The 54,696-nt window shown below is 73.9% G+C and carries 55 protein-coding genes, 2 pseudogenes and 1 riboswitch (1 of these 58 running past the window's edge); of the genes and pseudogenes, 14 read left to right on the top strand and 43 right to left on the bottom strand.

Translation table 11 applies throughout. From position 1 onward, the window contains the following. The first annotated feature begins 115 nt into the window (after positions 1 to 115). Positions 116 to 1,210: a DUF3866 family protein gene (locus ACWPXV_RS01915; protein ID WP_454083624.1), complete on the top strand. Its 1,095-nt coding sequence runs from the start codon at positions 116 to 118 to the stop codon at positions 1,208 to 1,210. A gap of 42 nt (positions 1,211 to 1,252) precedes the next feature. Here ACWPXV_RS01915 and ACWPXV_RS01910 read toward each other — a convergent pair whose 3' ends face one another. The 6 genes from ACWPXV_RS01910 to rpe form a co-directional block, all read right to left on the bottom strand. Beyond that, entirely contained in the window at positions 1,253 to 1,705 is a 453-nt protein-coding gene (locus ACWPXV_RS01910) for a PH domain-containing protein (protein ID WP_454083623.1), read from the bottom strand. Continuing rightward, positions 1,702 to 2,544, bottom strand: coding sequence for an ATP phosphoribosyltransferase (gene hisG, locus ACWPXV_RS01905; RefSeq protein ID WP_454083622.1), 843 nt, complete (start codon positions 2,542 to 2,544; stop codon positions 1,702 to 1,704). The genes ACWPXV_RS01910 and hisG overlap by 4 nt, the downstream gene beginning before the upstream one ends. Positions 2,545 to 2,570: 26 nt before the next feature. Beyond that, positions 2,571 to 2,834 (bottom strand): phosphoribosyl-ATP diphosphatase, encoded by a 264-nt coding sequence (locus ACWPXV_RS01900; protein WP_251303076.1) that lies wholly within the window; start codon positions 2,832 to 2,834, stop codon positions 2,571 to 2,573. A 50-nt stretch (positions 2,835 to 2,884) separates the two neighbouring features. Beyond that, positions 2,885 to 3,859: an ABC transporter substrate-binding protein gene (locus tag ACWPXV_RS01895; protein ID WP_454083621.1), complete on the bottom strand. Its 975-nt coding sequence runs from the start codon at positions 3,857 to 3,859 to the stop codon at positions 2,885 to 2,887. Continuing rightward, a complete protein-coding gene (locus tag ACWPXV_RS01890; RefSeq protein WP_454083620.1) occupies positions 3,856 to 4,710 on the bottom strand; it encodes an ABC transporter permease in 855 nt (284 codons plus the stop codon). Before ACWPXV_RS01890 ends, ACWPXV_RS01895 begins: the two co-directional genes overlap by 4 nt. A gap of 90 nt (positions 4,711 to 4,800) precedes the next feature. Then, positions 4,801 to 4,924: riboswitch (FMN riboswitch) on the bottom strand. A 287-nt stretch (positions 4,925 to 5,211) separates the two neighbouring features. After that, on the bottom strand, positions 5,212 to 5,871 hold the full coding sequence (gene rpe, locus ACWPXV_RS01885) for a ribulose-phosphate 3-epimerase (RefSeq protein ID WP_454083619.1): 660 nt from the start codon (positions 5,869 to 5,871) through the stop codon (positions 5,212 to 5,214). Positions 5,872 to 6,389: 518 nt separating this feature from the next. Here rpe and ACWPXV_RS01880 point away from each other — a divergent pair. After that, complete coding sequence (locus tag ACWPXV_RS01880; protein ID WP_454083618.1) at positions 6,390 to 7,739, top strand: DUF222 domain-containing protein; 1,350 nt, start codon at positions 6,390 to 6,392, stop codon at positions 7,737 to 7,739. Positions 7,740 to 7,982: 243 nt separating this feature from the next. Here the strand turns inward: ACWPXV_RS01880 and ACWPXV_RS01875 are convergent, their stop codons facing one another. From ACWPXV_RS01875 to ACWPXV_RS01865, 3 genes and pseudogenes are all read right to left on the bottom strand, one after another. Further along, positions 7,983 to 9,467: an RsmB/NOP family class I SAM-dependent RNA methyltransferase gene (locus ACWPXV_RS01875; protein WP_454083617.1), complete on the bottom strand. Its 1,485-nt coding sequence runs from the start codon at positions 9,465 to 9,467 to the stop codon at positions 7,983 to 7,985. Further along, a pseudogene (gene fmt / locus ACWPXV_RS01870) lies at positions 9,464 to 10,403 on the bottom strand (methionyl-tRNA formyltransferase). The gene ACWPXV_RS01875 and the pseudogene fmt overlap by 4 nt, the downstream one beginning before the upstream one ends. A gap of 31 nt (positions 10,404 to 10,434) precedes the next feature. Next, positions 10,435 to 11,064: an HAD family hydrolase gene (locus tag ACWPXV_RS01865; protein WP_454083616.1), complete on the bottom strand. Its 630-nt coding sequence runs from the start codon at positions 11,062 to 11,064 to the stop codon at positions 10,435 to 10,437. Positions 11,065 to 11,152: 88 nt separating this feature from the next. Between ACWPXV_RS01865 and ACWPXV_RS01860 the strand changes: the two genes are divergently transcribed. Further along, a complete protein-coding gene (locus ACWPXV_RS01860) occupies positions 11,153 to 12,214 on the top strand; it encodes a YeiH family protein (protein WP_454083615.1) in 1,062 nt (353 codons plus the stop codon). Between the two features lie 110 nt (positions 12,215 to 12,324). Beyond that, entirely contained in the window at positions 12,325 to 12,711 is a 387-nt protein-coding gene (locus ACWPXV_RS01855; protein WP_454083614.1) for a hypothetical protein, read from the top strand. Positions 12,712 to 12,723: 12 nt separating this feature from the next. Here ACWPXV_RS01855 and ACWPXV_RS01850 read toward each other — a convergent pair whose 3' ends face one another. Next, entirely contained in the window at positions 12,724 to 13,518 is a 795-nt protein-coding gene (locus ACWPXV_RS01850; RefSeq protein WP_454083613.1) for a hypothetical protein, read from the bottom strand. A 77-nt stretch (positions 13,519 to 13,595) separates the two neighbouring features. Continuing rightward, the gene (locus ACWPXV_RS01845) at positions 13,596 to 14,465 is read right to left on the bottom strand and encodes a LysR family transcriptional regulator (RefSeq protein ID WP_454083612.1); all 870 of its coding nucleotides are present in this window, start codon (positions 14,463 to 14,465) and stop codon (positions 13,596 to 13,598) included. 79 nt (positions 14,466 to 14,544) lie between these two features. On the opposite strand from ACWPXV_RS01845, the gene ACWPXV_RS01840 reads away from it, so the two are divergent. Continuing rightward, positions 14,545 to 15,489, top strand: coding sequence for an EamA family transporter (locus tag ACWPXV_RS01840; RefSeq protein ID WP_454083611.1), 945 nt, complete (start codon positions 14,545 to 14,547; stop codon positions 15,487 to 15,489). 28 nt (positions 15,490 to 15,517) lie between these two features. Here ACWPXV_RS01840 and ACWPXV_RS01835 read toward each other — a convergent pair whose 3' ends face one another. The 14 genes from ACWPXV_RS01835 to ACWPXV_RS01770 all read right to left on the bottom strand — a co-directional run bounded on the left by ACWPXV_RS01835 (position 15,518) and on the right by ACWPXV_RS01770 (position 31,266). Further along, entirely contained in the window at positions 15,518 to 15,928 is a 411-nt protein-coding gene (locus ACWPXV_RS01835) for a VOC family protein (RefSeq protein ID WP_454083610.1), read from the bottom strand. A 48-nt stretch (positions 15,929 to 15,976) separates the two neighbouring features. Continuing rightward, complete coding sequence (locus tag ACWPXV_RS01830) at positions 15,977 to 18,007, bottom strand: primosomal protein N' (RefSeq protein ID WP_454083609.1); 2,031 nt, start codon at positions 18,005 to 18,007, stop codon at positions 15,977 to 15,979. A 91-nt stretch (positions 18,008 to 18,098) separates the two neighbouring features. Then, positions 18,099 to 19,304, bottom strand: a complete 1,206-nt coding sequence (metK, locus tag ACWPXV_RS01825) for a methionine adenosyltransferase (RefSeq protein WP_454083608.1) — start codon at positions 19,302 to 19,304, stop codon at positions 18,099 to 18,101. 14 nt (positions 19,305 to 19,318) lie between these two features. Then, on the bottom strand, positions 19,319 to 20,518 hold the full coding sequence (gene coaBC / locus ACWPXV_RS01820; RefSeq protein ID WP_454083638.1) for a bifunctional phosphopantothenoylcysteine decarboxylase/phosphopantothenate--cysteine ligase CoaBC: 1,200 nt from the start codon (positions 20,516 to 20,518) through the stop codon (positions 19,319 to 19,321). A gap of 20 nt (positions 20,519 to 20,538) precedes the next feature. Then, positions 20,539 to 20,802 carry a DNA-directed RNA polymerase subunit omega gene (gene rpoZ, locus ACWPXV_RS01815; RefSeq protein ID WP_110851226.1) on the bottom strand — a complete coding sequence of 88 codons (264 nt, stop codon included), beginning with the start codon at positions 20,800 to 20,802 and terminating at the stop codon, positions 20,539 to 20,541. Between the two features lie 65 nt (positions 20,803 to 20,867). After that, a complete protein-coding gene (gene gmk / locus ACWPXV_RS01810) occupies positions 20,868 to 21,449 on the bottom strand; it encodes a guanylate kinase (RefSeq protein ID WP_454083637.1) in 582 nt (193 codons plus the stop codon). Between the two features lie 2 nt (positions 21,450 to 21,451). Beyond that, positions 21,452 to 21,763 (bottom strand): integration host factor, actinobacterial type, encoded by a 312-nt coding sequence (gene mihF / locus ACWPXV_RS01805; protein ID WP_110851360.1) that lies wholly within the window; start codon positions 21,761 to 21,763, stop codon positions 21,452 to 21,454. 460 nt (positions 21,764 to 22,223) lie between these two features. Continuing rightward, a complete protein-coding gene (gene pyrF, locus ACWPXV_RS01800; RefSeq protein WP_454083607.1) occupies positions 22,224 to 23,069 on the bottom strand; it encodes an orotidine-5'-phosphate decarboxylase in 846 nt (281 codons plus the stop codon). 98 nt (positions 23,070 to 23,167) lie between these two features. Then, a complete protein-coding gene (gene carB, locus ACWPXV_RS01795) occupies positions 23,168 to 26,455 on the bottom strand; it encodes a carbamoyl-phosphate synthase large subunit (RefSeq protein ID WP_454083606.1) in 3,288 nt (1,095 codons plus the stop codon). Further along, a complete protein-coding gene (carA, locus tag ACWPXV_RS01790) occupies positions 26,455 to 27,669 on the bottom strand; it encodes a glutamine-hydrolyzing carbamoyl-phosphate synthase small subunit (protein WP_454083605.1) in 1,215 nt (404 codons plus the stop codon). The genes carB and carA overlap by 1 nt, the downstream gene beginning before the upstream one ends. After that, complete coding sequence (locus ACWPXV_RS01785) at positions 27,666 to 28,985, bottom strand: dihydroorotase (RefSeq protein ID WP_454083604.1); 1,320 nt, start codon at positions 28,983 to 28,985, stop codon at positions 27,666 to 27,668. Before ACWPXV_RS01785 ends, carA begins: the two co-directional genes overlap by 4 nt. Further along, complete coding sequence (locus tag ACWPXV_RS01780) at positions 28,982 to 29,971, bottom strand: aspartate carbamoyltransferase catalytic subunit (RefSeq protein WP_454083603.1); 990 nt, start codon at positions 29,969 to 29,971, stop codon at positions 28,982 to 28,984. The genes ACWPXV_RS01785 and ACWPXV_RS01780 overlap by 4 nt, the downstream gene beginning before the upstream one ends. Next, the gene (pyrR, locus tag ACWPXV_RS01775; protein ID WP_454083602.1) at positions 29,968 to 30,528 is read right to left on the bottom strand and encodes a bifunctional pyr operon transcriptional regulator/uracil phosphoribosyltransferase PyrR; all 561 of its coding nucleotides are present in this window, start codon (positions 30,526 to 30,528) and stop codon (positions 29,968 to 29,970) included. Before pyrR ends, ACWPXV_RS01780 begins: the two co-directional genes overlap by 4 nt. 240 nt (positions 30,529 to 30,768) lie before the next feature. Continuing rightward, positions 30,769 to 31,266 carry a CinA family protein gene (locus ACWPXV_RS01770; protein WP_454083601.1) on the bottom strand — a complete coding sequence of 166 codons (498 nt, stop codon included), beginning with the start codon at positions 31,264 to 31,266 and terminating at the stop codon, positions 30,769 to 30,771. A gap of 107 nt (positions 31,267 to 31,373) precedes the next feature. Between ACWPXV_RS01770 and ACWPXV_RS01765 the strand changes: the two genes are divergently transcribed. Next, a complete protein-coding gene (locus ACWPXV_RS01765; RefSeq protein WP_454083600.1) occupies positions 31,374 to 31,808 on the top strand; it encodes a DUF4383 domain-containing protein in 435 nt (144 codons plus the stop codon). After that, positions 31,805 to 32,335, top strand: a complete 531-nt coding sequence (locus ACWPXV_RS01760) for a DUF2231 domain-containing protein (RefSeq protein ID WP_454083599.1) — start codon at positions 31,805 to 31,807, stop codon at positions 32,333 to 32,335. The genes ACWPXV_RS01765 and ACWPXV_RS01760 overlap by 4 nt, the downstream gene beginning before the upstream one ends. Positions 32,336 to 32,345: 10 nt before the next feature. On the opposite strand, the gene lgt is transcribed toward ACWPXV_RS01760, so the two are convergent. From lgt to ACWPXV_RS01705, 11 genes and pseudogenes are all read right to left on the bottom strand, one after another. Beyond that, positions 32,346 to 33,332, bottom strand: coding sequence for a prolipoprotein diacylglyceryl transferase (lgt, locus tag ACWPXV_RS01755; RefSeq protein ID WP_454083598.1), 987 nt, complete (start codon positions 33,330 to 33,332; stop codon positions 32,346 to 32,348). A gap of 282 nt (positions 33,333 to 33,614) precedes the next feature. Beyond that, positions 33,615 to 34,426, bottom strand: a pseudogene (gene trpA / locus ACWPXV_RS01750) (tryptophan synthase subunit alpha). Next, on the bottom strand, positions 34,426 to 35,718 hold the full coding sequence (gene trpB, locus ACWPXV_RS01745; protein WP_454083597.1) for a tryptophan synthase subunit beta: 1,293 nt from the start codon (positions 35,716 to 35,718) through the stop codon (positions 34,426 to 34,428). Before trpB ends, trpA begins: the two are co-directional and overlap by 1 nt. Beyond that, on the bottom strand, positions 35,715 to 36,530 hold the full coding sequence (gene trpC, locus ACWPXV_RS01740) for an indole-3-glycerol phosphate synthase TrpC (protein WP_454083596.1): 816 nt from the start codon (positions 36,528 to 36,530) through the stop codon (positions 35,715 to 35,717). Before trpC ends, trpB begins: the two co-directional genes overlap by 4 nt. A gap of 83 nt (positions 36,531 to 36,613) precedes the next feature. Next, positions 36,614 to 36,772 (bottom strand): hypothetical protein, encoded by a 159-nt coding sequence (locus ACWPXV_RS01735; RefSeq protein WP_454083595.1) that lies wholly within the window; start codon positions 36,770 to 36,772, stop codon positions 36,614 to 36,616. Between the two features lie 109 nt (positions 36,773 to 36,881). Further along, the gene (locus ACWPXV_RS01730) at positions 36,882 to 37,166 is read right to left on the bottom strand and encodes an HGxxPAAW family protein (RefSeq protein ID WP_454083594.1); all 285 of its coding nucleotides are present in this window, start codon (positions 37,164 to 37,166) and stop codon (positions 36,882 to 36,884) included. 40 nt (positions 37,167 to 37,206) lie between these two features. Further along, a complete protein-coding gene (locus tag ACWPXV_RS01725; RefSeq protein WP_454083593.1) occupies positions 37,207 to 37,845 on the bottom strand; it encodes a Trp biosynthesis-associated membrane protein in 639 nt (212 codons plus the stop codon). Continuing rightward, positions 37,842 to 39,401, bottom strand: a complete 1,560-nt coding sequence (locus ACWPXV_RS01720) for an anthranilate synthase component I (RefSeq protein ID WP_454083592.1) — start codon at positions 39,399 to 39,401, stop codon at positions 37,842 to 37,844. The genes ACWPXV_RS01725 and ACWPXV_RS01720 overlap by 4 nt, the downstream gene beginning before the upstream one ends. Next, positions 39,398 to 39,775 (bottom strand): phosphoribosyl-AMP cyclohydrolase, encoded by a 378-nt coding sequence (gene hisI, locus ACWPXV_RS01715; protein WP_251303048.1) that lies wholly within the window; start codon positions 39,773 to 39,775, stop codon positions 39,398 to 39,400. The genes ACWPXV_RS01720 and hisI overlap by 4 nt, the downstream gene beginning before the upstream one ends. Before the next feature lie 42 nt (positions 39,776 to 39,817). Continuing rightward, on the bottom strand, positions 39,818 to 40,372 hold the full coding sequence (locus ACWPXV_RS01710; RefSeq protein ID WP_454083591.1) for a leucine-rich repeat domain-containing protein: 555 nt from the start codon (positions 40,370 to 40,372) through the stop codon (positions 39,818 to 39,820). Continuing rightward, the gene (locus ACWPXV_RS01705) at positions 40,369 to 41,826 is read right to left on the bottom strand and encodes a hypothetical protein (protein WP_454083590.1); all 1,458 of its coding nucleotides are present in this window, start codon (positions 41,824 to 41,826) and stop codon (positions 40,369 to 40,371) included. Before ACWPXV_RS01705 ends, ACWPXV_RS01710 begins: the two co-directional genes overlap by 4 nt. A gap of 267 nt (positions 41,827 to 42,093) precedes the next feature. On the opposite strand from ACWPXV_RS01705, the gene ACWPXV_RS01700 reads away from it, so the two are divergent. Further along, positions 42,094 to 42,585 carry an OsmC family protein gene (locus ACWPXV_RS01700; RefSeq protein ID WP_454083589.1) on the top strand — a complete coding sequence of 164 codons (492 nt, stop codon included), beginning with the start codon at positions 42,094 to 42,096 and terminating at the stop codon, positions 42,583 to 42,585. Positions 42,586 to 42,602: 17 nt separating this feature from the next. Here ACWPXV_RS01700 and ACWPXV_RS01695 read toward each other — a convergent pair whose 3' ends face one another. The 4 genes from ACWPXV_RS01695 to ACWPXV_RS01680 form a co-directional block, all read right to left on the bottom strand. Continuing rightward, positions 42,603 to 44,489 (bottom strand): ABC transporter ATP-binding protein, encoded by a 1,887-nt coding sequence (locus tag ACWPXV_RS01695; RefSeq protein ID WP_454083588.1) that lies wholly within the window; start codon positions 44,487 to 44,489, stop codon positions 42,603 to 42,605. Further along, positions 44,486 to 46,375 (bottom strand): ABC transporter ATP-binding protein, encoded by a 1,890-nt coding sequence (locus tag ACWPXV_RS01690; RefSeq protein WP_454083587.1) that lies wholly within the window; start codon positions 46,373 to 46,375, stop codon positions 44,486 to 44,488. The genes ACWPXV_RS01695 and ACWPXV_RS01690 overlap by 4 nt, the downstream gene beginning before the upstream one ends. Positions 46,376 to 46,462: 87 nt before the next feature. Continuing rightward, complete coding sequence (locus ACWPXV_RS01685; protein ID WP_454083586.1) at positions 46,463 to 46,705, bottom strand: SHOCT domain-containing protein; 243 nt, start codon at positions 46,703 to 46,705, stop codon at positions 46,463 to 46,465. Positions 46,706 to 46,749: 44 nt separating this feature from the next. Further along, the gene (locus tag ACWPXV_RS01680) at positions 46,750 to 47,295 is read right to left on the bottom strand and encodes a 4-amino-4-deoxy-L-arabinose transferase (protein ID WP_454083585.1); all 546 of its coding nucleotides are present in this window, start codon (positions 47,293 to 47,295) and stop codon (positions 46,750 to 46,752) included. A gap of 71 nt (positions 47,296 to 47,366) precedes the next feature. On the opposite strand from ACWPXV_RS01680, the gene hisF reads away from it, so the two are divergent. The 4 genes from hisF (at position 47,367) to ACWPXV_RS01660 (ending at position 49,940) form a co-directional block, all read left to right on the top strand. Further along, positions 47,367 to 48,137, top strand: a complete 771-nt coding sequence (hisF, locus tag ACWPXV_RS01675) for an imidazole glycerol phosphate synthase subunit HisF (RefSeq protein WP_454083584.1) — start codon at positions 47,367 to 47,369, stop codon at positions 48,135 to 48,137. A 67-nt stretch (positions 48,138 to 48,204) separates the two neighbouring features. Continuing rightward, the gene (locus ACWPXV_RS01670) at positions 48,205 to 48,846 is read left to right on the top strand and encodes a TIGR03085 family metal-binding protein (RefSeq protein WP_454083583.1); all 642 of its coding nucleotides are present in this window, start codon (positions 48,205 to 48,207) and stop codon (positions 48,844 to 48,846) included. Between the two features lie 87 nt (positions 48,847 to 48,933). Beyond that, entirely contained in the window at positions 48,934 to 49,605 is a 672-nt protein-coding gene (locus ACWPXV_RS01665) for a DNA alkylation repair protein (RefSeq protein ID WP_454083582.1), read from the top strand. A 113-nt stretch (positions 49,606 to 49,718) separates the two neighbouring features. Beyond that, positions 49,719 to 49,940, top strand: coding sequence for a hypothetical protein (locus tag ACWPXV_RS01660; protein WP_454083581.1), 222 nt, complete (start codon positions 49,719 to 49,721; stop codon positions 49,938 to 49,940). A gap of 42 nt (positions 49,941 to 49,982) precedes the next feature. On the opposite strand, the gene nrdJ is transcribed toward ACWPXV_RS01660, so the two are convergent. Further along, the gene (gene nrdJ / locus ACWPXV_RS01655; RefSeq protein ID WP_454083580.1) at positions 49,983 to 52,097 is read right to left on the bottom strand and encodes a ribonucleoside-triphosphate reductase, adenosylcobalamin-dependent; all 2,115 of its coding nucleotides are present in this window, start codon (positions 52,095 to 52,097) and stop codon (positions 49,983 to 49,985) included. A gap of 20 nt (positions 52,098 to 52,117) precedes the next feature. Further along, positions 52,118 to 52,678, bottom strand: coding sequence for a DUF6580 family putative transport protein (locus tag ACWPXV_RS01650; RefSeq protein ID WP_454083579.1), 561 nt, complete (start codon positions 52,676 to 52,678; stop codon positions 52,118 to 52,120). A gap of 190 nt (positions 52,679 to 52,868) precedes the next feature. Here ACWPXV_RS01650 and ACWPXV_RS01645 point away from each other — a divergent pair, with 190 nt between their 5' ends. Both ACWPXV_RS01645 and ACWPXV_RS01640 read left to right on the top strand, forming a co-directional pair. Then, a complete protein-coding gene (locus tag ACWPXV_RS01645) occupies positions 52,869 to 53,567 on the top strand; it encodes a hypothetical protein (protein ID WP_454083578.1) in 699 nt (232 codons plus the stop codon). Between the two features lie 10 nt (positions 53,568 to 53,577). Continuing rightward, entirely contained in the window at positions 53,578 to 54,132 is a 555-nt protein-coding gene (locus ACWPXV_RS01640; protein WP_454083577.1) for a GNAT family N-acetyltransferase, read from the top strand. On the opposite strand, the gene ACWPXV_RS01635 is transcribed toward ACWPXV_RS01640, so the two are convergent. After that, positions 54,105 to 54,696: the 3' portion of a hypothetical protein gene (locus ACWPXV_RS01635; RefSeq protein ID WP_454083576.1), read on the bottom strand. Its footprint extends 98 nt past the window's final position; 592 of the gene's 690 nt are visible here — the last part of the coding sequence; its start codon lies beyond the right edge, outside the window; it ends in the stop codon at positions 54,105 to 54,107. The genes ACWPXV_RS01640 and ACWPXV_RS01635 overlap by 28 nt on opposite strands.

The raw sequence follows: 54,696 nt of genomic DNA, 5'->3' as shown, positions 1-54,696 counted from the left end.
TCCTCCGCGCTCTCGGCGTCCGCCGCCGCACGCCCCACCTCCCTCCTGCCGCCGAGCGCTGAGTTGTTCCTCGGCGGTCCCGGCGTCCGTGGGCCGGCGACGGTAGCGTGCACGGGTGATCTCCTGGCGTGACGGTGTGGTGAGGGCGGTGCCCGGCTCTTGCGCCGCCCCCGCCGCCCTCGAGGTGCCCCCCGCCCGGGCGGCCGGGGCCCGTCCCTCCGTGCGGCCCCTCGCCTCCCCCGGCCTGGTCGGTGAGCCCGGGGTCGGGGCCCGCGTGCCGCTCCCCGTCTCCGCCCTCGTCCGCGGGCTCGGCCCTGGCGGTTCCGCGATGTTCGTCGCACTGCCCGCCCGCCTGCCCGCCGATCCGACGCCGGGTCCCGGCCACGTCGTCAAGGCCCGCTACACGCCGCTGCAGCCGATGCTCCTCGGCGTGGACGAGCAGGAGTCGCCCTGGCACGAGCGGATGCGCGAGGCCGACGACCTCGGCGGCCTCGCCGTCGTCGTCGCCGACCTGCACTCCGCCCTGCCCGCCGTCCTCGCAGGGGTGCGCGCCACCGGGGGTGAGCGCAGGGTTGCCTACGTGATGACCGACGGCGGGGCGCTGCCGCTGGCCTTCTCCCGCTCCGTCGCGCAGCTGCGCGAGGCGGGCTGGCTGACGGCGACGATCACGGCCGGGCAGGCCTTCGGCGGGGACCACGAGGCCGTCAACGTCCACACCGCGCTGCTCGCGGCACGACACGTCGTGGGCGCCGACGTCGTCGTCGTCACGCAGGGGCCGGGCAACCTCGGGACCGGAACGCGGTGGGGCTTCTCCGGCGTCGCGGCCGGCGAGGCCGTCAACGCCGCGGCGGTGCTCGGCGGTCGCCCGGTGGCGGCGCTGCGCGTCTCGGAGGCCGACCCGCGCGACCGGCACCGTGGCGTCTCTCACCACTCGACCACCGCCTACGGGCGGGTGGCGCTGCGCCCGGCCGACGTCGTCGTGCCCGTCGCCGACGGCCCGCTCTGGTCGCGGGTGCGCGAGCAGGCGGCCACCCTGTGCGAGCCGGTCGGCCTCCACCGGCTCGTCGAGGTGCCGGTGGCGGGGCTGCGGGAGGCGCTCGAGGACTCCCCCGTCCGGCTGTCGACGATGGGCCGCGGGCTCGACGAGGACGAGGCCGCCTTCGTCGCCTCCGCGGCGGCCGGCGCCCACGCCGCGACGCTCACCGCCTGACCGGCGCAGCCGGGACCCCCGGCCGGGGCTCCTCGGGGGCGGTCAGCCGGGCTGGTCCGACTCGTGGAGCTGGACGAGCGCGGCGAGGCGGCCGACCTCGCGGCGGGCGTACTCCCCGTCGGCCGACTGGATCGCCATGACCGGCAGCGTCGTGCCGTCGGACAGGTCGAGCTGCGCCCAGGCGCTGTTCACCCCGAAGCGCACCTCGACGACCTGCTCCCACTCCAGGCGGCGGACCTTGATGAAGTTGCGGACGGTGAGGCCGTCGTCGTCGGGGACGGCGCGGACGGCCGCCTGCCGGAAGCACAGCCACGCGAGCACGACGGCGGTGGCCAGGATCCCGATGACGTCGGCACCCGACATGTCGAGGTCGTTGACGGCCATGACCGCGAAGAGCACGGGTGGCCCGAGCACGGTGAGGACGAAGAGGACCGAGGCCACCCACCGCGCCGCCCGGGGGCGGAACGGGCGCAGCAGCTCGGCCGAGAGGTTCACAGCCGCGAGGCGTGGATGGTGGTGACGATGATCGCCCGCGCACCGACCTCGTACAGCTCGTCCATGACGCGGTTGGCGTCCTCGCGCAGGACCATGGCTCGCACCGCGCGCCAGTTGCCGTCGTGCAGCGGGGAGACCGTGGGCGACTCGAGGCCGGGGGTGAGCGCGACGGCCTTCTCCACGTGCTCGACCGGCACGTCGTAGTCCATGAGGACGTAGCGGCGCGCGACGAGCACGCCCTGCAGGCGGCGGTCGAGGACGGCGACGGCGGCGTCGGCGGGACGGCTCGCGGGACGGATGAGCACGGCCTCGGACTGGAGGATCGGGTCGCCGAAGACCTCGAGCCCGGCCGCGCGCAGCGTGGAGCCGGTCTCGACGACGTCCGCGACGGCGTCGGCGATGCCGAGCTGGACCGAGGACTCCACGGCGCCGTCGAGGTGGACGACGCTCGCCTCGATGCCGCGCTCGGCGAGGTAGTTGCCCACGAGGACGTCGTAGCTCGTCGCCACCCGCGCTCCCGCCAGGTCCGCGACGGAGCGGATCGTGCCGGCGGGCGCCGCGAAGCGGAAGGTGGACCGGGCGAAGCCGAGCGGCCGGTGCTCGACTGCGGAGGTGCCGGAGTCGAGGAGGAGGTCGCGGCCGGTGATGCCGACGTCCACGGTGCCGGTGCCGACGTAGACGGCGATGTCGCGGGGACGCAGGAAGAAGAACTCGACCCCGTTGGCGGGGTCGGGCAGGACGAGCTCGCGGTCGCGGCGGCGGCGGTAGCCGGCCTCGGCGAGCATCTGGGTGGCGGGCTCGGACAGCGAGCCCTTGTTCGGGACGGCGATGCGCAGCACGGGGATATGTCTCCGGGTCGGGTCGGTCAGAGCTTGCGGTAGACGTCCTCGAGGCTGATGCCGCGAGCGACCATCATGACCTGGACGTGGTAGAGCAGCTGGGAGATCTCCAGGGCCGTGGCGTCCTCGCCCTCGTACTCCGCGGCCATCCACACCTCGGCCGCCTCCTCGACGATCTTCTTGCCGATCGCATGGACGCCGGCGTCCAGCTGGGCGACGGTCCCGGAGTTCTCGGGCCGGGTGTCCGCCTTGTGCTTGAGCTCGGCATACAGGTCGTCGAAGGTCTTCACGCCCCTCAGGATAGGCCCCCGCCGCGGCGCGCCCGGGACGGCGTCCACGCTCAGCCGAGCGCCCGGACGGCGTCGGCGGCGTCGACCTCGCCCTCGAGCAGGCCCTGCTCGGCCATGAACGTGATCATCGCCTCCCAGCGCGCGGGGTCGCTCGCGCCGGTGGCGCTGCCGTACAGCGGGACGGTCGCCTCGACGGTGGCGATCGCGGCCTCGCGCGCGGCGGGGTCGGCCAGGCCGGGGACGTGCTCGGCGGCGATCTCGACGGCGGCGGCCGGGTCCTCGACGACGTCCCGGACCCCGCGCATGGTGGCCTCGACGACGGCGGCGGTTGCGCCGTCGTCGGCAATGTCCTCGTGGGCGCCGATGCCGATCCCGACGAGTGGGACGTCACCGAGCGGGATCGTGCGCACGTCGACGCCCGCCTGCGCGAACCGGACGGCGTCGTTGTTGGCGAAGCCCATGACGGAGTCGACGTGGCCGGCGCTGAGCGCGGCCTGCTGGGTGTAGCCGATGTGCTCGACGGTGACATCGTCCTCGCTCAGCCCGGCGTCGCTGAGGAGGGCGAGGAGGCCGAAGTACGTCTCACCGAAGGGGCCGGGGATGCCGACGGAGTGGCCGGCGAGGTCCGCGGCGGTGGTGATGTCGGAGTCGGCGGGCACGATGAGGACGACGGGGTACTCCTCGTAGAGCGTCGCGACGTTCACCACCGGGACGCCGGCCGAGCGTGCCTGGAGCATCTCGTCCCCGCCGGCGACGACGAGGTCCTCCTCCCCCGCCTCGAGCGCGCCGAGGAGCGACTCGGAGGCGCCGTGGTGGCGCAGGGTGACGTCGACGCCCGCGTCCTCGTAGTAGCCGCGCTCCTCGGCGACGTAGAAGGGCGCGAACTGGACGTCGGGCGTGTAGGTGAGACCGATGACGAGCTCGTCGGCGCCGGTGCTGGGCGCCTCGGGCGTCTGCGGCTCGGCGCAGGCGGCGAGGGCCAGGGTGGCGGCGGTGAGCGCGAGGGCGGTGCGGCGGCGGTTCACGGGGTGCTCCTGAGGGCGGGGCGAGCGGCGCGGCGGGTGCCGAACCGGGTGCGGACGGTGGGGCGGTCGTCGACGGCGAGGCGCTCGACGACGCGCAGGGCGGCGTACATGACGACGGCGAGGAGGGCGAGGACGGCGAGGGTCGCGAAGAGGCCGGTGGTGTCGGCGGAGTTGGACTGGACCGACAGGACCATCCCCAGGCCGCCGCCGCCCATGACGAACTCCCCGACGACGGCGCCGGTCACCGAGAGGGTGAAGCCGTTGCGCAGGCCGGTGAGCAGGCTGGGCAGGGACATCGGGACCTCGATGTGGCGCAGCATCGTCCAGCCGTGGGCGCCGTCGAGGCGGGCGGCGTCGACGACCTCGAGGTCCAGGGTGCGCAGGCCGAGGATCGTCGCGAGAAGGATCGGGAAGAAGACGAGCAGGGCGCAGAGCAGGACGATCGGCAGCAGCCCGTACCCGACCCAGATGACGAGGAGCGGGGCGAGCGCGACCGCGGGCAGAGCCTGGGAAGCCGCGACGTAGGGCTGCAGGCCGGCGGCCGCCCACCGGTTGCGGGCGATGAGGTAGCCGAGCGGGAAGGCGACGGCGGCGCCGAGGACGCTGCCGAGCAGGGCCTCCACGAAGGTGATCCATGTGTAGGAGAGGAGGTGGCCCGCGGTGAGCTCGGTCCACAGCCGCGCGGCGACGGCGCTGGGCGCGGGGAGGAAGAACGGGGAGACGGCGCCGGTGCGGGTGACCGCCTCCCACACGAGGAGGACGAGGACGCCGAGGACGAGCGGCGTGAGCCACACGACGCGGCGGGCGCGACGGTGGGCGGCGAGCGTGCGCGCGAGCGGTGCCTGCTCCATGTCGTCCTTCCCCGGTTCACTGACGGTGTGATCCGGGGTCGACGAACGCGCGAGCGTCCGCGGCGCCCTGCCGACGGGTCGGCAAACGCGCCCGTGCATCCTCCCATCCGGACTTTCACCGTCGGTCCTGGAGTTCCACCAGGTCAACCACCTCGGAAGGTGGGTCGCGGACTGTCACCGCCGGTTCGGAATCTCACCGACCCCGGAGCACGTTCTTGCAGCATCAAGCATGCCACAGGCGGATTTGTTCCCGGGCGCTTTGTTCCCGGGCGCAGGCGGGGCATGTGCCACAAGCGGGGCGCTCGACGGTGCGACACGCGGGCGACACGCCGATGGCGGACCGTTCGCGGAGCCGGTTGTGGCACACGCTGCAGGGCCGGGCCGTGGCCGTGCCATGGCGGCCGGGCGGGTCGCGGCGGGCGTCGCCGGAACGGGCGGCGGCTACCGGCGGCGGACGGTGGCTACCCGCCGCTGAGGAGAGGGGTGGCGACTACCCGTCACTCAGCGGGCGGCTGCTGCGAGCTCGCGCAGCGCCGTGACCTCGGCGTTCGGGTCCTCGGCGCCGTAGACGGCCGAGCCGGCGACGAAGGTGTCCGCACCGGCGCGGGCGGCGGTCGCGATGGTGTCGCGCGAGATGCCGCCGTCGACCTGGAGCCAGATGTCCCGGCCAGAGGCGTCGATCGCCTGCCGGGCGGCGGCGATCTTGCTGACGGTCGACTCGAGGAATCGCTGGCCACCGAAGCCGGGCTCGACGGTCATGACGAGGAGCATGTCGAGCTCCTCGAGGTAGTCGAGGTACGGCGCGATGTCCGTCGTCGGCCGGACGGCGATGGCCGCGCGGGCGCCGGCGGCGCGGATCTCGCGGGCGAGCCGGATCGGGGCCACCGAGGCCTCGGCGTGGAAGGTGACCGACGCGCAGCCTGCCTCGGCGTACCCGCGCGCCCAGCGGTCCGCGTCCTCGATCATGAGGTGCGCGTCCACCGGGACGGGGCTCGCCGCGACGATCCGCTCGACCACCGGCAGTCCCACCGTGAGGTTGGGGACGAAGTGGTTGTCCATGACGTCCACGTGCACGAGGTCGGCGCCCGAGATGCGCCCGAGCTCCCCCGTGAGGTCGGCGAAGTCGGCGTTGAGGATGCTGGGAGTGATGCGTACGGCCACGGTCCGAGCCTACCCATGCGGGTGCAGCCGGGCCCTGCTGTCCCGTCGATCGACGTCTGAGCGGCTCTGTCGCGACGACCCACCAACTCTCCAGGGCACGAGCGACGGCGCGGGTCGGATGTCGGTGGTCGCTGGGACGATGTGACCAGGCGCACATCGACGTCGGGAGGGGCCGAACAGTGGCTGCGGAGCAGACCCACATCACGTCCCCTCACGCGAGCGTGGCCCGGCGGCGCGGCTGGTGCGAGGACGTGCGCACTCCGTTCGTCGTCCGCGCCGAATGTCAGTGGTCGCTGAGACGATGTGACCAGCAGCACATCAAGGCCATGTAGGGGGTGAGGACAGTGGTCGGGGAGATCGTCGACGGCGCAGGTTCCTCACCCGGGCGCGGTTTGGGCGCGGGGCTGGCTGCAGACCCCGTGGACGCGCTGACCTCAGTCCTGACGTCGGTATCGGGGCTTGAGGGAACCCGCTGGCACGAGGTCGACGGTCACCGCCTGCATGAAGCGCTGGGGCTGGTGGAGCAGATCGAGCGGCGTCTGGGCGGGGTCCGTTCGGCGCAGCTGGCGACGATCGAGGCGAACGGGCTGTGGGCGTTGGACGGTCAGCGGACCTTCGCCGCGTGGCTGCGGACGCAGACCGACGCCACTGCCCAGAGCGCCGCGCGGCAGGTGCGTCACGCCCGCGCGCTGCGTGACCTGCTGCCCCTGTCGCGGGCGGCGCTGACGCAGGGGCGGATCAGCGAGGAGCACGTCGGTGTCCTGGTGCGCGGGGCGATCACGACGAACCGGCTACGGATCCAGCTGTCCGACGACCAGGCCGGTGAGGCCTTCCTGGTCGACCAGGCCCAGGCGATGGATGCCGGGTCCTTCGCCAAGCTCGTGAGCCACTGGGCGATCGCATCGGATCCGGAGGCCGCGGACCGGGCCTGGCGCGAGGACGGCGCCAAGGAACAGCTGACCCTCTCGCGCACGATGGACGGCTACCACCTCAACGGCTGGCTCGACGAGCTCTCCGGACAGACCGTGGACACCGCGCTACGGGCGCACATGGGCCGCAAGGCCAAGGGTGATGAGCGCACCCCCGCCCAACGGCGGGCCGCGGCACTGACGTCGCTGGCGCGGCAGTCACTTGATGCCGGTGAGCAGGGCAAGGGCGCCCGTATCCGGCCCCACGTCACGGTGACCGCCGACATCGAGACGCTGCGCGCCCTGGCTGGGGCCACGGGATCCCCGAAACCGCCGGTCACCGCGAGCGGGCGGGAGCACGAGCCGGGCGGTGAGCTCGGCTTCTGGGAAGAGGCCCTGTTCACCGCACCCGGCGGGCCGCGGGATCCTGACCGGCCCGAGGGCGACCCGTTCACGCTCTCCCCGGAGGCGCAGGCGTGGATGGACGCGTGGCAGCCGGGTGACACCCACGTCATCTCCACCGCCATCGACCCGAGGGCGATGACCGGGGCGCAGCCGGCGACCCTGGAGGACGGAACCCCGGTCCCGCCGGCCATGCTGGCAAGGCTGGTGTGCGAGTCGAGCCTGTCCCGGGTGGTGTTCGGGCCGGACTCCACCGTGCTGGACGTGGGGCGTGAGCAGCGGATCTTCCCGGCCCACATGGTCCGGGCGATCACGGCCCGGGACAAGAAGTGCCAGTACCCCGACTGTGACCAGCCGCCCGGGGTCGGGGAGATCCACCACTCGATCCAGTGGTACCGCGACGGCGGAGCGACCTGCGTGGAGCACGGGATCCTGCTGTGCTGGCACCACCACGACTGGGTCCACGCCTACGGCATCACCATCGTCCGCGCCGCCGGCCGCTGGTACTTCTACACCCGCCACGGCCAGCTCATCACCGCCAAGCACGAACAGACCTAGAAACCCCAGGGGACAGGTCTGCCCACCGGCCGGTGGGCGAGCGGCCCAGCGCCGCGCAGACCGGGCGCCGCCCGGCGGCGGCCGAGCAGAGGTGCCGACCGAGCGGCCGGCGCCGCGCGGACCGGGCGCTGCCCGGCGGCGACCGAGCAGAGGCGATGGATCGAGCGGCCACGCCGCGAGGCAGGCACGCACGAGGCCGCCCCCTGGTGGAGGGCTCGGTACCCACCGCGGGTGTGCGCCGGGTCAGGCGTCCTTGCGCAGCAGCGAGAGGAACATCGCGTCCGTGCCGTGCAGGTGGGGCCACAGCTGGACGTCGGGACCCTCGCCGAGGTCGGGCACGTCGGTACCTGTCGCCGCGGTCAGCGCCGCGCGGGCGTCGAGGCGGGTGATGTCCTCGCGGCCGCGCAGAACGTCCTCGACGACGGCACTCGTCTCTGCCAGGTGCGGGGAGCACGTGACGTAGGCGACCACTCCCCCGGGCCGCACCGCCTCCAGCGCCGAGTCGAGCAGCTCGCGCTGCAGCGACGTGAGGCCGGGCAGGTCGCTGGGCTGGCGGCGCCAGCGAGACTCGGGACGGCGGCGCAGCGCGCCCAGGCCCGTGCACGGCGCGTCGACGAGCACCCGGTCGTACACGCCCGGCTCCGCCTCGCCGATCTCCCGGCCGTCGCCCGTGCGCACGTCAACGCTCTCGCGGAGCGCGGCCGTGGACTGGCGGACCAGACGGGCACGGTGCGGGGCGACCTCGTTGGCGAGCAGGTGGACCTCACGCTCCGCGGCGACCGCGCCGAGGAGAGCCGACTTGCCGCCCGGTCCGGCGCAGAGGTCGAGCCAGCGGCTCTCCTGCTCACCGTCCGGCCGGGGAAGCACCTCGGCCGCGGCGAGTGCAAGAGCGACGAGCTGGCTGCCCTCGTCCTGGACCCCGGCCAGAGCGTCGCGCACGGCGGGCAGGGAGGCGGGGTCGCCCCCGGCGAGGCGCAGCGCGGTGGGCGCCCAGCTGCCGGGCGTGCCCCGCTCCCCCAACGTCTGCGTCACCTGCTCGGCGAGCTCCTCCGGGGAGACGAGCCCGGGGCGGGCCACAAGCGTCACCGCGGGCGGGGCGTTGTCGGCCCGCAGCAACTCGGCGAGCTCCTCGGCAGGCCGGTCGGCGGCGCGGAGCGAGGAGCGCAGGGCCCGCACCACCCACGCGGGGTGGGACTCGACGGCCGCGAGGTACGCGCCGTCGTCGGGGATCTCCTCGCGCAGCTGGGCGAGCCAGGTGTCGAGGTCCTGGCGCCCGACGGCGCGCAGCACGGCGTTGGCGAAACCGCTCGCGCCGGTGCCGACGCGGGCCCGCACGAGGTTGACCGTCTGGGAGACGGCGGCGTGCGAGGGCACGCGCATGCCGAGGATCTGGTGGGCGCCCATGCGCAGGAGGTCGAGCACGGGCGGGTCGAGCTGGTCGAGGGGCCGGCCGTTGGTGCAGCGCGCGAGGATCGCGTCGTAGCGGCCGCGCAGGCGCAGCGTCCCGTAGACGAGCTCGGTGGCGAAGGCGGCGTCGCGGCCGGTCAGCCCGCGCTCGCGCAGCATCTTGGGCAGCGCGAGGTTGGCGTAGGCGTCGCTCGTCGCGACGGCCTCGAGGGTGTCGGCGGCTGCGGTGCGGGCCTCGTCAGCGGCCTCCCGACGGCGTGGGCCGGTCGGGCGACCCCCGCCGCGGCGGGGACCACGGGAGCCCGGGCGCTGCTCGCTCATGCTGCCTCCCCGCCGAGACGCGCGTCCTCGGGCATCCGGGCGCCGCGCGCCCAGTCGGCCGCGGCCATCCACGAGCGGCCGGCCGGGGCGACCTGCCCGAGCTCGACGGCGCCGCTCCCGGTGCCGACGAGCACCTCCGTCTTCCCCGGGCGCAGCGCCCCGGGGGCCAGGTCGTCGACGTCGGCACGCACCGTGACGCGGCCGAGCTTGAGCCGGGAGCCGTCGGGCGCCGTCGTCCAGGGCCCGGGGGCGGGGGTGGTGCCGCGGACGAGACGGTCCACGGCGACGGCCGGCGCGGCCCAGTCGACCCGCGCGTCGGTGACCTCGAGGCGGGGGCGTGGCTCACGCCGTCGGCGGGTTGCGGGACGGGGACGGCGGTGCCGGACTCGAGTGCGTCGAGGGTGGCGAGGAGGAGGGGGCGCCGGACTCGGCGAGGCGGGCGAGGAGGTCACCGGAGGTGTCGCTCGGGCGGACCGTCTCGGTGAGGGTGCCGAGCACGGGGCCGGTGTCCAGGCCCTCCTCGATGCGGAAGGTCGTGGCGCCGGTGACGTCGTCGCCGGCGATGACGGCGTGCTGGACCGGTGCGGCGCCGCGCCACGCGGGCAGCAGCGAGAAGTGGAGGTTGACCCAGCCGTGGCGGGGGACGTCGAGGAGGGCCGGCGGGATGAGGGCGCCGTAGGCGACGACGGGCGCGGCGTCGACGGCGAGGGCGGCGATCTCCTCCTGGACCTCGGGGTCGCGCAGGGTGCGCGGCGTGAGGGCAGGGATGTCGTGCTCTCGTGCCCACGCCGCCACCGGGCTCGGGTGGAGGGTGCGGCCGCGCCCACGGCGGGCGTCGGGCCGGGTGAGGACGGCGACCACCTCGTGCGCGGAGTCCGCGAGGGCGCGCAGTGACGGGAGGGCGACCTCGGGGGTGCCGGCGAAGAGGAGGCGCATGGGCCAAGAGTCTAGGCGCCCTGCGGGAGCGTCAGACCGGCAGGCCGAGCTCGCGCAGGTCGGCGCGGAGCTGCTCGGCCCCGGTGAAGTGGCGCGCCACGAGGCCCGCGCCGGAGGCGGCGTCGACGTTGCGGAGGGAGTCGTCGGTGAAGACGGTGAGCGGCGGGTCGAGCTTGAAGCGCTGGATGAGGAGGTCGTAGATCGCCGGGTCCGGCTTGGCCACGCCCACCTCGCCGGAGACGAGGACGGCCTCGAGCCGGTCGATGACCGGGGCGGAGCGGGCCGCCTCGTGGAAGTTCTCGGCCGACCAGTTCGTCAGGCCGAGCACCCGGATGTCCGCGGCGATGAGCTCCTCGACGATCTCGGTCGTGCCGGGGACCGGGCCACCGAGCGAGCGGGCGAAGTTCGTCACGTAGTGGTCGAAGTCCGCGGCGCGGTGCGGGTGCGTGCGCTCGAGGGCGGCGCGGGCGTCGGCGAAGCTGCGTCCGGCGTCCTGCTCGTGGTTGAAGCCGGGGAAGTCGATCTCCGCGTGGAAGGCGTCGAACTCCTCGCGGGTCCAGCGCTCGGCGAAGGCCTCGTACGGGTCCCACCTCACGAGCACCTGCCCGAGGTCGAACACGACGGTGGTGATGGGGCCGGTGAGCGGGACGGAGGACTGCATCGCGGATCGCCTTCCTGTAGGGGTCGACTCGACACTAGACGACGGCACCATTCGGCGCGGCGCGGCGCCCGGGGCGAGGATGGAGGCCATGTCGACCGACCGCAGCGCGCCCGCCGCCCCCGCCTCGGCTGCGTGGCGCACCAAGGTGCCGGGCCTCGCGCTGGCCGTCGTGATCGCCCTCGTGGCGACGGCGATCGGCACTGCGGCGCCCGTCATCGGCAGCCCCGTGAGCGGCGTCGTCCTCGGGGTGATCGTCGGCGTCCTCGTCCGACGGCGGGCCGACGCCTCGTCCGTGGCGGCCCTCTCCGCCGGGCTCAAGCTGGCGAGCAAGCTCGTCCTGCAGATCGCCGTCGTCCTCCTCGGGGCGCGGCTGTCGCTGGCGCAGGTCGCGCAGGTGGGTGTCGACTCGCTGCCGGTCATGCTCGGCACGGTGGTCGTCTGCCTCGTCGCGGCCGCCGCCCTGGGCCGGCTGCTCGGCATCGACCGTGAGCTGCGTGTCCTCATCGGGACGGGCACGGCGATCTGCGGAGCCTCGGCGATCGCCGCCGTCACCCCGGTGGTCCGGGCCTCCGGCAGCAACGTCGCCTACGCGCTGTCCACGGTCTTCGCCTTCAACATCGCCGCCGTCCTGCTCTTCCCCCCGCTCGGGCAGCTGCTCGGCATGGACCAGGACGCCTTCGGTCTCTTCGCCGGCACGGCGGTCAACGACACCTCGTCCGTCGTCGCCGCGGCGACGACCTTCGGCTCGGTGGCCGCCGACCACGCGGTGGTCGTCAAGCTCGTGCGGACGCTGCTCATCATCCCGATCGTCATCGGCCTCGCCGTGCTCGTCGCACGGCGCGACCGGCGGGCCGCGGGGGACGACGCCGGAGCCAGGCCCGCGGTGTGGCGTCTCGTGCCGTGGTTCCTCGTCGGCTTCCTGCTGCTCGCGACGCTCAACAGCATCGGACTCGTGCCCGAGTCCTGGCACGACCCGCTCGCGACGGCGGCGACCTTCCTCATCACCGTCGCGCTCACGGCGATCGGCCTGTCGACCGACGTCCCGGCGCTCCGCGCCGCAGGGCTGAAGCCGCTGGCCTTCGGCGGGATCCTCTGGCTGCTCGTCACCCTGAGCGCGCTCGGTCTCATGGCCCTCACCGGCGCCCTCTGACCCGCCCGCCTCAGGACAGTGCGTCGTCGGCAGCTCGACGCCCCGCCCGGCGGCATGGCAGCCGTGAGTGGCGGTGGGCGGCAGGATGTCGGCATGCCTGCGAGTGCTCCATGAGGATCTGGCCCTGGAGGGGTGCTGAAGCGCCTGCCGTCGAGCCGGAGATGGAGCAGTTCCACGACGGTCTGGCCGTCCTCCTGCGCGACGGTCGACCGGCCGGCCACGCGGCCACGTCACTGGGTCATTTCACGACGCCGTTCGCTCCCCGCGCGCCGAAGCCGCGGGTGTGGCTGGTCGTCGTCTGGGCTGACGGGACGAAGGAGCCGTCGGTCGAGGACTATCCTCCGTGGTCCTACGTCGCAGAGATGCGAGAGGGCTTCCTCGACTGGCAGGACGGTCGCCACCGGGAGCGCTGGGGTCGTTACGAGATCCAGTGGGTGACGCACGAGCAGGCGCTCGCTGAACGTGAGCGGCTCGGTGTCCATCTCCGCGACTTCTGAGCAGATGAGGACTCAGTGGGGCGGCCGAAGGTCTGCGAAGGCCGTGGTGGCCCGACAGCCGAGCTCGCCGCGCTTGAGGTAGATCGACGGGACGTGGACGTCGCGCACCTCCCCGCTGTCGGTGCGCACCACGAGGACGCAGTCGTCGTCGTCGCCCGTAGCGACCGCGACTGCCCCGCCCTCGATGCTGGCGGTGACCGGTGCGAGCGGCGTGACGCCGTTCGGGTGGGGCTCCAACCGGCCCGTGACCGCCGCGACAACCTCGGCCTCCGAGGGCAGCTCCTCGGGCAGGGCAGTCAGCGCCGACCACACGGCTGTCTCGGCGTTCGGTGCGATGCGGGGGCGCTGCGACGGTGGCGGGGGCACGGCCACGAGCTCCTCGCTCGGACCGTCCTCCCCATCGACGTCTTTGACGCCCCAGTTGTCGAACGTCACCCGGAAGCAGTGCGGGCCGGGGTCCTGCGCGGTCGGTGCCCCCCAGAACCCGTGGGAGGCCCTTGTGTCGGAGACGGTGAGGCCCAGGGTGATCCAGCCGATCGGCTTACGGGCACGGCTGTCCAGGTCCTCCTCGTCCGCCTCCTCGACGCCGAGCATGACGACCGGGCCGTACTCCGTGGCGGCGTCGACGCGCTCGGCGAACTGGACGATGTCATCGGCGTAGGAGTGGAAGGCCGGTGGTGCGAGCAGGTGGTCGACGGCGTCCTTCGCGGCCTCCCCGCCCAGGTGCGCCGGTAAGGAGCAGCCGGCGAGAGCAGCCACTCCTACGGCGGCGAGGACGCCGGTGAGGGAGCGCGCGAGCAGACGCATCCCCGCACCCTGGCGGGAGCCACCGGGCTCGCAGCCCTCGGCCACTCCACGGCCACGGGCTGGACCGCGACTCGGCCTCATGGCCCCACCACGTCGAGGAAGGCGCGTACGGCCGGCGTCGGGTTGAAGGCGCTCCACACCAGGTACTCGACCCGGCGCGGCCCGTCGGAGACCGGCACCGTGACGACGCCCGGGTGGTCGGTGCCCACGAAGGTCGGCGCGAGAAAGGCCACGGCCAGTCGCCGTCGGACCAGGCCGATCATGAGCTCGGGGACCGGAACCTCGAAGGCGACGTCGCGGGCGAGACCCGCGTCGGCGAAGGCGCGGTCGCTCTGGGCGCGGCCGGGAGAGCTGTGCGGGAAGTCGACGAAGACCTCCTCGGCGATGTCCGCCAGCGCGATCCGGCCGCGCGCCGCGAGGCGGTGGTCGGCCGGCAGGACGGCGACGAGGTCGTCACGGGCGAGCTCGCGCGCCTTGACCCCCTGGGGCTCGTCCCCCTCGGGGAGCCCGAGGAAGGCGACGTCGAGCGCACCGCCCGCGACGCGCTCGGTCATCTCCCAGCTGCTCCCGACCGTCATGACCACCCGCACGCCGGGATGGGCCTGCCGGAACCGCTCCAGGAGGTCGGGGATGTCGACCGCCGCGACCGTCGGGATGACTCCCACCGACAACTGGCCGCGCACCTCACCGACGGCTGCCGCTGCCTCGGTGACTGCGCGGGCGGCAGCCGCGAGCGACTCCCGGGCGGCCGGCAGGAACGCCTCGCCCGCCTGCGTCAGCTCGACGCGCCGGCTGGTCCGCGCGAAGAGGCGGAAGCCGAGCTCGCGCTCGAGCTTGGCGACCTGATGGCTCAGCGCGGACTGCACGACGAAACAGCGTTCGGCCGCGCGCGTGAAGCTGCGGGTCTCGGCCACGGCGACGACGTACCGCAGCTGCTGGAGGTCCATGCGTCCATCGTGGTCATAGATCGCTGCCATGACAAACATGTGTTGGACTCATCGATCGCCGGTGCGGAGACTCGGAAGCGTGACCACGACGACCGCGCACCGTCCCACTCCCGAGATCGCCCGGCGGTGGTGGGACCATCGCGTCGCGTGGATCGCGCTCACCGCGGTGGCGCCCGCGACCTGGGGCACGACCTACGCCGTGACGACGGAGCTCCTCCCGCCCGAGCACCCGCTCTTCGCCGCGCTCGTGCGGGCGCTGCCGGCGGGGCTCGTCGCTCTCGCCCTCACGCGCATCCTGCCGACGGGCGCCTGGTGGTGGAAGGCTGCCGTCCTCGGCGTCCTCAACATCGGAGCGTTCTTCCCGCTGCTCTTCTTCGCGGCCGAGCGGCTGCCTGGCGGTGTGGCCGCCACGCTGGGCGCCGCGCAGCCCGTCGTGGTCGCCGTCCTCGCGGTGGGGATCCTGCACGAGAGGACGTCGTGGTGGCGGCTCGGCTGGGGCGTCGCGGGGGTCGTCGGGGTGGGTCTGGTCGTTCTCGGTCCGGGCGCGGCGCTCGACGGGGTCGGCGTCCTCGCCGGGCTCGCCGGCACCATGTCGATGGCCCTCGGGCTCGTCCTCACCAAGCGATGGGGCCTGCCACCCGGTGTGGGACCGCTGACCCTCACAGGCTGGCTGCTCACCGCGGGCGGCCTCGCGCTCCTCCCGCTCACCCTGGTGGTCGAGGGAGTACCGGCGACGGTCGACGCCGGCGGCCTCGGCGGCTACCTGTGGCTGGGGCTGGTGGGCGGGCTCATCGCCTACACCCTCTGGTACCGCGGGCTGCGCCACCTCCCGGTCACGGCCACCGCCCTCCTGGGTCTCCTGTCCCCTCTCGTCGCGGCACTCGTCGGGGCCGCCGTCCTCGAGGAGACCTTGACGCCGGTGCAGCTGTCCGGCTTCGCGCTCGCACTCGCCGCGCTGCTCGCCGGCCAGCTCACGGTCGGTGCATTCCGCCGGCAGCGCCGCCTCCCCGCGACCGCGCCGTGAGGATTCCCGCGGTCGGCGCCACGGACGGTCAGGACGTCTCGTCCTCCTCGTACCCGACGAGCCAGTGCACGCCGAAACGGTCGACGACCTGCCCGTCGGTGGCTCCCCACGGCCGCTTCTGGAGGTCGTCGACCACCTGACCGCCCTCGGCGAGCCTCTGGAACCACTCGTGCAGGGTGGCCGGAGGGGCCGCCCCGAGCAGCGAGAACATCAGCCCCTCGCTGTGGAACGCGGACTGCTCGCCCACGGCGTCGGCGACGTACATCGTGATCGGTCCGTCGGACAGCACACCGTGGGCGATCGCCCCGGGAGGGCCGTCCGTCCTCCCGAAGTCCTCCAGCGTGTGCAGCTCCGCCAAGCATCCGAAGACACCGGCGTAGAACTGCAGTGCCTCCCGGGCAGTGCCCGGGAGGAAGACGTACGGCACCGGTGCGGTCATGGGCGGCAGCGTAGTCCGGTCACCGTCCCCACGACCCGTGACCGCGTGTCACAGCTCGGTGGGGTCCACCTGGATGCGCACGGAGTCCGGCTCCTTGTGGGCGCTGCGCACCGCGGCGGCCTGCGCCAGCGCCCTCGTGAGCCGACTCCCCTGGCCGAGGTCGCTGCGCACGAGCGCCTGGACCTCCTCCTCCGAGAACGGCACGGGACCGAGCACCTCGACGCCGTCGGGCCGCTCGAGGTAGCGCAGCAGGCTCGCGACGGCGCGGGCGCTGCCCCGGACCGAGGCCATCCGGCTGGCGGGCGGGAGGTGCAGCTCGTGCCGCTCGGCCAGCTCGCGCTCGGCGAAGCCGGCCGGGTCCCACCGCACGAGCGCCTGGCCGGGAATGGGCGCGGGATCGCCGAGGAGCATGACCCGACCCCCCTCCGACGCCGGCCGCACCAGGGCTGCTGCGGCCAGCCAGCGGCGCAGCGCCTCGGACGGCGCGGCGAGGTCCTGACGCCCCGACACGGCAGCCGCGTCGAGCAGCAGCGCGCCCTGGTAGCCGCCCCGGGCGGCCGGCTCCGCACCCGGCGTGGCGACGACGACGCGCGCCTTCTCGTCGACCTCCCGCACGACCCCGTGGTCGGCGCGCGCGCCGGACAGCACGACCGGCACCTTGGGGAAGGCGCGGCCGAGCTCCTCGGCCGTGCGCGCCGAGCCCACGCGGCTCGCACGCATGGCGGAGCTCCCACAGGAGGGGCAGGCCCAGGTGCGGTCCGGGCGCCCGCACCAGCGGCACGAGGGCACGCTCGTGCGCCCGCCGAGCTGGAGCGGGCCGTGGCACTCCCGGCAGCGGGCCGGCTCGCGGCAGCCCTGGCAGGCGACGACGGGCAGGTAGCCGGAGCGCGGCACCTGGACGAGGACCGGCCCCTTCTCCAGCGCCTTGCGCACGAGCTCCCACGCCGGGCGCGGGATCCGGGCGGCCGCCGCCGGCCCCTCGCGGGCGAGGTCGATCTCCCCCGGCGCCTCGATCCGCGGGGTGCGCTCGCGCACCGTGGCGCGCGAGGCGGTGACGGAGGCGGCCCAGCCGGTGGCGACGAGCAGCCCCGCCTCCACACTTCGCGTCCACCCGCCGAGCAGCAGCGCGGCGCCCTCCTGGGCGGCGCGCAGCGTGAGCACCTCGCGGGCGTGCGGGTAGGGCGCGCGCGGCTCGGCGAGGAGGTCGTCGCCGTCGTCCCAGCACACGAGCAGGCCCACACGCTGGACGGGCGCGAAGGCCGCTGCCCGCGTGCCGACGACGACGCGCGCCTGTCCCGTGAGCAGCCGGACGAAGGCTCGGTATCGGCGCGAGGGGCCGTGGTCGGCCTGCAGCGACACGACCGGCTCCCCCGGCAGGGCCGCGGTGAGCGCCGCCTCGACGACCTCGGCCTCGTGGGCCGAGGGCACGACGACGACGACCCCGCGCCCGGAGGCGAGCGTGGCGGCGGCGGCCTCGGCGATCGAGGCGAGGCGGTCGGGGACCCCCGGCCCGTGCGCAGGCAGCGCCGACCACACCGCGCGGGGCGACTCCTCCGCCGCCAGCCGCCGCACGTAGGCCGCGCCTCCGACGTAGTGGTCCCACGCCGTCCCGGGCAGGTGCGCAGCGGTGGTGCCGGTGCGGTCGGCGGCCGTGCCCTCCAGGACGGTCTTCTCGGTGGTCGCGTGCCGCGGAGGCACCGCGAGCCGGACGACGTCCATGAGGGAGCCGGCGTAGCGGTCCGCCACCGCCCGGCACAGCGCGGCGATCTCCGGGGTGAGGACCGGCAGCGCGGACACCACGCGCCGCAGCGGCATGAGGGTGCCGTGGTGGTCGGTGGTGGCGGCGCGCTCGAGGACGTAGCCGGTGCGGTCCTTGCCCGCGAAACGCACCGAGACGCGGGTGCCGGGCTGGGCAGCGGCGTCCTGCTCCGGCGTCACGCGGTAGTCGAAGGGACGGTCCAGGTGGGGCAGCGACATGTCGACCGCCACCCGCGCGACGGGCAGCTCGACACCCGCTGCCTCGGCGCCGGAGACCGTGCGCACGGCGACGGTCTGCTCGAGCAGGGCGGGCTGGTGCACCGGTCTCACCTCCGCTCCCATCTCACCACGGGCCACCGACACCGCAGTGGTCGTCCACAGGCAGGGCGCGGCCCTACCGCCCGAGGGACCCTCAGCCGACGGCGCGGCGCAGCTCCTCGACGCGGTCGGTGCGCTCCCAGGTGAAGCTCGGCAGCTCGCGCCCGAAGTGCCCGTAGGCGCTGGTGTCGCGGTAGATCGGGCGCAGCAGGTCGAGGGCGTCGACGATCGCCGCGGGGCGCAGGTCGAAGACCTCGCTGATCGCCGCGTTGATCCTCTCGACGGCGACGGTCTCGGTCCCGAAGGTCTCGACGTACAGCCCCACGGGGTGGGCCTTGCCGATGGCGTAGGCGACGTGCACCTCGCAGCGGCGCGCGAGGCCGGCGGCGACGACGTTCTTCGCCACCCAGCGGGTGGCGTACGAGGCGGAGCGGTCCACTTTCGACGGGTCCTTGCCGGAGAAGGCTCCCCCGCCGTGACGGGCCATGCCCCCGTAGGTGTCGACGATGATCTTGCGACCGGTGAGTCCGGCGTCGCCCATCGGACCGCCGACGACGAACTTGCCGGTCGGGTTGACGTAGAGGGTGTGCCCGGCCGTGTCGAGCCCACCGGCGTGCTCGGCGAGCACGGGCGCGACGACCTCCGCGGCGACGGCGGAGCGCAGCCACTCGGAAGTGACGTCGGCGTCGTGCTGGGTGGAGACGACGAGGGAGTCGAGGGCGACGGGACGGTCGCCGTCGTAGGCGATGGTCACCTGGGTCTTGCCGTCCGGACGCAGGCCGGGGACGATCCCCTCCTTGCGCACGTGGGTGAGCCGCTCGGCGAGGCGGTGCGCGAGCCAGATCGGCAGCGGCATGAGCTGGGGCGTGTCGTCGCTCGCGTAGCCGACCATGAAGCCCTGGTCGCCGGCGCCCTGGGCGTCGTACCGGTCGCGGCTCTCACCGGCGCGGTCCTCCCACGAGGTGTCGACGCCCGTGGCGATGTCCGGGGACTGCTGGCCGATCGACACCTGCACGCCGCAGGACTTCCCGTCGAAGCCGATGGCGGAGGAGGTGTAGCCGATCGCGTTGACCTCGGCGCGCACGAGCTGCGGGATCTCGACGTAGGCGGAGGTCGTCACCTCACCGGCGACGGTCACCAGCCCGGTCGTCACGAGCGTCTCGACGGCGACCCGCGCGCGGGGGTCCTCCCGGAGGATCGCGTCGAGGATGGAGTCGGAGATCCGGTCGCACACCTTGTCGGGGTGCCCCTCGGTCACCGACTCGGAGGTGAACAGACGCAGGTTGGGCTTGGAGGTCACCGGTCGATCCTAGTTCAGCGCAGGCGGGGCACGACGAGGTCCCACAGCCCGCGCGCGACGTCGTCCTTGCTGCCGGCGGCCTCACCGACCACCTCGCCCGCGCCGTCGAGCACGGTGACGGCGTTGGCGACGTCACCGAAACCGCGGCCCTGGCCGACGGCGTTGACGGCGAGCAGGTCGGCGCCCTTGCGGCGTGCCTTGGCGCGCCCGAGCTCGAGGACCTCGCCGGCGTCACCAGTCTCGGCCGCGAAGCCGACGACGACGAGACGCGCCCGCTCGCGGTGAGCGACGGTCGCGAGGATGTCGGGGTTCTCGACGAGCTCGACCGCCTGCGGGGCCGAGCCGTCCTTCTTGATCTTGCCCTCCGCCGTCGTCGCGGGGCGGAAGTCGGCGACGGCGGCGGCCATGACGAGCACGTCCGCGTCGGCGGTGGCGGTGTCGACGGCGTCGGCGAGCTCACGCGTGGTCTCGACCTCGACGACGTCGACGGCGGGGTGCTGGGCGGCGCGCCGGGCCGCCTCGTCGATGGAGGCGGCGAGCAAGGTCACCCGGGCGCCACGGCGGGCGGCCTCGCGGGCGATCGCGGCGCCCTGCCGGCCCGAGGAGCGGTTGCCGAGGAAGCGGACCGGGTCGAGCGGCTCGCGGGTGCCGCCGGCGCTGACGACGACGGTGCGCCCGGCGAGGTCCTGCGGCGCGACGAGCGCGAGGGCGGCCGCGGTGATGGCCTCCGGCTCGGGCAGCCGGCCGGGGCCGGTGTCGGCACCGGTGAGGCGCCCGGAGTCCGGCTCGAGGACCGTGACGCCGCGGGCGCGCAGGGTGGCGACGTTCGCGACGGTCGCCGGGTGCTGCCACATCTCCGTGTGCATCGCAGGGGCGAGCAGCACGGGGGCGGTGACGGTGAGGAGCGTCGTCGTCAGGAGGTCGTCCGCCCGGCCGGTCGCGGCCCGCGAGAGCAGGTCCGCGGTGGCGGGGGCGACGACGACGAGGTCGGCGCTGCGGCCGAGGGCGACGTGGTCGACCCCGGTGGCGCCCTCGAAGACGCTCGTCGTCACCGGCTCGCCGGACAGCGCCTCCCAGGTGGGCCGCCCGACGAACTCGAGGGCGGCCTCGGTGGGGACGACCCGGACGCGGTGCCCCGCCTCGCGCAGCGCACGCAGGACGAAGACCGCCTTGTAGGCGGCGATCCCCCCGGTGACGCCGAGGAGGACGCGCAGCCCGGTCGCCCCCGGCACGGTCACTCCTGGGTCGGGTTGACCGTCAGCAGTCCCTCGTTGATCTCGCGCAGCGCGATCGACAGGGGCTTGTCGGTCTGGCCGTGCGGGACGAGCGGGCCGACGAACTCGAGCAGCCCCTCCTGGAGCTGGGAGTTGTAGGCGTTGATCTGACGGGCGCGCTTGGCGCCGTAGATGACGAGGGCGTACTTGGAGTCCGCCGCCTCGAGCAGCTTGTCGATCGGGGGGTTGGTGATGCCAACGGGCTGGGCAACGGTTCCGGACATGCTCACCTCACGTGTTCGTTTCGGGGCGCGCCTGCACCGGGTGCGGGCACGCGCAACGTCCGAGTCTACTCGGTCGGCAGGCCCATGAGGGAGACGAGCTCGTCGGTGGCGCGTGTCACGACGTCGTTGACGACGATGTCGTCGAACTCGTCGGCGTGCGCGAGCTCCTCCCGGGCGGTGCGCAGGCGACGCTCACGCTCCTCCGGACCCTCCGTGCCGCGGCCCACGAGCCGGCGCTCGAGCTCCTCGAAGGAGGGCGGGGCGAGGAAGACGAAGTGCGCGTTGGGCATGGTCTTACGGACCTGTCGCGCGCCCTGGAGGTCGATCTCCAGGAGCGCGGGCTCGCCGCTGCGCAGCTGCTCCTCCACGGGACCGCGCGGGGTGCCGTAGCGGTTCTGACCGTGGACGACGGCCCACTCGAGGAGCTCACCCTCGGCGGCCATCCGCTCGAACTCCTCCTCGGAGACGAAGTGGTAGTGGACGCCGTCGACCTCGCCGGGGCGGGGCTGGCGCGTGGTTGCGGAGACCGACAGCCACACCTGGGGATAGCGACGGCGGATGTCGGCGGAGACGGTGCCCTTGCCGACGGCGGTGGGCCCGGCGAGGACGGTGAGACGAGCCTCGGAGGCGGGCGAGGTGGTCGGCACGGTCACCCGAACCGCTCGACGAGGGACTCGACCTGGTTGTGGCCCAGGCCGCGCACGCGGCGGGCCTCGGAGATGCCGACCTCGGCCATGATCGCTCGGCTCTTCACCTTGCCGACGCCGGGGAGGGACTCGAGGAGCTCGACGACGCGCATCTTGCCGAGGGCCTCGTCGTCGGCGGCGTCGGCGATGACCTGGGAGAGGGAGGTCTGGGAGTACTTGAGGCGGTTCTTCACCTCGGCCCGACGGGTGCGGGCGGCCGCTGCCTTGGCCAGCGCGGCGGCGCGTTGCTCGGGGGTCAAGGAGGGCAGGGCCACGTTCATCACCTCGGGGACGGGGACACGGGAGGGGCTGAGGGCAAGGTACCCAGCGACCAGCTCAGTCTGCCAGTACCCGCAAGGCCCCAGAGCCCGCCCGCCGCGGGCGCCGGGGTCGTCCTCACCACACTTGGCGGCTCCTCGCCACCGGAGCGCGCCGACCGCCCCGGTGGTTCGCCACCGGGTGGGCGCCGACCTCCCCGGTTGTCCTCCCACCTCCCCCGTTCGCACGGGCTGTGGTGAGGAGAAGCGGGGAGGTCGGCGACGACGTCGCGCGCGGGTGGGCGGTCGAGGGCCGCGGCCGTGGCGTCAGGCCACGACGGCGACGGCGGGTCGGCCGGCCGCGCCCCCCGGCCGTGGCGTCAGCCGAGGACGGCGACGGCGAGTCGGTCGGCCGACGCCCACCCCCCGGCCGTGGCGTCAGCCGACGACGGCGAGTCGGCCGGTTGATGTCGGCCGGTCAGCCGGCCAGGGCGTCGCGGACCTCCGCGACCGCCCGCTCGGCGGCGGCCACGAGGCCGTCCGGGCCGGCGGCGAGGACGGCGCGGGAGGTGCTGGCGAGCACCGCATGCTCGGCTCCCGCGAAGACCTCGGCCACCTCCGCGCGCCCGGCGCCCTGCGCGCCGAAGCCGGGGGCGAGGAGCGGGGCCCGGGAGCCGGCGAGGTCGATGCCGAGCCGGCGTGCGGCGTCGCCGATGGTGGCGCCGACGACGAGACCCACCGACCCCAGGCCCTCGGCCGTTGGGCCGCTCGCATTGAGCGCAGCGACCCCGTCGACGATCCCGCCCGCCACGGCGCGCCCGTCGGTACCGACGGCGTGCTGCACCGCGGCTCCCTCCGGGTTGGAGGTGAGCGCCAGGACGAAGACTCCCCTGCCGGTGGCGTGGGCGAGCTCGACGGCGGGCGCGAGGGAACCGAGCCCGAGGTACGGGGACAGGGTGATCGCGTCCGCGGCCAGGGGCGCGCCGTCGGCGAGGTACGCGTGGGCGTAGCCGGCCATGGTCGAGCCGATGTCCCCGCGCTTGACGTCGAGGACGCTCAGCGTGCCGGTGTCCCGGCAGGCCGCGAGGACGTCCTCGAGGACGGCGACGCCCGCCGAGCCGTGCCGCTCGAAGAGCGCCGACTGCGGCTTGAGCGCCGCCACCCGCCCCCCGAGCACCTCGACGACGCACATCGCGAACGTGCGCAGACCCGTCGCGTCGTCGGGCAGTCCCCACGCGTCCAGCAGGCCGGGGTGGGGGTCGATGCCGACGCACACCGGCCCGTGCTCGGCCATCGCGGCGGCGAGCCGGGTGCCGAAGGGCACCGGCTCGGCCGGAGGAATCCGGCTGTCGGCGGGAGGGGTGGGATTGCCGGCCGGAGGAATCCGGCTGTCGGCGGGAGGGGGTGGGGTGGGGGTGGGGGTCACCGGGCGGCCCGGGCGGCGTCGTGCTCCTGGAGAGAGGTCACCGTCATCGGGCCGAGGCCGGCGGCCTCGATCGCCTGGACGGCGGCGGAGAGCTCCTGGACGGTCGTGATGATCGGCTTGTCGGCCGCCGTCGTCGCCGTGCGGATCTCGTAGCCGTCGGCGCGGGCGCCCTGGCCGGAGGGGGTGTTGACGACCATGTCGACCTGACCCGTCTCGATGAGGTCGACGATCGTCGGCTCGCCGTCGGGGCCGCGCCCGTCGGAGGCCTTGCGCACCAGCCGCGCGGGGATGCCGTTGCGGCGCAGCACCGAGGCGGTGCCGCTCGTCGCGAGGATCTCGAAGCCGAGGCTCTGCAGGCGCGCGACCGGGATGGCCAGCGCCCGCTTGTCGCGGTCCGCGACGGACACGAAGACGGTGCCCGTGGTCGGCAGCCCGCCGTAGGCGGCGGCCTGGGACTTGGCGAAGGCCCGCGGGAAGTCGACGTCGTAGCCCATGACCTCACCCGTCGAGCGCATCTCCGGGCCGAGCACGGTGTCCACCACCGAGCCCTCTCGGGTGGCGAAGCGCTTGAACGGGAGCACCGCCTCCTTGACGGCGATCGGCGCGTCGAGGTCGAGGCGCGTCGCGTCGTGCTCGGGCAGGATCCCCCGCTCGCGCAGCTCGGCGATCGTCGCGCCGGCCATGACGAGAGAGGCGGCCTTGGCCAGCGGCACGCCGGTGGCCTTGGCGACGAAGGGCACCGTGCGCGAGGCGCGCGGGTTGGCCTCGATGACGTAGAGGACGTCGGAGACGAGCGCGAACTGGATGTTGATGAGCCCGCGCACCCCCACGCCGTCGGCGATGGCACGCGTCGACTCGGCGATCCGCGCGATCTCCCGCTCGGAGATCGTCACCGGGGGCAGCACGCAGGCGGAGTCGCCGGAGTGGATGCCGGCCTCCTCGATGTGCTCCATGACGCCGCCGAGGAAGAGCTCGGTGCCGTCGTAGATCGCGTCGACGTCGATCTCGGTCGCGTCGTCAAGAAAGCGGTCGATGAGGAGCGGGCCCGTCGCGGCGCCGAGGTCGGAGCGGCCGGCGTAGTCACGCAGCTGCTCGACGTCGTAGACGATCTCCATCCCGCGCCCACCGAGCACGTAGGAGGGGCGCACGAGCACCGGGTAGCCGATGCCCTCGGCCACCACCTCTGCCTGCGCGAGCGTCGTCGCGGTGCCGAAGGCGGGGGCGGGCAGGCCGGCGGCGGCGAGGACGGCGCCGAAGCGGCCGCGGTCCTCGGCGGCGTCGATGGCCTCGGGCTGGGTGCCGAGGATCGGCACGCCCGCGTCGGCGAGGCGCTGGGCCAGGCTCAGCGGGGTCTGGCCGCCGAGCTGGACGACGACGCCGGCCACCGGGCCGACGGCGAGCTCCGCGTGGTAGACCTCGAGGACGTCCTCGAAGGTGAGCGGCTCGAAGTAGAGCCGGTCGGAGATGTCGTAGTCGGTGGAGACCGTCTCCGGGTTGCAGTTGACCATGACGGTCTCGAACTGCTCGGCCAGCGCCATGGTCGCGTGGACGCACGAGTAGTCGAACTCGATGCCCTGGCCGATCCGGTTCGGGCCCGAGCCGAGGATGATCACCGCCGGGCGCTCGCGCGGCTCGACCTCGGTCTCCACGTCGTAGGAGGAGTAGTGGTACGGCGTCTGCGCGGCGAACTCCGCGGCGCAGGTGTCGACCGTCTTGTAGACGGGGCGCAGGCCGTAGGCGTGGCGCACCTCGCGGACGGTGTCCTCCGACAGGCCGCGCAGCTGGCCGATCTGGACGTCGGAGAAGCCGTGGCGCTTGGCCTCCGCGAGGAGCTCGGGGGTGAGCGCCGGCGCCTCGCGCAGGTCGGCGGCCACCTCGTCGAGAAGGACCATCTGGTCGAGGAACCACGGGTCGATGGCGGTGGCCTCGAAGAGCTGCTCGACGGTCGCGCCACCGCGGATGGCCTGCTGCACCTGGACGAGGCGCTCCGTCGTCGGGATCCGCACGGTCTCGAGCAGCGCGGCGGTCTGCTCGGCGTCCGGCGCCTCGCCCTGCCAGTGGAAGACGCTGCCCTTGGCGTCGATCGAGCGCATCGCCTTCTGCAGGGCCTCGGTGTAGCTGCGGCCCAGCGCCATCGCCTCGCCCACCGACTTCATGGTGGTGGTGAGGACGGGGTCGGCGGCGGGGAACTTCTCGAAGGCGAAGCGCGGGACCTTGACGACGACGTAGTCCAGCGCCGGCTCGAAGGAGGCCGGGGTGGTCTTCGTGATGTCGTTGGGGATCTCCTCGAGCGTGTAGCCCACGGCCAGGCGCGCGGCGATCTTGGCGATCGGGAAGCCGGTGGCCTTGGACGCCAGCGCGGAGGAGCGGGAGACGCGCGGGTTCATCTCGATGACGACGATGCGGCCGGTGTCCGGCTCGACGGCGAACTGGACGTTGCAGCCGCCGGTGTCCACGCCCACGGCGCGGATGATCGCGATGCCGATGTCGCGCATCTTCTGGAACTCGCGGTCGGTGAGCGTCATCGCCGGGGCGACGGTGATCGAGTCACCGGTGTGGACGCCCACGGGGTCGACGTTCTCGATCGAGCACACGACGATGACGTTGTCGGCCTTGTCGCGGATGAGCTCGAGCTCGAACTCCTTCCACCCGAGGATCGACTCCTCGAGGAGCACCTCCGTGGTCGGCGAGTAGTGCAGGCCGGCACCGGCGATCCGCTCGAGGTCCTCGGGGTTGTACGCGAGCCCCGAGCCGAGGCCGCCCATGGTGAAGGACGGGCGCACGACGAGCGGGTAGCCCAGCTCCTCCGCGGCCCCGTAGCACTCCTCCATCGAGTGGCAGATGACCGACCGGGCCGAGCTCGCCCCGCACTGCTCGACGATCTCCTTGAAGGCCTGACGGTCCTCCGCGGCGTGGATGGAGGCGACCGACGCACCGATGAGCTCGACGTCGTACTCGGCCAGCACCCCGGCCTCGTCGAGCGCGATCGCCGTGTTGAGGGCCGTCTGCCCGCCGAGGGTCGGCAGCAGCGCGTCGGGGCGCTCCTTGGCGATGATCGTCGCGACGACCTCGGGGGTGATCGGCTCGACGTAGGTGGCGTCGGCGATCTCCGGGTCGGTCATGATCGTCGCCGGGTTGGAGTTGACGAGGATGACCCGCAGGCCCTCCTCGCGCAGCACCCGGCACGCCTGGGTTCCGGAGTAGTCGAACTCGGCGGCCTGGCCGATGACGATCGGCCCGGAGCCGATGACGAGAACGGAACGCAGGTCGGTACGACGCGGCATCAGGCGTCCTCTCCGGTCGTCTGGGAGCGCGCCTGCCGCCGGGCGGCGACGAGCTCGAGGAAGCGGTCGAACAGGTGGGCGGCGTCGTGCGGGCCGGCGGCCGCCTCGGGGTGGTACTGGACGGAGAACGCGGGGACGTCCAGGGCGCGCAGGCCCTCGACGACGCCGTCGTTGAGGCTGATGTGGGAGACCTCGACACGGCCGAAGCGGCCGTCGTCGTAGGGCGCGACGCTCTCCTCGCCGACGGGCACGTCGACGGCGAAGCCGTGGTTGTGCGCGGTGATCTCGACCTTGCCGGTGGCGCGGTCGAGGACGGGCTGGTTGACGCCGCGGTGGCCGTAGTCGAGCTTGTACGTGCCGTAGCCGAGGGCGCGCCCGAGGAGCTGGTTGCCGAAGCAGATCCCGAAGAAGGGCAGCCCCTGGGCCAGGACCCCGCGCAGCACCTCGACCTCGTGGTCCGCGCTGCCCGGGTCGCCCGGGCCGTTGGAGAAGAAGACGCCGTCGGGCTCGAGGGCGACGATCTCCGCGAGGGTGGTCTGCTGCGGGACGACGTGGACCCGGGCGCCGCGCTCGGCGAGCTGGGCGGGGGTGCGCGCCTTGATCCCGAGGTCGACGGCGACGATCTCGGCGAGCGGCTCCTTGCCGGCGAACTCGCCGGTGGGCTCGACGACGTAGCGCTCCTGGGTGGAGACCTCACCGGCAAGGGCGGCGCCGCTCATCGCGGGCGCCTGGCGGACGAGGTCGACGAGCACGCTGATGGCGGAGGAGTCCCGCCCCATCGCGCCGGCGGGCAGCGCGGAGCCGGAGAAGATCCCGGCGCGCATGACGCCGCGGTCGCGCAGGTGACGGGTGAGGGCGCGGGTGTCGAGGTGGCAGATGCCGACGACGCCCTGCTCGCGCAGCTCGTCCTCGAACTCACGGGTCGAGCGCCAGCTCGAGGCGCGCCGCGCGGGCTCGCGCACGACGAGCCCGGCGACCCAGACCCGGTCGGACTCGGGGTCCTCGTCGTTGGCGCCCGTGTTGCCGATGTGCGGGGCGGTCATCGTGACGATCTGACGGTGGTAGGACGGGTCGGTGACCGTCTCCTGGTAGCCGGTCATCGCCGTCGCGAAGACGATCTCCCCGACCGTGCGGCCCTCGGCGGCGTAGGCCTGCCCGGACAGGACGTAGCCGTCCTCGAGGACGAGCAGGGCGTCCTCACGCTGGTTCCTCAACGGGTTCCTCCTGTGGTGCTGGCGACGGGCTGGGCGTCGAGCACGGTCGCACGCCCGCGGAGGAACGTGGCCACGACGCGCCCTGGAAGGGTACGGCCCTGGAACGGGGTGTTGCGGCTGGTGGTCGCCTGCTGGGCGCCGTCGACGACGACGCGGGCGGCCGGGTCCACGAGGGTGAGGTTGGCGGGCTCCCCGACGGCGATGGGTCGCCCGTGCCCCTCGACGCGCCCGATCCGGGCGGGTGTCGTCGACAGCACGCGCGCGACGCCGGCCCAGTCGAGCAGGCCGGGCTCGACCATCGTCTCGACGACGACGGACAGCGCGGTCTCCAGGCCGGTCATCCCGAAGGCGGCGTCGGCCCACTCGCAGTCCTTGGCCTCCACCGGGTGGGGCGCGTGGTCGGTGGCGACGATGTCGATCGTCCCGTCGGCCAGCGCGGCGCGCAGGGCGAGGACGTCCTCCTGCGTGCGCAGCGGCGGGTTGACCTTGAAGACGGGGTCGTAGCTGCGGGCGAGCTCGTCGGTGAGGAGCAGGTGGTGGGGGGTGACCTCGGCGGTGACGTCGATACCGCGCGCCTTGGCCCAGCGGACGATCTCGACGGACCCGGCGGTCGACAGGTGGCAGATGTGGACGCGGGAGCCGACGTGCTCGGCGAGGAGGACGTCGCGGGCGATGATCGCCTCCTCCGCGACGGCCGGCCAGCCGGTGAGCCCGAGCTCGGAGGACACGACGCCCTCGTTCATCTGGGCGCCCGCGGTGAGGCGCGGCTCCTGGGCGTGCTGGGCAATGACGCCGTCGAAGGCCTTGACGTACTCCAGGGCCCGGCGCATGAGGACCGGGTCCCACACGCACAGGCCGTCGTCGGAGAAGACCCGCACGCGGGCCTGGGAGGCGGCCATCGCGCCGAGCTCGGCGAGCTGCTCGCCCCTGAGCCCGACGGTGACGGCGCCGACGGGCAGGACGTCGGCCCAGCCGGCCTCGCGGCCCAGCCGCCACACCTGCTCGACGACGCCTGCGGTGTCGGCGACGGGCTGGGTGTTGGCCATCGCATGGACGGCGGTGAAGCCGCCGAGCGCGGCCGCGCGGGTGCCGGACCACACGGTCTCGGCGTCCTCGCGGCCGGGCTCGCGCAGGTGGGTGTGGAGGTCGACGAGCCCGGGCAGGGCGACGAGACCGTCCGCGTCGACGACGTGGGCGTCGCTGCCCGCCTGCGCGGCGGCGTCGGGGCCGGTGGCGGTGATGACGCCGTCGGCGAGGAGGAGGTCGGTGGGCTCGGCGCCCAGGGGCGCGGCGCCCCGGATGAGGTGGCTGGTCACGCGGGTGCTCCCTGCGTCGTCGTGGGCGCCGGCGCGCCGGCGAGGAGGTGGTAGAGGACGGCCATGCGCACGGAGACACCGTTGGCGACCTGCTCGACGATGGTCGAGCGGGGGCTGTCGGCGGCCTCCGCGGAGATCTCCAGGCCGCGGTTCATCGGGCCGGGGTGCATGACGATCGCGTGCTCGGGCAGGCGCGCGAGGCGGGCGCCGGTGAGGCCGTAGCGGCGGTGGTACTCCTGCGGGGAGGGGAAGAACCCGCCCCCGGAGCTCGACATCCGCTCCCGCTGGACCCGCAGCATCATGACGGCGTCCGGGCCGGTGGCGATCGCGGCGTCGAGGTCGTACTCGACCTGCGCCGGCCAGGCGTGGGCGCCCACGGGGACGAGGGTGGGCGGGGCGACGAGCGTGACCTGCGCACCGAGCGTGGTGAGGAGGTCGACGTTCGAGCGCGCCACCCGCGAGTGGAGGACGTCGCCCACGACGACCACGCGCAGACCGGTGAGGTCGCGGCCGCGGGAGTCGCCGTCGTCGTCCACCGCGAGGTGGCGACGGACCGTGTACGCGTCCAGGAGCGCCTGCGTGGGGTGCTGGTGGGTGCCGTCGCCCGCGTTGACGACCGGCACGTCGATCCAGCCGGAGTGGGCGAGGCGGTGCGGGGCCCCGGAGGCGCCGTGGCGGATGACGACGGCGTCCGCGCCCATGGCCTGGAGCGTCTGGGCGGTGTCCTTGAGGGACTCGCCCTTGGACACGCTCGAGCCCTTGGCGGCGAAGTTGATGACGTCGGCCGAGAGCCGCTTGGCGGCCGCCTCGAAGGAGATCCGGGTGCGGGTGGAGTCCTCGAAGAAGAGGTTGACGACGGTGCGGCCGCGCAGCGTGGGGAGCTTGCGGATCTCCCGGGACTGGGTGACGGCCATCTCCTCGGCGGTGTCGAGGAGGGCGACGGCCGCGTCGCGGTCGAGGTCGGCGGCGGAGAGCAGGTGCCTCATCGCTCCTCCCCCTCGGCCGGCTTGACGATGACAACGGCGTCCTCGCCGCCGTCGACGTCCCCGAGCGTGACCCGGACCCGCTCGTGGCGCGAGGTCGGCAGGTTCTTGCCGACGTAGTCCGCGCGGATGGGCAGCTCGCGGTGCCCGCGGTCGACGAGGACGGCGAGCTGGACCCGGGCCGGGCGGCCGAGGTCGTTGATCGCGTCGAGGGCAGCGCGGATCGTGCGCCCGGAGTAGAGGACGTCGTCGACGAGGACGACGGTGGCGCCGTCGATCCCGCCGGGCGGCACCTCGGTGCGCAGGAGCGTGCGGGTGGGCTGGGAGCGCAGGTCGTCGCGGTACATCGTGACGTCGAGCGTGCCGAGCTCCGCGCTGCCGCCGGCGGCGAGCACGCGCTCGTGCAGGCGCTGGGCGAGCGGGGCGCCGCGGGTGGGGATGCCGAGGAGGACGAGACGGTCCTCCGGGTCGGTGCGCTCGAGGATCTCGTGGGAGATGCGGGTCAACGCCCGGGTGATCTCCGGGGGACCGAGCACGGGTACGACAGGGCCGAGAGACATCTGGCTGGCTCCTTCCCCGCCTCACAGGACGGGTCTTTAAAGGACGGGCAGATCGCGACCCATGCTAGCGGCGCCGCTCCCCCGCCCCGCCGCGTGTCTCACGCCAGGCCGCAGGTGCGATCCACCTCACACGCCGGCGGCGCCCCACCTGAACGCGCCGAACGCTGCATCCCGCCCACCCCGACGCGCCGACAGCCGCCCTCAACCCCGCGCCGCGAGGCGAAACCCCGCGCCGACAGCTCACGTGTTACCGGCGTCCTCCAGGCCGGCGCCGAGGAGCTCGAGCGCGCGCGTCGTCGTCACGTCGAGGATCTCCTGCGGGTCGCCGTCGAAGTGGTGCTCCTCGCAGGTCGTGCCCGCGGGCGTGTGGATCGCGATGAACACGGTGCCGACCGGCTGGTCCTCCTGGCGGTCCGGCCCGCCGACGCCGGTGACGCCGACGGCGCAGTCCGCCCCCAGCAGGCGCGCGGCGCCCTCGGCCATCGCCCGGGCGCACTCCTCGCTGATGACCGGGATGTCGGGGACGCCGAGCGCCTTCTGCTTGGCCTCGACCGTGTAGGTGACGGCCCCGCCGGAGAACCAGCTGCCGGCGTTGGGCGCGGCGCCGAGGTGGACGGCGATCTGCCCGCTCGTGAGGGACTCGGCGGTGGCGACGGTGACGCCGCGCTCGCTCGCGCGCTCGGAGACGGTCTTGGCGAGCTGCTCGGCGTCGCCGGTCATGTGGGGGGAGGTAGCCATGGGCCGATTCTCACGGCGGCGCGGCGGTGCGGCATCTGCTGGCCCGGAATGCGCTTTGTGGGCTCGACCACGATCATGGCGGCACCCGACCAGTGCTGGAGGATGACATGTCCAACACCCGAAACCCCGCACCGCGGCGCGGGACCCACCAGTGGCTCGCGCTCCTCATCGGAGCGGTCTACCTCGTCGTCGGCATCGCCGGCTTCGCCGTCACCGGATTCGACGGCTGGACCGAGCACGACCACAGCCAGACCTTGCTCGGCTTCGCCATCAACCCCGCGCACAACGTCGTGCACCTCCTCATCGGGCTGCTCGGCGTCGTCCTGTGGCGCACCGCGAGCGGGGCCCGCACCTTCGGCTGGCTGCTCGTCATCGGCTACGGCGCCGCCTTCGTCTACGGCCTGTTCGTCGTCGACAACCCGGACGCGAACTTCCTCAACATCAACTGGGCCGACAACTGGCTGCACCTGGCCTCGGTCATCGGTGGCCTGCTCGTGGCCCTGCTGCCCTACCGGACCGCGGCGACGGGAGCCGACCGTTGAGCGAGTCCCTCGGAGCCCGCCTGGCGGCCGTCGTCGAGAAGGACGAGCGGCTGGACGGCCTCGTCTCCCGTCTGACCGGCCCAACCGAGCGGCTCATCGCCTCACCGGGCCGGCGCGACCTCCTGCTCGGCAAGCAGCTCGGGCACGCCCTGCACCCGATCCTCACCGACCTGCCGATCGGGCTGTGGACCAGCTCGGTGGTCCTCGACCTCACCATGCCGACCTCGCGGGACGCCGCCCGGCGGCTCGTGGGCCTCGGCGTCCTCGCCGCCGTCCCGACGGCGGTGACGGGCTGGGCCGAGTGGGCGCGGACGGGCAAGCGCGAGGACCGGCGCACCGGCGTCGTGCACGCGGCCGCGAACGGTGCCGCCGCCGTCATGTTCGGCAGCTCCTGGCTGGCGCGGCGCTCCGGACGGGAGAAGGCCGGGCTGGCGCTGAGCACGCTCGGCACGACGGCACTGGTCGTCGGTGGCGCCCTCGGCGGTCACCTCGCGATCGGACGCAAGGTGGGCAGCACCTTCAGCTGATGCGGGGCGCTCAGCCCTCGCCGCGGCGGTCCTCGGCGGGGGCGGGCGTCGCGTCGTCGTCGTTGTCGACGGTGGCGGCGGCGTCGTCGTCGTCGACGTCGTTGGTGGCGTCGTCGTCGTTCTCGACGGCGACGGCGTCGGTCCCCTCCTCGGCGGGTCCGTGCCCGGGGAGCCAGATCTCCTCCTCCTGGCCGCGGGTGCGCCGCCCGATGCGGACGAAGATCGCGAGGGCGAGGAGGAAGACGAGGACCGAGGTCCACACGTTGAGCCGCACGCCCAGCACGGTCTCGGCGGTGTCGATGCGCAGGTACTCGATCCACCCGCGCCCGAGCGTGTAGAGCATGACGTAGAGCCACATGACGCGGCCGTGGCGCAGGCGGAAGCGGCGCTCGGCCCACAGGAGCACGCCGACCATCGCGAGGTTCCACACCATCTCGTAGAGGAAGGTGGGGTGGAAGAGGAGGTTGGGGTCGGTGTAGCCGGCCACGCGGTGCGCTGCGTCGATCTCCAGGCCCCACGGCAGCGTCGTCGGGGCGCCGTAGAGCTCCTGGTTGAAGTAGTTGCCGAGGCGGCCGATCGCCTGCGCGACGAGGAGGCCGGGGGCCAGGGCGTCGGCGAAGGGCGCCAGGCGCAGGCCGCGGCGACGCATCGCAATGGCCGCCCCGACGGCGCCGCCGGCGATCGCGCCCCAGATGCCCAGGCCGCCGTTCCAGATCTCGATGATCCGGGCGGGGTTCCCGTTCTCGCCGAAGTAGGCGTCCGGGGAGGAGATGACGTGGTAGATCCGGGCGCCGACGATCCCGAACAGCACCATCCACAGCGCGACGTCGATGGCGGTGTCGCGCGGACCGCCCTTGGCGGTGTAGCGGCGGTCCAGGATCCACCAGGCGGCGACGATGCCCAGCCCGATGGCGAGGGCGTAGGCCCGCAGCGGGAACGGCCCGAGGAACCACTCGGCCTGGGAGGGGCTCGGGATCGATGCGGGGAGAATCAGCACCCGGGCAGCGTAACGTGCCCGGCTTGAGCCGATTCCCGACGCCGTGGGCTGGGTGTCGCGAACAGCTCAGCTGAGGGGGCGGGGGTAACAAGTCAGCTGTCGCCGCCGGAAGGGGCGCCGCCGGAGGACGGGCGGAATCCACCTGTCGGCGGCGGAGGGGGCCGCCGGGAGGCGGGCGGAATCCAGCTCCCGGCGCCGGAGCGGGGCGCGGCGGGGCGGGCTGGGTAACAAGTCAGCTGTCGGCGCGGGTGGAGGGCGCTGGCGGGGGCGGGCGGGGCTCGGTTAGCGGCGGACGCCGGCGGCTAGGTCCTCGACGAGGGTGCCGAGGGCCGAGAGTGCTGCCTTCTCGTCGGGGTCCTGGAGGGTGCGCACGAGGGCGGAGCCGACGATGACGCCGTCGGCGTACTCGGCGACCTCCGCGGCCTGCTCCCCGTCGAGACGCCCAGGCCCACGCAGACCCGCTGCGCGCCGGCCGCACGCGTCCGGGCCACGAGCTCGCGGGCGTGGGTGTCGACGGCGGACCGCACACCCGTGACGCCCATCGTCGAGGCGGCGTAGACGAAGCCGCGGGAGGCCTCGGCGGTCATCGCGAGGCGCTCGTCGGTGGAGCTGGGGGCGACGAGGAAGACCTTGTCGAGGTCGTGCTCGTCGGCGGCGGTGACCCACTGGCCGGCCTCGTCGGGGATGAGGTCCGGCGTGATGAGCCCGGCGCCGCCCGCGCTGGCGAGGTCGCGCGCGAAGCGCTCGACGCCGTAGCGCAGCACCGGGTTGTAGTACGTCATCACGAGCACGGCCGCACCGGTCTCGGCGACCTCCTCGACGGCGCGCAGCACGTCCGTGATCCGCGTGCCCTGCGCCAGCGCCTGGGTGGTCGCGTGCTGGATGACCTCCCCGTCCATGCCCGGGTCGGAGTAGGGCATGCCGAGCTCGACGACGTCGGCCCCGGCCGCGACGGCGGTCCGCGCGGCGGCGACCGACCGGTCGACGGTCGGGAAGCCCACGGGCAGGTAGATGACGAGGCCCTTGCGGTCCTCGGCGAGGGCCGCGTCGATAGCCGCGGCGGAGCCCCGGCGGGAGGTCGTCTGCTGGTCCATCAGTTCTCCACGCTGCCCGTCGCCTCGTAGCCGGCACCGTCCACGGAGCCGGTCTTCGCCTCGTCCTGCGGCCCCGCTGCCGACTCGTCGTCGAGCAGCCCGAACCAGGCCGCCGCCGTCTCCACGTCCTTGTCCCCGCGCCCGGAGAGGTTGACGAGGATGGTCGGCGCGGGCTCGCCGGCGTCCGCCGCGGCCCTGCCGAGCTGGATGGCCCCGGCCAGCGCGTGCGCGCTCTCGATGGCCGGGATGATGCCCTCGGTGCGGCACAGGAGCCGGAAGGCCTCCATCGCGGCGGCATCGGTGACCGGGACGTACTCCGCCCTCCCGAGGTCGGCGAGCCAGGCGTGCTCGGGGCCGACGGCCGGATAGTCGAGGCCGGCCGAGATCGAGTGGGACTCCACGGTCTGACCGTCCTCGTCCTGGAGGAGGAAGGTGTGCGCGCCGTGGAGCACTCCGGGGGTACCGCCGCTGATCGAGGAGGCGTGGCGGCCGCTGTCGACGCCGTCGCCGGCGGCCTCGCAGCCGACGAGGCGAACGGAGGCGTCGTCGAGGAAGGCGTTGAAGATGCCGATCGCGTTGGAGCCGCCACCGACGCAGGCGACGACGGCGTCGGGCAGGGAGCCGGTCAGCTCGAGCACCTGCTCGCGCGCCTCCTCGCCGATGATCTTCTGCAGGTCGCGGACCATGCCCGGGAAGGGGTGCGGACCGGCGGCGGTGCCGAAGACGTAGGTCGTCGTCTCGACGTTCGTCACCCAGTCGCGGAAGGCCTCGTTGATCGCGTCCTTGAGGGTGCGCGAGCCGCTGGAGACGGGCACGACCGTGGTGCCGAGCAGTTCCATGCGCGCGACGTTGAGCGCCTGGCGGCGCACGTCCTCCTCGCCCATGTAGATGACGCACTCGAGGCCGAGCAGCGCGGCCGCGGTGGCGGTCGCGACGCCGTGCTGGCCGGCGCCGGTCTCGGCGATGACGCGCTTCTTCCCGAGCTTGCGGGTGAGCAGCGCCTGTCCGAGGACGTTGTTGATCTTGTGGGACCCGGTGTGGTTGAGGTCCTCGCGCTTGAGGATGACCCGCGCGCCGCCGGCGTGCTGGGCGAAGCGCGGCACCTCGGTGATGATGCTCGGGCGTCCGGTGTATGTGCGGTGCAGCTCGGCGAGCTCCGCCTGGAAGGCGGGGTCCTCGCGCAGCTCGCGCCACGCGACGTCGAGCTCGTCGAGCGCGGCGACGAGCGCCTCGGCGACGAAGCGTCCGCCGAAGCGACCGAAGTACGGCCCCTCGGCCTGGCTCAGGCTCACTTGCGCACCGACCGGAGGGCCGGGTGGGATCCGGCGGCGACCATGTCGGCCACGGCCTGGCGGGGCGTGCCCTGGGTGACGAGTGCCTCGCCGACGAGGACGACGTCCGCGCCGGCGCGGGCGTAGTCGAGGACGTCGTGGGGGCCGCGGACGCCGGACTCGGCGACCCTGAGCAGGCCCTCGGGGACGACGTCGACGACGTTGCCGAACACGGAGCGGTCGACCTCGAGGGTGTGGAGGTTGCGGGCGTTGATCCCCACGACCTGCGCGCCGGCGTCGACCGCGCGCTTGGCCTCCTCGCGGTCGTGCGCCTCGACGAGGGCGGTCATCCCCAGCGAGTGGACGCGCTCGACGAGCGAGGTGAGCACCGTCTGCTCGAGGGCCGCGACGATGAGGAGGACGAGGTCCGCGCCGTAGGCCCGGGCCTCCCACACCTGGTAGGGCGTGACGACAAAGTCCTTGCGCAGGACGGGCACGTCAACCCGGGCGCGCACGGCGGCGAGGTCCTCGAGGGACCCGCCGAAGCGGCGGCGCTCGGTGAGGACGGAGATCGCGCTGGCGCCCCCGGCCTCGTAGTCCACGGCCAGCCCGGCGGGGTCGGCGATGTCGGCGAGTGCGCCCTTGGAGGGGCTGGAGCGCTTGACCTCGGCGATGACCGTGACGGCCGCCTCGCCGCCGCGCAGCGCCGCGACCGCGTCCTTGGCGCCCGGCTGCTGCTGGGCACGCTCCTTGAGCGCGTCGAGCGGCACGCGCGCCTCACGCTCGGCAAGGTCCTCACGAACCCCGGCAACGATGTCTTCCAGGACCGTCACGGTGTCTCCCTCCCCTGGTTCCAGCCTTCATCGTAGGTGCCGCGGGACGGGCACCCGCCCACCGTCCGGCTGGCGGGCGTGGGCTAGACGCCGATGACCACGCCGACGACGGCGAGCAGCCACAGCAGCGACCCGACGATCCCGAGGAGGATGCCGGCCAGGGCCTGGGGCCGGTTGGTCGCCCGTCCGGCGGACGCCGCGAGGACGCCGTTGACGCCGAGGACGACGGCGGTGATGCTCACGACCGTCCCGACCAGGACGACGGCGCCGGCGCGAGGAGCGCGACGAGGCCGAGGACGCCCAGGGCGAGCGACCAGGTGCCGTGGCGGTTGCCCTCCGTGGAGGGCTCGCTCACGAGTACCAGTTGTGCTCGCCGCCCTGCGGCGGGTTCTCCCGGTTCCGCGGCTGGCCCATGCCCATGACGCTGAGGACCCCGCTCACGACGAGCGCGAGCACGAGGAGCGCGGCGCCGACGATGAGCACCCACATCTCCCACATGATCATGCCGACGGCGACGACCACCGCGCCCAGGCACACGCCCCAGAACATCACCCAGCCGGCGACGGTCTTGCCCTCGTTGTGGAACGGGGCGACCGGCGGCAGGTCGTAGTCGCGGCTCGTGCCGTCTTGCACCATGGTTCGAGTCCTCTCAAACGGTCGTGGTCTGCGGGCCAGCCTATCGGTGCTCGGGCTCGGTGGGGTCCTCGCCCCGCCCGAGCGCGTCCCAGTCGTCCATCGCGCGGACCCGCTCGTCCCGCGCCTCGGCGTCGGGCGTGGGACGGGGACGCTCCCCCACCGCAGGTGCGCGCTCGAAGCGCCGTCCGCCCGCCGTCGCCGTCCTCGCGGCACGCAGGACGAGGACGGCGGAGGCCGCGACGAGCACGCCCACCGCGACCGCGAGGTAGGGCCACAGGGTGGTGGAGGGCTCGGCTGAGATCTCGCGCACACCACTGACGGCAGCGGCGGCGGCGAGGAGCGGGGGCCGCGGGTCGAGGAGGAAGCCGACCGCCGCGGCGGCGAGGAGCGCACCGAGGGCGACGAGCGCGACGGCGCACAGCCGGCTCACCCACCGGCCCCCGAGCGCCACGGCCAGCGCCGTCGCGAGGACGGCCAGGCCGGTGGCGGTGGTGGCGGGCGCGGCGTCCCCGCCGGTGACGGTCACGGTCTGCTCGGCGATCACCGTGGGCACGGTCGCGCTCGCCCACGGCAGCAGCGACAGGCCGAAGGTGACGGCACCGAGGACGAGGACGACGACGACGGCGCGTCCCCGGCTCACCGGCGACCGGTCCCGGGTCGTGCCCTCCGCCGTCGTCATCCCTGCTCCGAGAGGGGCTGCAGGGCCGCGGCGACCTGGACGGCCCGGAGGGCGGCGGCGGCCTTGTTGCGGGACTCCTCGTACTCGAGCTCCGGCACGGAGTCGGCGACGATCCCCGCCCCGGCCTGGACGCTCGCGACGCCGTCGCGGATGTAGGCGGTGCGGATCGCAATCGCCATGTCGGCGTCGCCGGCGAAGTCGAGGTAGCCGATCGTCCCGCCGTAGATGCCGCGGCGGGCGGGCTCGAGGTCGTCGATGAGCTCGATGGCACGCGGCTTGGGGGCGCCGGAGAGCGTCCCCGCGGGGAAGGTCGCGACGAGGCTGTCCAGCGCCGTCGACGTCTCGCGCAGGCGGCCGGTCACCGTGGAGGAGATGTGCATGATGTGGCTGTAGCGCTTGACCTCCATGAGCTCGACGACCTCCACGGTGGTGGGCTCGCAGACCTTGACGAGGTCGTTGCGGGCGAGGTCGACGAGCATGATGTGCTCCGAGCGCTCCTTGGGGTCGGCGAGGAGCTCCTCCCCCAGCGCGCGGTCCTCCTCCGCACCGGCGCCGCGCGGGCGGGAGCCGGCGATCGGGAAGGTGACGACGGTGCCGTCGGTGACCTTGACGAGCGTCTCGGGGCTCGAGCCGACGACGGCGAAGCTCGCCGAGCGCCCCTCGCCCGGCTCGTCGGGCAGCTCGAGGTAGTACATGTACGGGCTGGGGTTGATCGTCCGCAGCGCCCGGTAGACCTCGAGCGGGGCGGCCGGGGAGTCGACGTCCACGCGCTGGGACAGGACGAGCTGGAAGACCTCCCCGTCCCGGATCGCCTGCTTGGCCGCCTGGACCCCGCTCTCGAAGTCCTCGCGGGTGGTCCGGTAGCGCAGCTCGCCCGCGGGCGCCTGCGCGCCGGGTGCGGTGACGGCGGCGTGGCTGGTGACGGGCTCGAGGAGCGCGGCCTGCATGGCGTCCAGACGCGCGACGGCGTCGGCGTGGGCCTGGTCGACGCGCTCGTCGGTGTCGTCGAAGTTGATGGCGTTGGCGATGAGCCACACCGAGCCGTCGGCGTGGTCGACGGCGGCGAGGTCGGTGGCCAGGCACAGCGCGACCTCGGGGGCGTCGAGCTCGGTGGGCGCGTTGGCGCGCAGCCGCGGCTCCCACTGGCGTAGCACGTCCCAGCCGAGGGAGCCGACCAGGCCGCCGGTCAGCGGGGGCAGGTCCGGCAGGGCGGGGGTGTGCAGGACGCGCAGCGTCTCGCGCAGGACGTCGAGGACCGGGCCGTCGGTGGGCACGCCCACCGGGACGTCACCGAGCCAGCTCGCGCGGCCGCCGCGGGACAGGAGCGTGGCGCGGGAGCGGACACCGACGAAGGACCACCGCGCCCAGGCGCCGTGCTCGGCGGACTCGAGGACGAAGGTGCCCGGCCGGCCGGCGGCCAGCTGGCGGTACAGGCCCACGGGCGTGACGTCGTCGGCGAGGAGACGGCGCACGACGGGGACCACACGGCGGTCGGCGGCGAGCTCGCGAAAGGTGGGCAGGTCCGGCCAGGTGGTGCCCCACTCGGGCGCGCTCACGCCGGGTCCCCCGCGGCGGTGTCGCCGACGACGGCGCCGAGGTCGCCGCCGGCCTCGAAGCACGTGCGGGTGCCGGTGTGGCACGCCGGACCGACCTGCTCCACGCGCACGAGCAGGGCGTCGCCGTCGCAGTCGAGCGCGACGGAGCGCACGTGCTGGACGTTGCCGGACGTGTCCCCCTTGCGCCAGTACTCCTGGCGGGAGCGCGACCAGTAGGTGGCGCGGCCGGTGGTGAGGGTGCGGGCGAGGGCCTCGTCGTCCATCCACCCGACCATGAGGACCTGGTCGGTGGAGTCGTCCTGGACGACGGCGCAGACGAGACCGGTGCTGTCGCGCTTGAGGCGGGCGGCGATCGTGGGGTCGAGGCTGGACACCCGTCGATCTTGCCAGACCTGGCGCGGTTCACCCGTCCGGTGTCAGGTGGTGACGGCCACCTGGGGGACGGCGCGGGTGAGGGCCTCCACCTCCGAGGGCGGGACGGCGCTGCCCTCGACGTCGAGGCGGCGCAGCGCCGGGAGGCCGTGCAGGGGCTGGAGGCTGCTCACCCGGGTGTGGGCGACGTCGACCGCCTCGAGCCTGGTGAGCCCCGACAGCGGGACCAGCTCGGCGACGCTCGTCGCGCGTAGCCGCAGGTCGCGGAGGTTCGGCAGCGCGGCGAGGACGCCGAGGTCGGTGACCGGCGCGAAGCTGAGGTCGAGGACGCGCAGCTGCGCGAGGCCGCGGAGCGGTTCGAGGCTCTCGAGCGGGTAGTGCTGGAGCACGAGGACCTCGAGCGCCCCCAGCCGGGCGAGCGGCGCGAGGTCGATCGGCAGTCCTCCCGGGGACACGTGCGGGTTGGTGTGGGTGAGCCTGAGCTCGCGCAGGTGCGCGAGACCGGCCAGGGGCGTGAGGTCGGGCCACTCGAGGTTGACGAGGGCGACGGTGTCGGTGTCGGACGCGAACTCCTCCTCGCCGAAGCGGACGGTGCTCATGGCGCCGCCGGGAGCGAGCGGTAGTGGGCGACGAGCCAGTCGACGAGGGCGCGGTCGCGTGTCGCGTCGCCGAGCAGCTGGCCGTAGCCGCTGATGCCCGCCTCGATGACCGCGTGTGTCGCGTAGGCGTCCTCGTCGCCCGGGTTGAGGAAGGGACCCATCGGCCGCTGGGGGGTCTCCCGGCCGGCGACCTGCTTGACGAGCTGCATCGCCCTGGCGATGCTCTCGGTCAGCGTGACGTCCACGGCGCTGATCTCGGGCGTCGGGCCCGTCTGCTGGTGGACGGTGAGGTCCATGAGCTTCGAGACGGTGAGGATGAGCGCCTTGTCCGTCGTGAAGGGGGTGCGGTCCCCGCCGAGGGCCGCCCGGCGGACCCCGCGCAGCCACATGTGGACGTCGACCGCCGCGTCCCACGCCTTGCGCAGGTGCTCGCTCGCCCGGCGCCGGATGGTGTCCTCCCAGGTGAGCGCCGCCCCGCCCTTGGTCACGCCGGGCGTGAAGGTGAGTCCCGGGTAGGAGCTCGTCGCGAGCTCCCGCCGGGGCAGCTCCTCGAAGTGGGCGGCGTTGCCGACCTTCGTCGTCTCGTCGAGCGCCTCGAAGCCGGGCGAGCCGTAGTAGCCGTGGTCGTCGACGCTCGGGTCCGCCAGGTGGGAGGCCTCGTGGATGAGGGTGATCTGGGTGCCCTTCGGGTCGATGACCTTGACGACCTTGACGAGCAGGTGCATGTGCCGCGCTCCGTGGCTGGCCCACCCGCCGAGGAAGACCTCGGGGTCGTCGAGGTTGTAGTCGGTGGAGACGTGCGTGCCCATGTCGGCGGCGACCTCAGCCAGGGAGGCGCGTGCCTTCGCGTAGATGGTCTTCGCAGTCGCAGCCTTCGTGCCGAAGACCTCCGTGAGGCCGGCGGCGTTGCCCTCGGCCTTGCCCACGAGGGCCTGGGAGTCGCTGATCGCCGCGGTGAACTTGGCCGTGTCCGCGGCCTTGACGGTGGTGTCTGCGTCGAGGACGGACTGGTAGATGACCTTCCGGTCGGCGACGTCGAGCGCCGTGACGAACTCCGCCTCGACGATGGTCCCGGGCGCCGGGAAGATGCGCTTGACGATGTCCGCCACGGGGTCCGTCGACTTCAGTCGCTTCTCGTGCGCCATGCGCCCGAGGAGCTGAGCGACGGCCTTCTCGATGGTCCCCGCAGCGACCTTGGTGCTCGGGCTCGTGTAGGCCGCCTTGAGGTCACTGAACGTCGGCACCCGGAAGCGGACGTCGGACCGTCCGCGCGCGCTCACGGCGGGGCGCTCCACGCCGGGCGGCGGTGCCAGCTCGACGGTGCCCCGGGCCGGGGGCCTGCCGAGCAGGTCGGTCACCGCCCGGTTGCCGGCGGCGCGCTGCAGCGCCAGCACCCGGTGTGCCTCGCGGGGTCCGGGACCGGGCGCGCCGTGGGGACGGGGCCGCGGTGTCATCAGCGTTCCCTCGTCGGCCGTCCGAGGCGTCGCGTGCGCGTAGTCCGCCACGCCGCTCATTCTCGGCCCGCGCGGGTGGGCCTGTCGAGAGCCGATCGGGCAGCCCTCTAGCAGAGCCCCACGGGGACGAGGAAGCCGGCCGAGGTCCTGTCTCGCCGGGCGGGACCCCGCCCGGCCGCAGGTCCCACCGCACGGGCGCGGCGCGTCCCGGGTGACGGGCCTTCCTAGCGTGGGAGCACACCATCCGTCACCGACCGGGAGCGCCCCATGACCACGACCACCGCCACCGCCACGCCCACCACCGACCCGACGCCCCGCCTGGCATCCTTCACCGCGACCGGCCGCTCGACGGGCCAGCTGTCCACCGCCGTCTCGGCCCGCCAGTTCGGCTTCGTCGTCGCCGAGCCGCCCTCGCTGGGCGGCACCGACGAGGGCGCCAACCCGATCGAGTACGTCCTGGGCGCGCTCAACGGGTGTGTGACCGTCGTCGTCGAGACGGTCGCCGCCGAGCTGGCGATCGCCGTCGACGGCGTCGCGACCGAGGCGACCGGGACCCTGGACATCCGCGGCTTCGCCGGGACCGCGGACGTGTCCCCGCACTTCCAGACGCTCACCCTCACGATCACGCTGACCACCGCCGTCCCCGAGGAGGAGCTGGGCGAGCTCAAGGCGCAGGTCGTGCGCCGCTGCCCGCTGTTCAACCTCGTCCGCGACGCCGGCGTGCCGGTCGAGGAGACCTGGGTCGTCCGGGCCGCCTGACGTCGGCACCCGGCGGGTCAGCGGGTCTGGCGGACCCAGCTCGCGTGCATCCGGGCGTAGACACCGCCGCGGGCGACGAGCTCGCGGTGGTGTCCGACCTCGACGACGTGGCCCGCGTCCACGACGACGACGAGGTCCGCCGCCTCCGCCGTCGAGAGCCGGTGGGCGATCGCCACGGACGTGCGCCCGGCCTGCAGGCGCGACAGGGCACGGCTGATGCGGCCCTCGGTCGCGGGGTCGACGGCGGAGGTCGCCTCGTCCAGGACGAGGAGGTCCGCATCGGCCAGGTAGGCGCGCGCGATCGCGACGAGCTGCCGCTCCCCCGCCGACAGCGACTCCCCGCGCTGCCCGACGTGCGTGTCGAGACCGTCGGTGAGGGTGGCGAGCCAGTCGGTGAGCCCGAGCTCGGAGACGGCGGCCTCGACCTCCGCGCGGGAGTGGGGCGTGCGCCCGTAGGCGATGTTCTCGGCGATCGTGCTGTCGAAGAGGAAGCCCTCCTGCGGGACGAGCACCACCCGCCTGCGGAGCGTGGCGAGCGGGAGCTCGCGCAGGTCGGTGCCGTCGAGGAGCACCTGGCCGCCCGTCGGGTCCATGAGGCGGCTGAGGAGCTTGCCGAGCGTCGTCTTGCCCGAGCCGGTCTCGCCGACCATCGCCACCGAGGTGCCCGGCGGGACGGTGAGGCTGATGCCGTGGAGCACCTCCGGGCCGCCGGGGTAGGCGAAGCGGATGTCGCGGAACTCGACGGACGCCGCCCGGCCGCCGTCGGCGTCTCGGCCGGCGGGCGAGATCCGGCTGTCGGCGGGAAGGGGGGTGTCCGGAGGAATCCGGCTGTCGGCGCCACCTTGACCGTCGCCGACAGCCGGATTTCTCGGGACGCCCTCATCGTCGGCGGGGTCGGTGATCTCGAGCGGGGTCTCGAGGACGGCGATGACGCGGCGCCAGCCGGCGACGGCGTTCTGCAGCTCGTTGAGCATCTCGGTCGCGTTCTGGACCGGCCCGGTGAACATCTGGACGAGGAAGAGGAACGCGAGCAGCTGCCCGAGCGTGAGGTGCCCGTCCAGGGCGAGGAACGTCCCGGTCACCACCGTGGCGCCGAGCGCCAGCGCGGAGAAGGCCATGCCGGTGGAGAAGGCGAGGGCGGTGAAGGTCTGCGCCTTGATCGCGTCGGCCCGGTGGTCCTGGACGGCGTCGTCGATGCGGCGCTGGGTCCGCTCGGAAGCACCGTAGGCCCGGATCGTCTCGGCACCGACGATCGACTCGGAGATCGCACCGAGCATGACGCCCACCTTGACCCGCACCGCGCCGTACGCCCTGGAGATGATCCGCTGCGCGCGGGGCGCCAGGACGAACATCGGCGTGAAGCACAGCCACACGACGAGCGCGAGCAGCGGGGAGTACACGACCATCGCGACCGTCGCCATGAGCAGCTGGCCGATGTTGAGGATGAGCTGGAGCCCGCCGAACTGGACGAAGCGCGAGACGGTGTCGACGTCGCTCGTGACGCGGGAGACGAGCGAGCCGCGCCGCTCGGCGTTCTGCGTGAGCACCGAGAGGTCGTGGACGTGGCGGAAGGTGCGCGTGCGCAGCTGGGCCAGCCCACGCTCGCTCGCCCGGAAGAGCCGGATGTTGACGGCGGAGCTCGCGAGCCCGGCGACGAGGACGAACGCGAGAGCGAGCAGCGCCACCCGCACGACGACGGGCACGTCCGGTCCGTCGTCGGCCATGATCGCGTTGTCGGTGACCTGCTGGATGACGACGGGCACGACGACGCGGCCCGCGGTCGCCACGACCGCCAGCGCGAGGGTCCACCCGATGCCCTGGAGCATCGCCGGGGACAGCTGCAGGCCGCGGCGGACGGTCGCGACGACGCCCAGCTCGGAGGACGCGGAGATCGTCGAGCTCATCGGGCCTCCTCCTGCTCGGCGCTGCGGCGGGCGTAGCTCGAGGCGAGCTCGACGTAGCCGGGGTCGCGGGCCATGAGCTCCTCGTGGGTGCCCACGTCGACCACCCGGCCGCGCTCGAGGTGGACCACCTCGTCGGCCAGCGCGATGGTCGCGGTCCGGTAGGCGACGAGCAGGACGCTGACCCCGCTGCCGGCGCCGAGGCCGGCGAGAATCTCCTGCTCGACGACGGGGTCGACGGCGCTCGTCGCGTCGTCCAGGACGAGCAGGCGGGGGCGGCGCACGAGGGCACGGGCGATGGCGAGGCGCTGGCGCTGGCCGCCGGAGAGGGTGGCGCCGCGCTCCCCCACGACCGTGTCGAGCCCGGCGGGCAGCGCGCGGACGAAGCCCTCCGCGCGGGCGGTGCGCAGCGCGGCCCACACCTCCTCGTCGGTGACGTCGCCGGCGTCGTCGAGGGCGACGTTGCCGCGGATGGTGTCGTCGAAGACGAAGGTCGACTGGCTGACGAGGGCGACCTGACGGGTGCGCTCGGCGTGGCTGAGCTCGCGGACGTCGACGCCGTCGAGCAGCACCCGGCCGGCGGTGGGGTCCACGAGGCGGGCGACGAGCGTGGTGAGCGTGGACTTGCCCGAGCCGGTGGGGCCGACGACGGCGACGGTCCGGCCCGCGGGCACGCGCAGGCTCACGTCGCGCAGCAGGGCGACGGTCCCGCCGCTGTCGGGGCCGGCCGGCTCCCCCATCTCGCCCGGGACCAGCCGTGCGGGCACCTCGAGGGTGACGGCCTCGACGTCGAGCGTGAGACCGCCCTGCCCGTCCAGCCGCCCGCGCCCCTCGGGCATCGAGCCCGTCGCGTCGACGACGTAGGAGAGGCGGTCGTGGCCCACGGTCGAGCGGGGCAGCTCGGCGAGGACGAAGCCGATGGCGCGCACCGGGAAGGTCATGAGCGTGAGGAGGTAGGCGATCATCACGAGGTCGCCGGTGTCGGCCGCGCCGCGGGAGACCTGCCCGGCGCCGACGGCGACGACGGCGAGGGTGGCCACCGAGGGCAGGAACTCGATGATCGGGTCGAAGACCGCTCGGACCTTGCCCATCTCGATGTTCGCGTCCTGCAGCCGGTCGGTGACCGCGGAGAAGCGCTCCTCCTCGACGGCCTCGGTGCCGAGGGACTTGACGAGCAGGGAGGCCTCGAAGGACTCGTGGGCGACGTCGGAGACCTCGGCCCGCAGCCGCTGGGAGGCGGCCACGCGCGGGGACATCTGCCTCCGGAAGACCGCGTTGACGATGACGACGACGGGCAGCACGGACACGCCGATCAGGCCCATGAGCGGGTCGGCCACGAGCATCGCGGCGCCCGCGACGACGAGCATGACGGCGACACCGATGGCGAAGGGCAGCGGCATGAAGACGCCCGAGGCGGCCTCGGCGTCGGCGTTCGCGTTGGACAGCAGCCGGCCGGCGGGGTGGCGCCGGTGCCAGGACATCGGCAGGCGCAGGTACTGGCGGGTGACGCGCAGCCGGTGCGCCGCCTGGATCTCGTAGACGGCGGCGCCGGCCCACACGCGCCGCCCGGCGACGGCGGCGGCGGTGACGAGGCCGACGAGGAGCAGCCCGAGGCCGGCGAGCCAGATGTGGGAGGTGGGCACGTCGTCGCCGGTGAGGGCGGGGGTGATGACGCGGTCGGTCACCTGGCCGAGCAGCAGGCCCGACCCGACGGTGCCGAGCCCGTAGAGCACCGAGCTGGCGACGGCGAGGGTCGAGGTGCGCGGCGAGTCGCGCATGCCGCGGCCCATGAGGGTGAGGGAGCGGCGCAGCGTCCCGCCGGGCAGGCGGTAGGGCCGCGGTCCGGGGCCGGACTCGAAGCGCCGCGTCCGGGTAGTCGTCTCCGGCACGGCGGTCTACTCCTCAGGGTCGCGGCGATCGGGCCAGGAAGGCCGCGGACAATCCTCGCACAGCGTGGCCCGGCGCACCCGCGCGGCTCAGAGCTGGTCGAGCAGGCGCTCGCGGCGCCTCTCGTACTCCTCGTCGCTGATGGCGCCGGACGCGTGGAGTGCCGCCAGCGCCTGCACCCGGGCCACCGTGTCCCCGGCCGTGCGCTGCCGCATGGCGCGCATGGCGGCCGTGGCGACGAGCGCGACGGCGACGAGGATGACGACGAGGACGAGCGACCACACCGCGTCGTAGGTCGCGGGCATCAGGGGGTTCACACCGACGGTGGCCATGGCCCCACGGTAGCGCCGGGAGTCGCACGGCGCCCGCGGTTCCGCTACTCGGTCGAGGTGTCGAGGACGAGGTCCGCCGCCGCCCGCGCGTCCCGCTCGGCGAGCAGCGCGCTCTCCTGGGCGGCCCAGGTGGACCACTGGTCCAGCCAGGTGCCGTCGTCGCGGGCCATGGCGCGGTGGTGCCGCTCGTGCTCGGGCGCCTCGAGCCACACGAGCGCGTCGACGTAGGGCGCGCAGGGCAGTGAGCCGGCCCCGCACCCCTCGAGGACGACGACGGCGCTCGGCTCCACCCGCACCGTCGCGTCCAGCTCCCCGCGCACCCAGTCGTAGCGGCGGTAGGAGCCGGCACGTCCGGCGCGCAGCTCGGCGAGCACGCCGGTGGCGATCTCCTCCACGCCCTCCCGCAGCCCGCGCCAGCCGCGGTAGGCGTCCTCGAGGGCGAGGACCTGCGCGCCGGGCACCCGCTCGGCGACGGCGGCGGCGAGCCCGGTCTTGCCCGAGCCGGACCGGCCGTCGACGGCGAGGACGAAGGGCCGCTCGGGCGTCGGGCTCGCCGGGAGCAGGGCGAGGACGCGCTCGAGGGGGGTCACCCCGCGAACGGTACCGGCCGTCGTCGGGCACGGGCCGTTAGGCTCTGCCCAGCCGTGATTCTGGAGGAACGATGAGTGTGGCCGTGCGCGTGATCCCCTGCCTGGACGTCGACGCAGGACGCGTCGTCAAGGGCGTGAAGTTCGAGAACCTGCGCGACGCGGGTGACCCGGTCGAGCTGGCGCGCCGCTACGACGCGGAGGGGGCCGACGAGATCACCTTCCTCGACGTGTCCGCCTCGACGGAGGACCGCGCGACGACCCTCGACGTCGTCTCCCGCACGGCCGAGGAGATCTTCGTCCCGCTGACCGTGGGCGGCGGGGTGCGCTCGGTGGAGGACGTCGACCGCCTGCTCCGCGCCGGCGCGGACAAGGTCGGCATCAACACCGCCGCCGTCGCCCGCCCCGAGCTGCTCAGCGAGGTCGCCGAGCGCTTCGGGCGTCAGGTCATCGTGCTGTCCGTGGACGCGCGCCGCTGCCGCGACGGCGCGACCACGCCGTCGGGCTACGAGGTCACCACCCACGGCGGGCGCCGCGGCACGGGGATCGACGCCGTCGCGTGGGCGGTCGAGGCCGCCGAGCGTGGCGCCGGGGAGATCCTCCTCAACTCCATCGACGCGGACGGCACCGAGGACGGCTTCGACATCGAGATGCTCACGGCCGTCCGCGGCCGGGTGGGCGTGCCGCTCATCGCCTCCGGCGGCGCCGGCAGCGCCGAGCACTTCACCGAGGCCGCGCAGGCGGGGGCCGACGCCGTGCTCGCCGCCTCGGTCTTCCACTTCGGCACGCTCACGGTGCACGACGTCAAGGCGGCCATGCGCGACGCGGGCGTGGCGGTGCGCTGACCGCGCCCTGCACCTAGCGTGAGACCCGGCCCTCGGTGGCCACCCCTCGAACGGACGGAGTACCGACGTGTCACGTGCCAGGTGGAGCGAGGCGGAGCGCCAGGCGCTGGCCGCGACCTTCCGGGAGGTCGGGCCGGGCGCACCGACCCTGTGCGAGGGCTGGCGCAGCGAGGACCTGCTCGCCCACCTCGTCCTGCGCGAGACCCGGCCGTGGGTCTCGGCCCTCGACATGGCGAAGAAGCCCGCGCCCGGCGAGGAGCCGCGGCAGTCGGAGGTCGCCCGGGCGGCACGCACACCGGGCGGGTACGCGGCGCTCGTCGACGAGCTGCTCGGCACCGACGGCCTGCGCCCGGGCCGGTTGCTGGGCGACGCCGGCAACCTCGTCGAGTTCGTCGTCCACCACGAGGACCTGCGCCGTGCCGGGGACTCCCCCCGCCCGCCGCGCCGGCTCCCGGAGGAGATGCGCGACGCCGTGTGGAAGCAGCTCGCGCTCATGGGCCGGATGGCCGCGCGGAAGTCCCCGGTAGGTGTGGTCCTGGTGAGCACGGCCGGTCCGCGCGCCGTCGTCAAGCGCGGTGCCGACTCGGTGGCCGTCGTCGGCGACCCCGTGGACCTCGCGCTCTACCTCATGGGCCGCGGCGAGCGCGCCGAGGTGGAGGTCCAGGGGCAGCCGGACGTCGTCACCGCCTTCACCTCCGCGCTGGGCTGACGTCCAGCGCTCACCTGCAGGACGGCGACGACGGTTCCGGGTGAGGCGGACTCGTCCTAGGCTGGCGTCACCGACCGGGAGGCGCAGATGACCGACGTGACCGTCGACGACGTGATGGCCGAGCTGGCCGCTCTCGAGGACCCCCGAGCCCGGGAGGCCAATGAGCGGCGCGGTGACGACCACGGCGTCAACCTCGGCCAGCTGCGCGCCGTCGCCAAGCGGCTCAAGACCCAGCCGGACCTGGCGCGGGCGCTGTGGCGGACGGAGGACACGGCCGCGCGGCTGCTCGCGATCCTCGTCAGCCGGCCCAAGGCCTACGAGCGGGACGAGCTGGACGCGATGCTCCGCGAGGCGCGCGCCCCCAAGGTCCACGACTGGCTGGTGTCCTACGTCGTGCGCAAGAGCCCGCACGTCGAGGACCTGCGGCTGGCCTGGCTCGAGGACCCCGACCCGGTCGTGGCGAGCGCGGGCTGGGCGCTGACGACCGACCGCGTCGCCAAGCGGCCCGAGGGTCTGGACCTCAGCGGCCTGCTCGACGTCATCGAGGCGCAGATGAAGGACGCGCCCGACCGGCTCCAGTGGGCGATGAACCACTGCCTCGCGCAGATCGGCATCGAGCACCCCGAGCACCGCGCCCGCGCCGTCGCGATCGGCGAACGGCTGCGGGTCCTCGAGGACTACCCCACTCCCCCGAACTGCACCTCGCCGTACGCACCCGTGTGGATCGCCGAGATGGTCCGCCGCCAGGCGACCGTGTAGGCGTGGAGGAGACCGACAGCCCCGGCGGGTGGACGCTGAGCGTCTCCCAGGACCCGCGCCCGTGCTCGAGTCCTCGGTGAGCCTCGCCTGACCGGTCGTGGCAGGGTACGGCCATGGACGACGACGACCAGCCCACGGCCAGTGACAACCGGATGGCCATCGGGATCACCCTCGGGCTGCCCGTCGGTGTCGCGCTGTCCCTGATCCTGGACAACTGGGCGATGATCGGCGTGGGTGTCGCTTTCGGTGCCGCCTTCGGAGCGATCCCGGCGGGCGGGTGGTCCAAGACCGCCGACGACGACCGTCCGGCGGATCCCGACGATCACCCGGCCTGAGCGGCCCAGCCGCCGGCTCACCGGCGGCCGGGCCTCTCGACGTCAGGAGGCGAACTCGGCGTTGATCTTGATCTCGTCGAGCTCGCAGTCGCCGGTGTCGCAGAAGGCCTCACCGATCGCGTCGATCGTCTCCATGTCACCGTCGTAGACGGCGTCGAGGAAGGCCGGGATCAGTGACCGGGTGGCCGCCTCGTACTCCTCCGCGGTGATCTGCGTGTAGGGCATCTGCGGGTAGACGAAGTTGCCCTGCGGCAGGAAGGACGCCGTCTTGAGCCGTCCGGAGAAGTCGCGCAGCACCTCCCCGACCTGCTCGCCCTCGCTCTCGGGGTCGAAGGACAGCGTGACGGACACCGAGTTGTCCGACCAGTACGCCTGCGCGAGAGCCGCGAGCTCGGCCTTCTCCCGGAGCGGCACGTCCTTCTCCGAGCGGCGCGCAGCCGACTTCACCGGGAAGAAGATGACCGAGGTGCCCGTCGGGTCCTCCACCGCCGGCTCGACGCGGTAGCCGGCCGCGCGAAAGAGCGTGACGAGCGGGTCCTCGTTGCGGAAGCGGATCGCCCGGTTGAAGTAGGTGCCACCCGGCGCCCAGTGCACGCCCGGGGAAACGCCGGCGACGATGCTCACCGTGCCGGACGGCTTGACCGTCGTCGTCCTGATCGACTCCCGCACGGCGAGCGTCTCGGAGAGCTCGGTGTCCCACGCCCGGACGAGCCGGTAGCCCTCGTCCATCCACTCACGCACGGCGTCCAGGCCGTGGTTGTCGGCGAAGTCCGCGATCCCGGACATCGAGGTGCCCACCCGCCGGTTGCGCTGCATGACGGCGTTGGTCTGCTCCCAGTGGGTGGGCAGCAGCGTGACGGCCTTGCCGTAGAGGAAGGCGACCTTGAGCGTGGCGAGGTAGTCCTCCTTGGAGGCCGCCCGCGACGGGAAGGTCTCCACGAGCGTGCAGCACTCGAAGGACTCCAGCGGCTGCTCGGCGCAGGGGTTGTAGCCTTTGGCGCGCCAGTCGCGGTAGTCGGCCGGGTCGGACAGGCGCCCGAAGTTGCGGGTGGTGTCGATCCAGATGACGCCGGGCTCGCCGTTGCGGGCGATGGCAGCCGTGACAGGGGCCAGGTCCGTCCCGGTCTCGACGACGACGGAGTTGTTCGACATCCACGCCCAGCCCGGCTGCGCCGGGTCGTAGGAGTTGCGCTCGGGGAAGACCTCGGGGTTCTTGAGATCAAGGAAGACCGGGTCGTCGATCTCGCCGAGGAGGATCTCGGCGGAGCGGCGGACGTTGCCGGCCACGACGCACACGCCGATGAGGTTGCCGACGTCGGCGATGTCCCGGGTGGTCAGCGCCTGCCCGCCGCGGCCGGCGAACACCTGGCGCAGGGCGGTGTGGAGGCGGTGGAGCGGCTCGGGCCCGGCCGCGGTGCCACCGAAGGTGCGGATCGGGGCGCCCTTGGGCCGGATCGCGGAGTAGTCGAGCACCGGCAGCGCGTCGCCGCGCAGGAAGGCGTCGAGGACGAGGGCGGTCGAGTCGACCCAGCCCTCGCGGGTGTCCGGGATCGTGTGGACGGGCGTTCCGGCGTCGGCCACGGGCGGGAGCGCCCGGCCCTCGCCGTCGAGCGCGAAGGGGGCCAGCGGCTCGTGGACAACGGGCTCGTGGATGGTGAAGCCTTTGCGGGCGCCGGCGGTGTCGAAGCCGACGCCGACCCCGAGCATCGAGGCCTCCATGAGGAAGGTGAACGGCGCGGAGGGCTGCTGCGCCGTCATGTCCTCGGTGGAGACGAAGGCGCAGTTCTGCAGCGGGGCGGAGTTGCCCAGCGCGTTCACCAGCGGGGTCCCCATGACCCACAGCCCGCGGCCGGGCGGGGTCCACTTGAGCTCGAAGAGGCGCTCGTAGGCGTCGCGGGCGGTCTCCTGGGCGCTCGCCTCGTCCCACGGCAGCCGCCTACCGGTCGTGTGGTCCTTGAGGATCGAGAACATGCCCTCGACGACGCGCCGGCAGACCTCGTGCCAGCGCTCCTTGGTGCCGTCCTCCCGCTGGCGGGAGTAGGTGCGCAGGAAGGTGATCTCGCCGAGGGAGTTGCCGGCGGCGTCGGCGTACCCCCACGGGACGGTGCGCTCGGCGTACGGGGCGACGACGGAGTCGGGGAGCTGGAAGGAGAGCATGGTGCGGCTTTCTGCGGAGGTCAGCGGGCGGGCTGGAGGGCGGGGGCGGGAGCGTCCTGGTACGCGCGCAGCGTGTGGGCGGCGACGGCGGCGGCAGGGACGAGGACGACGTTGGCGAGCAGCGGGTAGAGGTAGAACGGCAGGCCCATCGCGTAGGTCGACAGCAGGCCGGCCGCGGAGTCGGCGACCCACTCCCCCCGGCCGAGCATCCACGTGCCGAAGTTCGTCACGAGGAAGAAGAGGGTGGAGGAGCCGGCGCCGACACCCAGCCCGACGAGCGCCGTCGAGCGGGCCGAGCGGGAGCGGCGCAGGACGAGCGCGCCCGCGGCGACGGCCACCCAGGCGCCCCAGACGTACAGGAAGATCACCGAGTGCGAGCCGAGGACGACGTCCCCGACGGCGACGGTCAGCAGCGGCACCGCGACCGCGAGCGTGCGGGGCAGCAGGATCGCGCAGACGACGGCAAGCACGGTGATGAGCTCGACCCCCGGCGCGAGGAAGGTGTTGAGGTTGTAGTCGCGCCACGCGACCGACGCGACGGCCAGCAGGGCGACGACGGCGTACTTGAGGACTGTGGACATGGCATGCCTGACCTTTCGGGACGGTGGGGAACGACAGCGGTGTAGTTCGGGGGACACCACAGACACTACCCCTGGGGGTAATCGTGAATATTCGCCACTACATGTAGTGGTTCGCCGGGCCCGCCGGAGCGCCGAAAGGTCCGCGTCCGTCCGCCCCCGTCCCGGCGTGTCCCGCCGCTAGGGTGTCGGCATGGGGCGGCGCGAGGTGGAGCTGGCGGAGACGGCATGGTCCGGCGTCGAGACTCTCGGCACCGCCCAGCAGCGCACCTGGGTGCTCGTCGTCCGGGTGGCCGTGGCCATCGCCGTCGTCGTCGGGTGGGTCACGCTGTACCAGACACCCGCACACCGGACGGTCGACGACCTCTTCGCCGCGCTCGACGCCGGCGAGGTCACCGAGGTGACGGTCGAGCGGCCCGGAACCGGCGTCGTGACAGGCATGTACGAGGTCCAGTGGGAAGGTCGCGGCCGCCCGGGCTACGCGTACTACGACTACTCCACGCAGGCGGGCGCGCGCGTGGACGAGGGTGCCGACATCATCCGCGCCGCCGAGAGCTCGGGAGCCCGGGTCGAGGTCATGGACCACAACCCCGTCGGCGGGATCACGTGGAGCCTTCACGGGACCGGCGCCCTCGTGGCGCTTGTCCTCCTCATCGGCGGGACGGCGCCGCGGCTCGCCACGCGGTGGGCGTGGTTCTGGCTGCTGTGGTCCGTGCCGCCCGCCGCGCTCGTCTTCGTGCTCGTCGAGCCGGTCCCGCTGTGGAGGAGCGGCGCCCCACCGGCCACGCGCAGGCTCACCGGCGGCTGGGCCTTCCTCCTCGCCGTCATGCTGGAGAACGCGCTGCCGGAGCTGCTGCCCCTCTACGGCGAGCTCTTCCCCGCCACGCCGTAGCCTTCCGCTCGTGGCACCGACTCCCCGCCTGCGCCCTCTGCACCGGACCGACTCCCCCGCCGTCCTCGACGCCTTCACCTCCAGCCCGGACATGGCCCGGCAGGGGGACGTCACGACCCTCGCGGACGCGGAGGCGTACGTCTCGCGACTCACGGCCCAGCCCGTCCTTGCCGTCGCGGTGGACGACCAGCTCGTGGGCGCCGTCGGCCTCTCCGTGGACGAGGCCAACCGCAACGGGTGGTTCTGGTACTGGATGCACGCCGCCTGGCGCGGGCGTGGCTGGACCGCCGCGGCCGCGGCGACGGTCGCGGACTGGGCGCTGGGTCCCGGCGGCTGCGAACGGCTCGAGCTGGGTCACCGGGTGAACAACCCCGCCTCCGGCCGGGTGGCCGCGGCGGCCGGCTTCGTCCTCGAGGGACGGGAGCGGGCGAAGTTCCTCGTCGACGGCGAGCGGGTCGACGTCCTCACCTACGGCCGGCTGCGCACCGACCCGGTGCCGGACGGTCCCCGCCTCGCCCTGACAGCGCCGGTGCCGAGTCAGTCCCGGACGATGCCCGCGACGTAGCGCGACACCGGCCCGAACCAGTCGGGCCACTGCTCGTCCTTGTCCGGCGCGAGGAGATGGTCGGCCACCGCCCGGAAGAGCAGCGCCCGCACGAGCAGCTGCGGGAAGTCCGCGCACTCCTCGGTGCGGACCCGCTCCAGGAGGTCGAGCCCCGCCCCGCGGAACACGACGGCGTCGGCCACCACGATCGCCGTCGCGTACGACGGCGGGCGCCAGTACGGGGTGAGGTCGAGGACCAGCGGCGCCAGCTCCGGGTGGAGGTGGACGTTGTCCGTGAGGTCCCCGTGGACGAGCTGGGCAGGCTGCGCCACCGGTTGCCGCGCCTCGAGGAGGGTGCGGACGTGGGGAAGGTGGCCGCCGTCGTCGTCCACGTCCTGCTCGCCCCAGGCGACGCGGTCGGCCACCGCCCACGGGTGGTCGCGGCCGTCGAGGAACGCGGGCCGCGGGAGGCGGGCCAGGTGCTGGTGGAGGACGCGGCCCGCGGCGCCGTCGAGGTCGGCGAGCACGGCCGCCCGCCACCGCAGCTCATCCCCCGGCACGTCCAGGGGCTTGAGCACGACGTCG

It is taken from the genome of Georgenia sp. Marseille-Q6866 (genome assembly GCF_965111665.1).
Note: the sequence above shows the minus strand (reverse complement) of the source record. Positions and strands in the feature narration are given on the sequence as shown.

What these genes read in the sequence shown, in the direction of transcription:
- ACWPXV_RS01650 (WP_454083579.1), bottom strand. Translation starts at nt 52,678, where the DNA reads ATGTCCACAGTCCTCAAGTACGCCGTCGTCGCCCTGCTGGCCGTCGCG.
- ACWPXV_RS01725 (WP_454083593.1), bottom strand. Translation starts at nt 37,845, where the DNA reads ATGACGACGGCGGAGGGCACGACCCGGGACCGGTCGCCGGTGAGCCGG.
- ACWPXV_RS01685 (WP_454083586.1), bottom strand. Translation starts at nt 46,705, where the DNA reads ATGGCCACCGTCGGTGTGAACCCCCTGATGCCCGCGACCTACGACGCG.
- ACWPXV_RS01780 (WP_454083603.1), bottom strand. Translation starts at nt 29,971, where the DNA reads ATGAGGCACCTGCTCTCCGCCGCCGACCTCGACCGCGACGCGGCCGTC.
- ACWPXV_RS01660 (WP_454083581.1), top strand. Translation starts at nt 49,719, where the DNA reads ATGGACGACGACGACCAGCCCACGGCCAGTGACAACCGGATGGCCATC.
- ACWPXV_RS01695 (WP_454083588.1), bottom strand. Translation starts at nt 44,489, where the DNA reads ATGAGCTCGACGATCTCCGCGTCCTCCGAGCTGGGCGTCGTCGCGACC.
- ACWPXV_RS01875 (WP_454083617.1), bottom strand. Translation starts at nt 9,467, where the DNA reads ATGAGCGAGCAGCGCCCGGGCTCCCGTGGTCCCCGCCGCGGCGGGGGT.
- ACWPXV_RS01845 (WP_454083612.1), bottom strand. Translation starts at nt 14,465, where the DNA reads ATGGACCTCCAGCAGCTGCGGTACGTCGTCGCCGTGGCCGAGACCCGC.
- ACWPXV_RS01665 (WP_454083582.1), top strand. Translation starts at nt 48,934, where the DNA reads ATGACCGACGTGACCGTCGACGACGTGATGGCCGAGCTGGCCGCTCTC.
- ACWPXV_RS01835 (WP_454083610.1), bottom strand. Translation starts at nt 15,928, where the DNA reads ATGACCGCACCGGTGCCGTACGTCTTCCTCCCGGGCACTGCCCGGGAG.
- ACWPXV_RS01860 (WP_454083615.1), top strand. Translation starts at nt 11,153, where the DNA reads ATGTCGACCGACCGCAGCGCGCCCGCCGCCCCCGCCTCGGCTGCGTGG.
- ACWPXV_RS01850 (WP_454083613.1), bottom strand. Translation starts at nt 13,518, where the DNA reads ATGCGTCTGCTCGCGCGCTCCCTCACCGGCGTCCTCGCCGCCGTAGGA.
- pyrR (WP_454083602.1), bottom strand. Translation starts at nt 30,528, where the DNA reads ATGTCTCTCGGCCCTGTCGTACCCGTGCTCGGTCCCCCGGAGATCACC.
- ACWPXV_RS01645 (WP_454083578.1), top strand. Translation starts at nt 52,869, where the DNA reads ATGGGGCGGCGCGAGGTGGAGCTGGCGGAGACGGCATGGTCCGGCGTC.
- ACWPXV_RS01730 (WP_454083594.1), bottom strand. Translation starts at nt 37,166, where the DNA reads ATGGTGCAAGACGGCACGAGCCGCGACTACGACCTGCCGCCGGTCGCC.
- hisF (WP_454083584.1), top strand. Translation starts at nt 47,367, where the DNA reads ATGAGTGTGGCCGTGCGCGTGATCCCCTGCCTGGACGTCGACGCAGGA.
- carB (WP_454083606.1), bottom strand. Translation starts at nt 26,455, where the DNA reads ATGCCGCGTCGTACCGACCTGCGTTCCGTTCTCGTCATCGGCTCCGGG.
- ACWPXV_RS01765 (WP_454083600.1), top strand. Translation starts at nt 31,374, where the DNA reads ATGTCCAACACCCGAAACCCCGCACCGCGGCGCGGGACCCACCAGTGG.
- nrdJ (WP_454083580.1), bottom strand. Translation starts at nt 52,097, where the DNA reads ATGCTCTCCTTCCAGCTCCCCGACTCCGTCGTCGCCCCGTACGCCGAG.
- ACWPXV_RS01890 (WP_454083620.1), bottom strand. Translation starts at nt 4,710, where the DNA reads ATGGAGCAGGCACCGCTCGCGCGCACGCTCGCCGCCCACCGTCGCGCC.
- ACWPXV_RS01865 (WP_454083616.1), bottom strand. Translation starts at nt 11,064, where the DNA reads ATGCAGTCCTCCGTCCCGCTCACCGGCCCCATCACCACCGTCGTGTTC.
- ACWPXV_RS01705 (WP_454083590.1), bottom strand. Translation starts at nt 41,826, where the DNA reads ATGACACCGCGGCCCCGTCCCCACGGCGCGCCCGGTCCCGGACCCCGC.
- ACWPXV_RS01700 (WP_454083589.1), top strand. Translation starts at nt 42,094, where the DNA reads ATGACCACGACCACCGCCACCGCCACGCCCACCACCGACCCGACGCCC.
- ACWPXV_RS01710 (WP_454083591.1), bottom strand. Translation starts at nt 40,372, where the DNA reads ATGAGCACCGTCCGCTTCGGCGAGGAGGAGTTCGCGTCCGACACCGAC.
- ACWPXV_RS01855 (WP_454083614.1), top strand. Translation starts at nt 12,325, where the DNA reads ATGAGGATCTGGCCCTGGAGGGGTGCTGAAGCGCCTGCCGTCGAGCCG.
- rpoZ (WP_110851226.1), bottom strand. Translation starts at nt 20,802, where the DNA reads ATGTCCGGAACCGTTGCCCAGCCCGTTGGCATCACCAACCCCCCGATC.
- ACWPXV_RS01770 (WP_454083601.1), bottom strand. Translation starts at nt 31,266, where the DNA reads ATGGCTACCTCCCCCCACATGACCGGCGACGCCGAGCAGCTCGCCAAG.